At 74.0% G+C, this 55,049-nt stretch carries 54 protein-coding genes (1 of these 54 running past the window's edge); 23 read left to right on the top strand and 31 right to left on the bottom strand.

The features are described from left to right. The 4 genes from efeU to ACZ58X_RS37830 form a co-directional block, all read right to left on the bottom strand. On the bottom strand, nt 1-215 hold the 5' portion of the coding sequence (gene efeU, locus ACZ58X_RS37845; protein ID WP_470338109.1) for an iron uptake transporter permease EfeU. 619 nt of this gene lie to the left of the window's left edge; the window shows 215 of its 834 coding nt (coding positions 1-215); the start codon lies at nt 213-215; the stop codon falls past the left edge of the window. A 34-nt stretch (nt 216-249) separates the two neighbouring features. Further along, a complete protein-coding gene (gene efeB / locus ACZ58X_RS37840) occupies nt 250-1,551 on the bottom strand; it encodes an iron uptake transporter deferrochelatase/peroxidase subunit (protein ID WP_470338108.1) in 1,302 nt (433 codons plus the stop codon). A gap of 135 nt (nt 1,552-1,686) precedes the next feature. Then, nucleotides 1,687-2,835 (bottom strand): iron uptake system protein EfeO, encoded by a 1,149-nt coding sequence (gene efeO, locus ACZ58X_RS37835; RefSeq protein WP_470338107.1) that lies wholly within the window; start codon nt 2,833-2,835, stop codon nt 1,687-1,689. Nucleotides 2,836-2,976: 141 nt separating this feature from the next. Then, nucleotides 2,977-3,792 (bottom strand): ABC transporter ATP-binding protein, encoded by an 816-nt coding sequence (locus ACZ58X_RS37830; protein ID WP_470338106.1) that lies wholly within the window; start codon nt 3,790-3,792, stop codon nt 2,977-2,979. Between the two features lie 205 nt (nt 3,793-3,997). Here ACZ58X_RS37830 and ACZ58X_RS37825 point away from each other — a divergent pair, with 205 nt between their 5' ends. Then, nucleotides 3,998-6,088 (top strand): amino acid adenylation domain-containing protein, encoded by a 2,091-nt coding sequence (locus ACZ58X_RS37825; protein WP_470338105.1) that lies wholly within the window; start codon nt 3,998-4,000, stop codon nt 6,086-6,088. Nucleotides 6,089-6,095: 7 nt separating this feature from the next. Here ACZ58X_RS37825 and ACZ58X_RS37820 read toward each other — a convergent pair whose 3' ends face one another. After that, a complete protein-coding gene (locus ACZ58X_RS37820; protein WP_470338104.1) occupies nt 6,096-7,424 on the bottom strand; it encodes a hypothetical protein in 1,329 nt (442 codons plus the stop codon). Between the two features lie 281 nt (nt 7,425-7,705). Here ACZ58X_RS37820 and ACZ58X_RS37815 point away from each other — a divergent pair, with 281 nt between their 5' ends. Next, a complete protein-coding gene (locus tag ACZ58X_RS37815; protein WP_470338103.1) occupies nt 7,706-9,295 on the top strand; it encodes a M4 family metallopeptidase in 1,590 nt (529 codons plus the stop codon). Between the two features lie 10 nt (nt 9,296-9,305). Here ACZ58X_RS37815 and ACZ58X_RS37810 read toward each other — a convergent pair whose 3' ends face one another. The 4 genes from ACZ58X_RS37810 to ACZ58X_RS37795 form a co-directional block, all read right to left on the bottom strand. Further along, the gene (locus tag ACZ58X_RS37810; protein ID WP_470338102.1) at nt 9,306-10,364 is read right to left on the bottom strand and encodes a hypothetical protein; all 1,059 of its coding nucleotides are present in this window, start codon (nt 10,362-10,364) and stop codon (nt 9,306-9,308) included. 41 nt (nt 10,365-10,405) lie between these two features. Continuing rightward, the gene (locus ACZ58X_RS37805) at nt 10,406-11,374 is read right to left on the bottom strand and encodes a D-2-hydroxyacid dehydrogenase family protein (protein ID WP_470338101.1); all 969 of its coding nucleotides are present in this window, start codon (nt 11,372-11,374) and stop codon (nt 10,406-10,408) included. Then, nucleotides 11,371-11,781, bottom strand: coding sequence for a hypothetical protein (locus ACZ58X_RS37800; protein WP_470338100.1), 411 nt, complete (start codon nt 11,779-11,781; stop codon nt 11,371-11,373). Before ACZ58X_RS37800 ends, ACZ58X_RS37805 begins: the two co-directional genes overlap by 4 nt. A gap of 138 nt (nt 11,782-11,919) precedes the next feature. After that, nucleotides 11,920-12,930 (bottom strand): DUF5937 family protein, encoded by a 1,011-nt coding sequence (locus ACZ58X_RS37795; RefSeq protein ID WP_470338113.1) that lies wholly within the window; start codon nt 12,928-12,930, stop codon nt 11,920-11,922. A gap of 111 nt (nt 12,931-13,041) precedes the next feature. Here ACZ58X_RS37795 and ACZ58X_RS37790 point away from each other — a divergent pair, with 111 nt between their 5' ends. The 4 genes from ACZ58X_RS37790 to ACZ58X_RS37775 all read left to right on the top strand — a co-directional run bounded on the left by ACZ58X_RS37790 (nt 13,042) and on the right by ACZ58X_RS37775 (nt 16,766). Beyond that, nucleotides 13,042-13,995 carry an aldo/keto reductase gene (locus tag ACZ58X_RS37790; RefSeq protein WP_470338099.1) on the top strand — a complete coding sequence of 318 codons (954 nt, stop codon included), beginning with the start codon at nt 13,042-13,044 and terminating at the stop codon, nt 13,993-13,995. A 76-nt stretch (nt 13,996-14,071) separates the two neighbouring features. Continuing rightward, complete coding sequence (locus ACZ58X_RS37785) at nt 14,072-14,779, top strand: histidine phosphatase family protein (protein WP_470338098.1); 708 nt, start codon at nt 14,072-14,074, stop codon at nt 14,777-14,779. A 103-nt stretch (nt 14,780-14,882) separates the two neighbouring features. Beyond that, on the top strand, nt 14,883-15,473 hold the full coding sequence (locus ACZ58X_RS37780; protein WP_470338097.1) for a TetR/AcrR family transcriptional regulator: 591 nt from the start codon (nt 14,883-14,885) through the stop codon (nt 15,471-15,473). A 234-nt stretch (nt 15,474-15,707) separates the two neighbouring features. Continuing rightward, nucleotides 15,708-16,766: an SDR family oxidoreductase gene (locus ACZ58X_RS37775; protein WP_470338096.1), complete on the top strand. Its 1,059-nt coding sequence runs from the start codon at nt 15,708-15,710 to the stop codon at nt 16,764-16,766. 769 nt (nt 16,767-17,535) lie between these two features. Here ACZ58X_RS37775 and ACZ58X_RS37770 read toward each other — a convergent pair. After that, nucleotides 17,536-18,372 carry a helix-turn-helix domain-containing protein gene (locus ACZ58X_RS37770; protein ID WP_470338095.1) on the bottom strand — a complete coding sequence of 279 codons (837 nt, stop codon included), beginning with the start codon at nt 18,370-18,372 and terminating at the stop codon, nt 17,536-17,538. Nucleotides 18,373-18,489: 117 nt separating this feature from the next. Between ACZ58X_RS37770 and ACZ58X_RS37765 the strand changes: the two genes are divergently transcribed. Together ACZ58X_RS37765 and ACZ58X_RS37760 are read left to right on the top strand one after the other, a co-directional pair. Beyond that, complete coding sequence (locus tag ACZ58X_RS37765) at nt 18,490-19,554, top strand: aldo/keto reductase (RefSeq protein ID WP_470338094.1); 1,065 nt, start codon at nt 18,490-18,492, stop codon at nt 19,552-19,554. Nucleotides 19,555-19,716: 162 nt separating this feature from the next. After that, on the top strand, nt 19,717-19,893 hold the full coding sequence (locus ACZ58X_RS37760; RefSeq protein ID WP_470338093.1) for a hypothetical protein: 177 nt from the start codon (nt 19,717-19,719) through the stop codon (nt 19,891-19,893). A gap of 10 nt (nt 19,894-19,903) precedes the next feature. Here ACZ58X_RS37760 and ACZ58X_RS37755 read toward each other — a convergent pair whose 3' ends face one another. Further along, a complete protein-coding gene (locus ACZ58X_RS37755; protein WP_470338092.1) occupies nt 19,904-20,836 on the bottom strand; it encodes a S41 family peptidase in 933 nt (310 codons plus the stop codon). 57 nt (nt 20,837-20,893) lie between these two features. Here ACZ58X_RS37755 and ACZ58X_RS37750 point away from each other — a divergent pair, with 57 nt between their 5' ends. Then, entirely contained in the window at nt 20,894-21,460 is a 567-nt protein-coding gene (locus ACZ58X_RS37750; protein ID WP_470338091.1) for an ArsR/SmtB family transcription factor, read from the top strand. Here the strand turns inward: ACZ58X_RS37750 and ACZ58X_RS37745 are convergent. Then, nucleotides 21,423-21,899 carry a nuclear transport factor 2 family protein gene (locus ACZ58X_RS37745; RefSeq protein ID WP_470338090.1) on the bottom strand — a complete coding sequence of 159 codons (477 nt, stop codon included), beginning with the start codon at nt 21,897-21,899 and terminating at the stop codon, nt 21,423-21,425. The genes ACZ58X_RS37750 and ACZ58X_RS37745 overlap by 38 nt on opposite strands. Next, the gene (locus ACZ58X_RS37740; RefSeq protein WP_470338089.1) at nt 21,896-22,300 is read right to left on the bottom strand and encodes a hypothetical protein; all 405 of its coding nucleotides are present in this window, start codon (nt 22,298-22,300) and stop codon (nt 21,896-21,898) included. Before ACZ58X_RS37740 ends, ACZ58X_RS37745 begins: the two co-directional genes overlap by 4 nt. Before the next feature lie 287 nt (nt 22,301-22,587). Between ACZ58X_RS37740 and ACZ58X_RS37735 the strand changes: the two genes are divergently transcribed. Beyond that, the gene (locus tag ACZ58X_RS37735; RefSeq protein ID WP_470338088.1) at nt 22,588-23,598 is read left to right on the top strand and encodes a quinone oxidoreductase family protein; all 1,011 of its coding nucleotides are present in this window, start codon (nt 22,588-22,590) and stop codon (nt 23,596-23,598) included. 117 nt (nt 23,599-23,715) lie between these two features. Here the strand turns inward: ACZ58X_RS37735 and ACZ58X_RS37730 are convergent, their stop codons facing one another. The 4 genes from ACZ58X_RS37730 to ACZ58X_RS37715 form a co-directional block, all read right to left on the bottom strand. Next, the gene (locus tag ACZ58X_RS37730) at nt 23,716-24,069 is read right to left on the bottom strand and encodes a hypothetical protein (protein WP_470338087.1); all 354 of its coding nucleotides are present in this window, start codon (nt 24,067-24,069) and stop codon (nt 23,716-23,718) included. Nucleotides 24,070-24,754: 685 nt separating this feature from the next. Beyond that, complete coding sequence (locus ACZ58X_RS37725) at nt 24,755-25,387, bottom strand: class I SAM-dependent methyltransferase (RefSeq protein ID WP_470338086.1); 633 nt, start codon at nt 25,385-25,387, stop codon at nt 24,755-24,757. 125 nt (nt 25,388-25,512) lie between these two features. Further along, entirely contained in the window at nt 25,513-26,007 is a 495-nt protein-coding gene (locus ACZ58X_RS37720; protein WP_470338085.1) for a hypothetical protein, read from the bottom strand. Nucleotides 26,008-26,048: 41 nt separating this feature from the next. Next, nucleotides 26,049-26,279, bottom strand: a complete 231-nt coding sequence (locus tag ACZ58X_RS37715; protein WP_470338084.1) for a hypothetical protein — start codon at nt 26,277-26,279, stop codon at nt 26,049-26,051. A gap of 128 nt (nt 26,280-26,407) precedes the next feature. On the opposite strand from ACZ58X_RS37715, the gene ACZ58X_RS37710 reads away from it, so the two are divergent. Continuing rightward, nucleotides 26,408-27,085 carry a hypothetical protein gene (locus tag ACZ58X_RS37710; protein WP_470338083.1) on the top strand — a complete coding sequence of 226 codons (678 nt, stop codon included), beginning with the start codon at nt 26,408-26,410 and terminating at the stop codon, nt 27,083-27,085. Between the two features lie 369 nt (nt 27,086-27,454). Here ACZ58X_RS37710 and ACZ58X_RS37705 read toward each other — a convergent pair whose 3' ends face one another. Beyond that, the gene (locus ACZ58X_RS37705; protein ID WP_470338082.1) at nt 27,455-27,580 is read right to left on the bottom strand and encodes a hypothetical protein; all 126 of its coding nucleotides are present in this window, start codon (nt 27,578-27,580) and stop codon (nt 27,455-27,457) included. Between the two features lie 272 nt (nt 27,581-27,852). On the opposite strand from ACZ58X_RS37705, the gene ACZ58X_RS37700 reads away from it, so the two are divergent. Further along, nucleotides 27,853-28,746: a pentapeptide repeat-containing protein gene (locus ACZ58X_RS37700; protein WP_470338081.1), complete on the top strand. Its 894-nt coding sequence runs from the start codon at nt 27,853-27,855 to the stop codon at nt 28,744-28,746. 89 nt (nt 28,747-28,835) lie between these two features. Here the strand turns inward: ACZ58X_RS37700 and ACZ58X_RS37695 are convergent, their stop codons facing one another. The 3 genes from ACZ58X_RS37695 to ACZ58X_RS37685 all read right to left on the bottom strand — a co-directional run bounded on the left by ACZ58X_RS37695 (nt 28,836) and on the right by ACZ58X_RS37685 (nt 33,788). Continuing rightward, a complete protein-coding gene (locus ACZ58X_RS37695; RefSeq protein WP_470338080.1) occupies nt 28,836-31,046 on the bottom strand; it encodes an acyltransferase family protein in 2,211 nt (736 codons plus the stop codon). A 231-nt stretch (nt 31,047-31,277) separates the two neighbouring features. Further along, complete coding sequence (locus ACZ58X_RS37690; RefSeq protein ID WP_470338079.1) at nt 31,278-33,044, bottom strand: glycosyltransferase family 2 protein; 1,767 nt, start codon at nt 33,042-33,044, stop codon at nt 31,278-31,280. A gap of 195 nt (nt 33,045-33,239) precedes the next feature. Next, nucleotides 33,240-33,788, bottom strand: a complete 549-nt coding sequence (locus ACZ58X_RS37685) for a GNAT family N-acetyltransferase (protein ID WP_470338078.1) — start codon at nt 33,786-33,788, stop codon at nt 33,240-33,242. Nucleotides 33,789-33,985: 197 nt separating this feature from the next. Between ACZ58X_RS37685 and ACZ58X_RS37680 the strand changes: the two genes are divergently transcribed. Beyond that, nucleotides 33,986-34,915, top strand: a complete 930-nt coding sequence (locus ACZ58X_RS37680; protein WP_470338077.1) for a lysozyme — start codon at nt 33,986-33,988, stop codon at nt 34,913-34,915. Between the two features lie 80 nt (nt 34,916-34,995). On the opposite strand, the gene ACZ58X_RS37675 is transcribed toward ACZ58X_RS37680, so the two are convergent. Both ACZ58X_RS37675 and ACZ58X_RS37670 read right to left on the bottom strand, forming a co-directional pair. Then, nucleotides 34,996-35,319, bottom strand: a complete 324-nt coding sequence (locus ACZ58X_RS37675; protein ID WP_470338112.1) for a hypothetical protein — start codon at nt 35,317-35,319, stop codon at nt 34,996-34,998. Between the two features lie 104 nt (nt 35,320-35,423). Further along, the gene (locus ACZ58X_RS37670) at nt 35,424-36,053 is read right to left on the bottom strand and encodes a maleylpyruvate isomerase N-terminal domain-containing protein (protein ID WP_470338076.1); all 630 of its coding nucleotides are present in this window, start codon (nt 36,051-36,053) and stop codon (nt 35,424-35,426) included. Nucleotides 36,054-36,259: 206 nt separating this feature from the next. Between ACZ58X_RS37670 and ACZ58X_RS37665 the strand changes: the two genes are divergently transcribed. Both ACZ58X_RS37665 and ACZ58X_RS37660 read left to right on the top strand, forming a co-directional pair. Further along, the gene (locus ACZ58X_RS37665) at nt 36,260-36,880 is read left to right on the top strand and encodes a LysE family transporter (RefSeq protein WP_470338075.1); all 621 of its coding nucleotides are present in this window, start codon (nt 36,260-36,262) and stop codon (nt 36,878-36,880) included. A gap of 219 nt (nt 36,881-37,099) precedes the next feature. Continuing rightward, entirely contained in the window at nt 37,100-37,816 is a 717-nt protein-coding gene (locus tag ACZ58X_RS37660; RefSeq protein ID WP_470338074.1) for a TetR/AcrR family transcriptional regulator, read from the top strand. Nucleotides 37,817-37,844: 28 nt separating this feature from the next. On the opposite strand, the gene ACZ58X_RS37655 is transcribed toward ACZ58X_RS37660, so the two are convergent. Continuing rightward, entirely contained in the window at nt 37,845-38,471 is a 627-nt protein-coding gene (locus ACZ58X_RS37655) for a TetR/AcrR family transcriptional regulator (RefSeq protein ID WP_470338073.1), read from the bottom strand. 149 nt (nt 38,472-38,620) lie between these two features. Between ACZ58X_RS37655 and ACZ58X_RS37650 the strand changes: the two genes are divergently transcribed. From ACZ58X_RS37650 to ACZ58X_RS37640, 3 genes are all read left to right on the top strand, one after another. Continuing rightward, complete coding sequence (locus ACZ58X_RS37650; protein WP_470338072.1) at nt 38,621-39,379, top strand: SDR family oxidoreductase; 759 nt, start codon at nt 38,621-38,623, stop codon at nt 39,377-39,379. Nucleotides 39,380-39,507: 128 nt separating this feature from the next. Further along, nucleotides 39,508-40,263 (top strand): SDR family oxidoreductase, encoded by a 756-nt coding sequence (locus ACZ58X_RS37645; RefSeq protein WP_470338111.1) that lies wholly within the window; start codon nt 39,508-39,510, stop codon nt 40,261-40,263. Next, nucleotides 40,260-41,243: an NADPH:quinone oxidoreductase family protein gene (locus tag ACZ58X_RS37640; protein WP_470338071.1), complete on the top strand. Its 984-nt coding sequence runs from the start codon at nt 40,260-40,262 to the stop codon at nt 41,241-41,243. Before ACZ58X_RS37645 ends, ACZ58X_RS37640 begins: the two co-directional genes overlap by 4 nt. A gap of 61 nt (nt 41,244-41,304) precedes the next feature. Here the strand turns inward: ACZ58X_RS37640 and ACZ58X_RS37635 are convergent, their stop codons facing one another. Together ACZ58X_RS37635 and ACZ58X_RS37630 are read right to left on the bottom strand one after the other, a co-directional pair. Next, on the bottom strand, nt 41,305-41,547 hold the full coding sequence (locus tag ACZ58X_RS37635; RefSeq protein ID WP_470338070.1) for a hypothetical protein: 243 nt from the start codon (nt 41,545-41,547) through the stop codon (nt 41,305-41,307). Between the two features lie 37 nt (nt 41,548-41,584). After that, on the bottom strand, nt 41,585-42,406 hold the full coding sequence (locus ACZ58X_RS37630) for an NAD(P)H-binding protein (RefSeq protein WP_470338069.1): 822 nt from the start codon (nt 42,404-42,406) through the stop codon (nt 41,585-41,587). Between the two features lie 79 nt (nt 42,407-42,485). Between ACZ58X_RS37630 and ACZ58X_RS37625 the strand changes: the two genes are divergently transcribed. Continuing rightward, complete coding sequence (locus ACZ58X_RS37625; RefSeq protein ID WP_360230548.1) at nt 42,486-42,899, top strand: winged helix-turn-helix transcriptional regulator; 414 nt, start codon at nt 42,486-42,488, stop codon at nt 42,897-42,899. Between the two features lie 34 nt (nt 42,900-42,933). On the opposite strand, the gene ACZ58X_RS37620 is transcribed toward ACZ58X_RS37625, so the two are convergent. Beyond that, on the bottom strand, nt 42,934-43,812 hold the full coding sequence (locus ACZ58X_RS37620) for an SDR family oxidoreductase (protein WP_470338068.1): 879 nt from the start codon (nt 43,810-43,812) through the stop codon (nt 42,934-42,936). A 190-nt stretch (nt 43,813-44,002) separates the two neighbouring features. Between ACZ58X_RS37620 and ACZ58X_RS37615 the strand changes: the two genes are divergently transcribed. After that, nucleotides 44,003-44,938 carry an ATP-grasp domain-containing protein gene (locus ACZ58X_RS37615; protein WP_470338067.1) on the top strand — a complete coding sequence of 312 codons (936 nt, stop codon included), beginning with the start codon at nt 44,003-44,005 and terminating at the stop codon, nt 44,936-44,938. Between the two features lie 21 nt (nt 44,939-44,959). On the opposite strand, the gene ACZ58X_RS37610 is transcribed toward ACZ58X_RS37615, so the two are convergent. The 3 genes from ACZ58X_RS37610 to ACZ58X_RS37600 form a co-directional block, all read right to left on the bottom strand. Further along, the gene (locus tag ACZ58X_RS37610; RefSeq protein WP_470338066.1) at nt 44,960-46,237 is read right to left on the bottom strand and encodes an alpha/beta hydrolase family protein; all 1,278 of its coding nucleotides are present in this window, start codon (nt 46,235-46,237) and stop codon (nt 44,960-44,962) included. 186 nt (nt 46,238-46,423) lie between these two features. Continuing rightward, nucleotides 46,424-47,635, bottom strand: coding sequence for an acyl-CoA dehydrogenase family protein (locus ACZ58X_RS37605; protein ID WP_470338065.1), 1,212 nt, complete (start codon nt 47,633-47,635; stop codon nt 46,424-46,426). 5 nt (nt 47,636-47,640) lie between these two features. Next, a complete protein-coding gene (locus tag ACZ58X_RS37600; RefSeq protein ID WP_470338064.1) occupies nt 47,641-48,669 on the bottom strand; it encodes a phosphotransferase family protein in 1,029 nt (342 codons plus the stop codon). Between the two features lie 198 nt (nt 48,670-48,867). Between ACZ58X_RS37600 and ACZ58X_RS37595 the strand changes: the two genes are divergently transcribed. Further along, a complete protein-coding gene (locus ACZ58X_RS37595; protein WP_470338063.1) occupies nt 48,868-49,815 on the top strand; it encodes a trypsin-like serine peptidase in 948 nt (315 codons plus the stop codon). Nucleotides 49,816-49,944: 129 nt separating this feature from the next. After that, nucleotides 49,945-51,207 (top strand): polysaccharide deacetylase family protein, encoded by a 1,263-nt coding sequence (locus tag ACZ58X_RS37590; protein ID WP_470338062.1) that lies wholly within the window; start codon nt 49,945-49,947, stop codon nt 51,205-51,207. A 233-nt stretch (nt 51,208-51,440) separates the two neighbouring features. On the opposite strand, the gene ACZ58X_RS37585 is transcribed toward ACZ58X_RS37590, so the two are convergent. Continuing rightward, nucleotides 51,441-53,447 carry a transglycosylase domain-containing protein gene (locus ACZ58X_RS37585; RefSeq protein WP_470338061.1) on the bottom strand — a complete coding sequence of 669 codons (2,007 nt, stop codon included), beginning with the start codon at nt 53,445-53,447 and terminating at the stop codon, nt 51,441-51,443. A gap of 188 nt (nt 53,448-53,635) precedes the next feature. Here ACZ58X_RS37585 and ACZ58X_RS37580 point away from each other — a divergent pair, with 188 nt between their 5' ends. Beyond that, nucleotides 53,636-54,745, top strand: a complete 1,110-nt coding sequence (locus tag ACZ58X_RS37580; protein ID WP_470338060.1) for a hypothetical protein — start codon at nt 53,636-53,638, stop codon at nt 54,743-54,745. Nucleotides 54,746-55,049 lie beyond the last annotated feature (304 nt).

The raw sequence follows: 55,049 nt of genomic DNA, 5'->3' as shown, positions 1-55,049 counted from the left end.
CCGAGCGCCTCCTGGGCCTCGAAGGTGAGCTGCGAGGAACCGAACTGGAGGACGGCGCCGAAGACCATGGAGAGCACCACGGCCGCGGTGACGCCGAGCCACACCGGCGGCAGCTTGTCCCGGCGGTCGGTCTTGACCAGGTAGGCGATCAGGATGCAGACGACCAGGCTGGCTTCGAGGCCTTCGCGCAGGCCGATCAGGTAGTTGCCGAACACGGCTGACTCCTCGGGGTGTTGGGGGTGAGCGGGATCAGCCGAAGAGGGCCTGGCCCCACCACTCCCCCGGCTTGCGGACACCCGCCGGGCAGGCGAAGTGGGCGGAGCCGACGTGCTGGATGTACTCGTTGAGCTTGTCCGAGGCCGCGAGCCGCTGCTGGAGCGGGACGAAGGCCTTGCGGGTGTCGCGCTGGTAGGCGAGGAAGAACAGTCCGGCGTCCAGGCGGCCGAGGCCGTCGGTGCCGTCGGTGAAGGAGAAGCCGCGGCGCAGGATCATCAGGCCGTTGTTGGCGTCCGGGTGGGCCAGCGCGACGTGCGAGGTCGCGGGCATCGCCTTGAGGTCGGGGGCGTCGTGCTCCTTGGCCTTGCCGTACGGGGCGCCCTCGCCCTTGGTGCGGCCGAAGGTGTCCTCCTGGTCCTTGAGCGGGGCGCGGTCCCAGGTCTCGATGTGCATCCGGATCCGCCGGGCGACGAGGTAGGAGCCGCCGGTCATCCACTCCGGTCCGTCGCCGGGGGCGGCCCAGACGTGCTCGGCGAGGTTGGCGCCGTCGCTGCCCGCGATGTTGTGGGTGCCGTCCTTGAACCCCATCAGGTTGCGCGGGGTCTGCTGGTCCGGGGTGGTCGAGGAGGTCTTGCCGAAGCCGAGCTGGGACCAGCGGATGTTGACGGTGCCCATGCCGATCCGGGCCAGGTTGCGGATCGCGTGCACCGCGACCTGCGGGTCGTCGGCGCAGGCCTGGACGCACAGGTCGCCGCCGCTGCGCAGCGGGTCGAGCTTGTCGCCCTTGAAGTTGGGCAGCTCGATCAGGGCCTCGGGGCGCTGGGCCTTGAGGCCGAAGCGGTCGACGCCGTCCTTCTCGAACAGGCCGGGGCCGAAGCCGATGGTGAGGGTGAGCCGGGAGGCGGGCAGGCCCAGGGCCTCGCCGGTGTCGTCCGGCGGGGCCTCCGCGGAGGCCGGGACGGCGCCGGTGCCGACCTCGCGGCCGCCGGTCATCGCGGCGGCCGCCTTGGTCCACTCCTTGAGCAGCTTGACCAGGGATTCCCGGGTCGCCTTCTCGGAGACGTCGAAGGCCGCGAAGTGCAGCCGGTCCTGGACGGGGGTGGCGATGCCCGCTTGGTGGTCGCCGTAGAACGGGACCTCCGCCGCGACCGTCGCGGCGGCCGACGGGACGGGGTCGTCGTCCTGGCGGCTCGCCGCCGCGACCGACCCGACGGCCGCCGCGCCGAGCGCGACGCCCGCGCCGGCCCAGCCGATGACGGCGCGGCGGCTGACCGCGCCCGGGGTGGCGGTGGCGGCAGCGGCCGGAGCGCCCTGCTGCTCGTTCTCGGCGTCCATCGGCGGGCGGGCCCTTCTCACTCTTGCTGAACTACTGGAACTACTGGAACTACTGGAACGACTGGAGGTGCTGGAAGTCCGGGGGTGCCGTAAGTCCGGGGGAGCCGGGGGCGCCGGACTTCCGGTGCCGGTCGGCTACTTGACGACCACGGCGGCGGCCAGCTTCGACAGCGGCTCGCCCAGCGAGTTGACCGCGTCGGAGAAGGTCTTGCGCTCGGCCTCGGTGACCTTGTCGTACGGGGTGAAGGTGCCGTCGGCCTGCTTGTACTTGGCGAGCAGGGCGTTGATGGCGGTGAACTCGGAGTCGAGGGTCTTCGCCAGCTCCGGGTCCTTCTCGGCGGCGACCGGCTTCAACAGCTCGTAGGCCTTCCGGGCGCCCTCGACGTTGGCCTGGAAGTCCGCGAGGTCGGTGTGGCTGTAGCGGTCCTCCTCACCGGTGATCTTGTTGGTGGCGACCTCGTCGAGCAGTTCCTTGGCGCCGTTGGCCATGCTGGTCGCGGTGATCTCCGCCTCGGGGATCTTCTTCTGCCAGTCCTTGAGGTCGGTGACCAGCTGGTCGGCGAGGGTCTTCTCCTCGTCGCCGATCTTGGCGTCGGCCCAGAGGGCCTTCTCCAGGCGGTGCCAGCCGGTCCAGGCCTGGCCCTGCTCCAGCTTGTCCTCGCGGGTGTCGGTCTTGGGGTCGACGTCGCCGAAGCTCTCGGCGACCGGCTCGGTGCGCTCCCAGCCGGTGCGCGAGGGGGCGTACAGCGACTTGGCCTTCTCCAGGTCGCCGCCCTTGATCGCGGCGGCGAAGGCCTCGACGGCCGGGATGGTGGCGTCGGCCTGCTCCTGGGCGTACGTGCGGTAGGCGTCGACGGCGGCGGCCAGGCGCGGGTCGGCGGGGGCGGCGCTGCCGCTGTCGCCGGTCACGGTGATCTTCTGGCGGATGCCGTCGCCGACCATGCCGGGCTTGCAGGCGACCTCGTAGCTGCCGGCCTTGATCTCGGCGTTGATGCTGGCCTTGGTGCCGGGGCCGATGTTCTCGCGCTCGGTGACGATCTTGTCGCCGGCGGCGTAGACGTAGACCTCGGTGGTCTTGGAGCCCTTGTTGCTGATGTCGATCACCACGTGACCGGCCGGGAAGCTGGTCTTCGAGACCTCGCAGGCGGTGTCGGTGGCGTTGACCTTGACCGCGCCCGACCCGCCCGCCTTGTCGTCCTTCTTCGACGCGCAGCCGGCCAGGGCGGCGGTGGCCACGGCGAGGCTGAGCAGCGCGGCTGCGGTGGAACGGCGGCGGGCGGACATGGGGGCTCCAACGGAAAAGGGCATGGGGGTGCCAAGGCCGGGTAAAGCGCCGGCCGGGCCGGTGCCTCCTGATTAGCTAAGGCATACCTTACGTAAGAAGTCTTTACCGTCGATACCCGGCCCCCCGCCCTGCCCGAACCGTTACCTCCGGGGCGCGCGGCGGGCGGCGGCGCGGGCCGTCCAGCGGCCCTCCTGGCGGCTGATCCGGATCGGGTGGCCGAAGGTCGCGCTGATCAGCTCCGTGGTCATCACCTCGTCCACCGGGCCGGCCGCCAGGCACTCGCCCTCGCGCAGCAGCAGCGCGTGGGTGGTGCTCTCCGGCAGCTCCTCCAGGTGGTGGGTGACCAGCACGCTGGCCAGTTCGGGGTGCTGGTGGCGCAGCAGGTCCAGGCTGTCCAGCAGCAGCTCGCGCGCGGTCAGGTCGAGACCGGTGGCGGGCTCGTCGAGCAGCAGCAGGCGGGGGCTGGGCATCAGCGCGCGGGCGATCAGGGCCCGGCCGCGCTCGCCCTGGGAGAGCGTGGTCCACGGGGCGTCCGCCATCGCGGCCATGCCGAGGGTCTCGATCAGCTGCTCGGCCCGCTCCAGCGCCCCGGGGGCGGGTTTGCGGTGCCACTCCGGCTCGATGGTGTTGGTGTGGCCGGTGAGCACCACCTCGCGCACGCTCAGCGGCGAGCGCAGCGGGTGGCGCGGGTTGACGTGCCCGAGGTGGGCGCGCAGCTCGCGGATGTCGACCCGGCCGAGCCGGCGGCCGAGCACGTCCACCGTGCCGCGGGTGGGGTGGGAGACCGCGCCGAGCAGGGCGAGCAGGGTGGACTTGCCCGCCCCGTTGGGGCCGAGCAGCGCCCAGTGCTCACCGGGCTGGATCTCGAGGGTGATGCCGCGCAGCAGGTGCCGGCCGTCACGCACGACGTCCACGTCCTGGGTGCGCAGCAGCGGGCCGTCGAAGGACGGGTCCATGGGGCAACTCTCCGATCACGGTGCCGGTCAGGGGGGAGCGGGGCGCCGTACCCGACCGGCCCGGCGCCGACCGTCCGTGTGCACCGTACAACCGTCGGCCGGGGCCGAGCCCGGCCGTCCGAGGAGTGAACCGTCCAGAACCCTGTTGTGCGGGAGGAGTTGGGAGGAACATGGTGCTCTTCCGCGGGGGCGAGGGGGAGGCGTTATGGTGGCGGACGCGCAGCGGGCCGGCAGCCTGCACGGACTGGTCGAGCGGCAGGCCCGTCGGACCCCGCACACGGTGGCGGTGCGCTGCGGCGAGGCGGAGCTGACGTACGGGGAGCTGGACGCCCGGGCGGACCGGTTGGCGGCCGTACTGGCGGGGCACGGGCTGGCCCCCGGCAGCCTGGCGGCGGTCGCGCTGGGCCGGGGCACCGAGGTGTACGTGGCGCTGCTCGCCGTGCTCAAGACGGGCGCCGCCTTCGTGCCGCTGGAGCCGACCGCACCCGACGCGCTGCTGCGGCACGTGCTGACCGACGCCGCGCCCCACCTGGTGGTCACCGAGCGACGCCACCTGGTCCGGCTGGCGGACGCGGGCGGCGCCCAGGTGGTCTGTGTCGACGACCAGGACCAGCCGGACAGCGGGTTCGAGCGGCCCGAGGTCACCCCCGGCGACCTCGCCTGCGTGTTCTACACCTCCGGCTCCACCGGCCTGCCCACCGGCGCGCTGGTCGAGCACCGCAACCTGCTGGCCGCGTACGCCGGTTGGCGCGAGGTGTACGGGCTGGCGCCCGAGGACCGGATCCTGCAGACGGCCAGCCTGGAGTTCGACGTCTTCACCGCCGACTGGGTGCGCGCGCTGGGCACCGGCGCCACCCTGGTGGCCACCCCGTTCAACCTCACCCTGGACCGCACCGCCGACCTCGCCGCGCTGCCCGCGCTGGTGGCGCAGGAGCGGATCACGGTCATGGAGGTGAACGTCCGCACCGCGCGCCGCCTCACCGACCTGCTGGCCGCGACCGGCGCCGGGCTGCCCGGGGTGCGGCTGCTCACCGTCGGCGCCGAGAAGTGGTACCTGGACGAGCAGTTGGCGCTGCAACGGCTTCTCGGCGAGGGCACCAGGGTGCTGAACGTCTACGGCCTGGCCGAGGCCACCGTCGACAGCACCTGGTTCGAGGTGCGCGGCGCGGCCGCCGCCGAGGGCGCCGAGCGGGTCTCGCTGGTCGGCCGGCCCTTCCCCGGCACCCGGGTGTACGTGCTCGGCCCGCAGGCCACCCCGGTGGCGCCCGGGCGGGTCGGCGAGATCGCCGTCGCCGGCTCCGGCCTGACCCGCGGCTACCTGGGCCGACCGGCGGACACGGCCCGCCGCTTCATCCGGGTGCGGTTCGATCCGGACGGTCGGGTGCTGCTGACCGGCGACCTCGGGGTGCTCCGGGAGGACGGCGTACTGGAGTTCGTCGGCCGGGCCACCACCGTGGTCGGACCGCTCGGCGCGGACCGGCCGACCACGGTGACCACCCGGGTCAAGGCGGCGGCCCGTGCCGAGGGCGCGCTGCGCGCCCACCCGTCGGTCCGGGAGGCCGCCGTGGTCGAGGTGCGGCCCACACCGGGGAAGCCGGTGCTGGTCGGCTACGCGGTGCCCACCCAGGGCGTTCCGGGCGGGGTGGACGGCTGGTCGCTCACCCAGTACCTGCTGGCCGAGCTCAAGGGCTTCTCGGCGCCGGCCGCGGTGGTCGTCGTCCCGGAGCTGCCGCGCACCCGGGCCGGGAAGCTGGACCGCGCCGAACTGCCGCTGCCGGCCCCGCCGGAGCACACCGCGCCGCGCTCGGCGAAGGCGGGCGGCAGCCGCAAGGGCGGCGGGAAGGCCGGGGGCGGGGCGGGTTCCAAGGACGTGACCGGCTGCCTCGCCCTCTTCCTCACGGTGACCGCCACCATCGTCTCCCGGGCTCTCACGGACACCCTCTTCCCCGGGTCGACGGACCTCTCGGGAGTGCCCGGCGCGTACCACTTCTGGTTCGGCCTGCTCTACTTCTGCGAGTGCGCCGCCTTCGGCGCCGGGCTGGCCTTCCTGGTCCTCGGCCTCCCGTCGGTGCTGCGGCTGGGCCGCTCGCCCGGGCTGTCGGTGCTCGCCCACCTGTCGGTGTGCTGGCTGCTCGTCAACTGGTGGCCGCAGGACAACCTGTACCGGCTGACCGCGGCCGACGACTGGCCGCGCGAGACGACGCTGGTGTACGTGTTCAACATCCCGCTGATGCTGGCCGCGGTGATCGTGGTGACCTTCCTGCTGCGCAAACCCGCTCCGCGAAAAGTGAATTGACGGACCGTCAGCGCAGCGCCTCGAACATTCCGGTCAGGGCGTGGTTGGCCGCCGTGAGCAGCGCCTGCGCGGCGTCCAGCGCCTCGACGTCGGGCCCGGCCAGGGCGAGGCCGACGGCGGGCTCCGGGTCGTGGGCCGCCGTCGGGATCAGCGGCAGCAGGGTGACGCCGAGCCGGGCGCAGCGCGGGCGCAGCCGGTCGAGGTGCCCGTGCAGCGCCTCGGGGGCGAGCCGGGCGCCGAGCGGCAGCGCGTCCAGGGTGCGGACGAGGTGGCCCGGGCCGCGCACCTGGTCCAGCCGCTCGCGCAGGACGAAGGCGACGGCGGGGCCGGTGAGCCGCAGGTTGATCTCGGTGGGGGCGAGGCGGCGCTGCCGGTCGGTGACGAAGTCGACGTCGTACCAGCCGCGGTAGCCCTCGGCGGCCAGCCGCTCCCCCACCGCCAGGGCGAACCCGCGAGCCGTGTCGGCGGCGGCTCGCGGCACCGTGCCGGGGCCGACGGTGACGCCCTGGTAGCGGGTACCGGCCACCTCCATGTGGCCGGCCCCGACCGGGTGCACGGTGCCGTCCGGGCCGATCACGGCGTCGTAGGTGACGTCCCGCAGCCGGGCGGACGGGCCCGGATCCACGTACTCCTCCAGCAGCAACTCACCGCCCGGCGGCAGGACTTCGGAGCGCACCAGGCGGCGCAGCAGGGCGCCCCCGCCGCCCGCGGCGAACAGCTCGGCGGGCTCGACCACGACGGTGCCGTAACCGCCCACGCCGTACGGGCTCTTGAGGACGGTGCTCAGGCCCCGGACGGCCCGGACGGTGAGTCTGCGCGCCGCGCGACGACGGCTCTCCGTACGCTCCTGGGCGGGGACGACGATCCCGGGGTGTCCGGGGGCGAGGGCGGTGAACAGCCCGTGCGCGGCGGCCTTGGACTCGTAGTGGCGGACGGCGGCCAGCTCGGGGCCCTCGCCCTGCGCGGCCGTGCGGCCCCAACTGACGACCGGGTGGCCGGAGCCGGCGATCCTGGCGGCCAGGGCGGGGCGGGCGGCGAGCGCCTCGGCGAGCGTCCGGTCGGCCGCCACCCCGGCGTGCACCTCGACGGGGCCCCAGGCCAGTTCCCGGCCCAGCCAGTCGGTCCAGGCCCGGTCGACCTCGGCGGGCAGCACCAGCACGGCCGGTTCGGGGCTGTAGCCGACGGCCAGGCAGGCGTAGTGGTGCGCGTGCCGCAGCCGCCGCGCCCGCTGTGCGGCGTCCATGCCCGGGGCGAAGAACTGGGCGTTGAAGTCCGCGACGTTGCCGAGGTGCACCGCCGCCCGCCCACCGGTCCAGGCCCCCACCCATCCGTCCATGGAGCGGAAGCATAGGGCGTCACAGTGCCGACAGCCCCGTCTCGGTGGTCGTCGGTAGTCGGTAGTCGATGGTCATCGATGGTCATCGATGGTCTTCGGTAGTCGATCGTCACGACGGCAGTGTGGACGTCTTGTTAAGTTCCGATCATTTTTGATTGGACCAGGACACAACTTGGCAAAGTTATGACTTTTCCTCTAGCCCGATCTGACTGATCGCCGTCAATCTCGGTCGCAGCTCTTTGCAGCCCCTTTCCCTGCACCCCACCCCCACTGGAGTCAGAGTGAGCCCCAACTCCTCTTCCCGGCGTGCCCGCACGGCCGCAGCGATAGCCGTCGTCGCCGCCCTCGCCGCCGTGGCCGTCCCCACCACCGCCTCCGCCGCCCCCGCCGCCCGCGAGGCCGCGATCGCCCAGGCCCGCGCCAACGTCACCCACAACCCCGGGGTGTTCGGCTACGGCGCGGGCCAGGACCTCGTCCTCAAGGACGTCGTCCTCGACGCCGACGGCACCTCGCACATCCGCTTCGACCGCACCTACCAGGGCCTTCCCGTGGTCGGCGGCGACCTGGTCGTTCACCAGGACGCCCGCGGCAGGCTCAAGGACACCTCCCGGGCCGCCGCCCACGACGCCGCCGTGAAGACCACCGTCCCCAAGGTCCCCGCCCAGGCCGGCGCCGCCGACGCGCTCTCCGCCGCCCCCGGCGTCCGGGACGCCACCAGCAGCCCCGAACTGGTCGTCTGGGCCGCCGACGGCACCCCCCGACTGGCCTGGCGCACCGTCGTCGAGGGCACCGGCGAGCACGGCCAGCCGGCCGGCAAGGTCGTCGTCACCGACGCCACCACCGGCGAGCAGATCGAGTCCTACGACGCCGAGCACCAGGCCGCCGGCACCGGGAACTCCGAGTACACCGGCCAGGTCACCGTCGACACCACCCCGGCCAACGGCGGCTACACCCTCACCGACCCGGTCCGCGGCCACGTCACCAAGGACGCCGGCAACCTGTCCGCGAGCTCGATCAAGGCGAGCTCCGGCACCCCGTTCACCAGCACCACCAACGTCTGGGGCGACGGCAAGAAGTTCTCCACCAACCGTGCCACCGCCGCCGTCGACGCCCACGCCAACACCGCCTGGACGTACGACTACTACAAGAACGTGCACGGCCGGAACGGCATCAAGAACGACGGCAAGGGCGCCACCGTCTTCGTCCACGTCGGCACCGACTGGGACAACGCCCAGTGGTCCGACAGCTGCTTCTGCATGATGACCGGCGACGGCGACGGCACCACCGACCCCGAGCAGGTCGACCTCGACACCATGGGCCACGAGATGACCCACGGCGTCACCAGCGCCACCGCCAACCTGCGCTACAGCGGCGAGTCCGGCGGCCTCAACGAGTCGACCAGCGACATCTTCGGCACCATGGTCGAGTGGTACGCCAACAACAAGATCGACACCGGCGACTACCTGTTCAGCGACCAGTCCACCCCGCCGTGGCTGCGCCGCTTCGACAAGCCCTCGCTGGACGGCAAGTCGGCCGACTGCTGGAGCAGTTCGGTCGGCAAGCTGGACGTCCACAACTCCTCCGGCGTCGGCAACCACTGGTTCTACCTCGCCAGCGAGGGCAGCGGCAGCAAGACCGTCAACGGGGTCGCCTACAACAGCCCCACCTGCAACAAGTCGACGGTCACCGGCATCGGCAACCAGAAGGTCGCCAAGATCTGGTACCGCGCGCTGACCGTCTACATGACCTCCACCACCAACTACAAGGGTGCCCGCGCCGCCTCGCTCAACGCCGCCCGCGACCTCTACGGCGCCGGCAGCACCGAGTACAACGCGGTCGCCGCGGCCTGGAGTGCGGTCAGCGTCAACTAGCCTGCGGAGATCAGGTGTTGAACCCGACGTGGACGTGGTCGTGGTGGGTGTCGTCGGTGAAGAACTGGTTGCCGACGCCCGCGATCGCCACCGGCCCGCCCACGTTGTACGAACCGGCCGCCGCCGCGTCCCGCATGAAGGACTCGATCAGCTGCCGGGGCGTGGCCGGGTCCACCACGGCCCGGCCGTCGATCCGCCAGACGTCGAAGGCCCGGCCCAGCGGATGGTCGCTGGGCCGGGTCGTCCCGAAGACGTCCAGGGGGTGGCCGGTGCGCACCACGCTCACCGACAGCGCGTACGGGCCGGCCAGCCGCAGCATCGCCGTCAGGACGGTGTCGTGGACGGTGCCGCTGAGCAGGTCGGCGGCGGCCTCGGGCGGCAGTTCGATCCTCGGCTCGGCCAGCACCTTCGCCACCGCGGCGGCGGGTGAGGCGGCGGCCGGGCCCGGGTCGCCCGGGTTCACGGCGGTGACCGTCCAGCGCGGCTCGGCCCGGCTCAGCCGGACATCCACCGTGATGCCGCCCGCCGCCACCGATCCGTCCGGCTGCCTGGCCCACTGGCGGCAGACCACCAGCACGCTCGCCGAGTCGGCGAGGATCCCGCCGTACTGGGCGTCGATCACCTCCAGGCTCGCCTCCGGCGCCGCCGGGGCGAGCCGCCCGGCCCCGTCGGCCAGACCCGGCGGCAGGCCCAGCGCCGCCACCCGGGCCTGGGCCGCCCCGGCCCCCTGCCCGCCGGGCGGCCAGGCACCGAGCGCGGCGACCAGCTCGACGGCGCGGCGCTTGACGTCGGGCTGGATCTCGCCGGGGCCGGGCTGCCAGAGGGGTGGGTTGGGCAGCGGGGTCGCTGCCTGGGTCGAGGTCGCCGCCTGGGTCGGGGGCACGGTCGGGGCCGCCGTGGGAGCCGGGGTGGGCCGGTCGGTCGAGTACGGGGTCGGCGTCGAACTCCCCGGGGCCACGGCGGACTTCGCTCCGCTCGTACACCCCACCGTACCCAGCAGCACCGCCGCCGCACCCGCCCGCAGCACCCCGCGTCGGCCCGCACCCCGGCCACCGTCTCCGCTCGTCATGCCGTCAGTATGCGACCGGCGGCCGGGCCGGGGCGCGGGCGTCAGCCCAGACGGCGGATCGGCTCACCCGCCAGGAACGCCGCGATGTCCTCCACCGCCTCGGTGAAGTACCGCCGGTAGTTCTCCTGCGAGACGTACCCCAGGTGCGGGGTGGCCAGCAGCCGGGGCGCGCGGCGCATCGGGTGGTCGGCGGGCAGCGGCTCGACGTCGAAGACGTCCACCGCCGCCCCCGCGATCCGGCCGCCGGTGAGGGCGGCGAGCAGCGCGTCCTGGTCGACGATCGCCGCCCGGGAGGTGTTCACCAGGTAGGCCTCCGGCTTCATCAGGGCGAGCTCGGCGGCGCCGATCAGCCCCCGGGTGCCCGCGTCGAAGGCGAGATGGATCGACACGAAGTCGCTCTCCCCGAGCAACTGCTCCTTCGAGGCGGCCCGGCGCACACCGGCCGCGGCCGCCCCTTCGTCGGTCAGACTCCGACTCCAGGCGAGCACCTCCATGCCGAAGGCCAGCCCGACCCGGGCGACGGCGCCGCCGATCCGACCGAGGCCGAGCACGCCGAGCGTCCGGCCGTGCAGATCGGCCCCGACGGTGCTCTGCCAGGGCCCGCCCTCGCGCAGCGCGGTGTTTTCCTGGACGATGCCGCGGGCCAGACCCAGCAGCAGCGCCCAGGTCAGCTCGACCGGCGGGGTGCCCGAGCTGGCCGTACCGCAGACGGTGACGCCGTGCGCCGCGGCGGCCGGGAGGTCGATCACCGAGTTGCGCATGCCGGAGGCGACCAGCAGCTTGAGGCGGGGCAGCCGGGCGAACAGCGTGGCGGGGAACGGCACCCGCTCGCGCAGGGTGACCACGATGTCGAACCCGGCGAGGGCGGCGGCCAGTTCCGCCTCCGAGGCGTGGTGTTCACGGAAGGCGGTCACCTCGACCCGATCGGCGACCGAGGCCCAGTCGGCGGAGCTGGTGGCGACACCCTGGAAGTCGTCCAGGACGGCACAGCGAAGGAGCGGAAACGTCATGCCCGCAGCTTCCCAGACGGCGGCGGGCCGGGGGGCCGCAGGCCGTAGCGTTCCCGGTCGCATTCCCGGTCCCGGTCCCGGTCGCGGTCGCGTTCCTGTTTCCCCTCCCGTTTCCCTTCCCGGACGATCCACGGCGGCTCGCCGAGCTTGGCCCGCAGCAGGGCCATCGGGTGCCGCAGCTCCCGGGGATCGAACAGGCCCTCCCAGCCGTGCAGTTGGATGTCCCGCAGGTCGTGCGTCCCTTCGCCGAGCTCGATCAGGGTGCGCAGCACCCGGGTGTCCTGACGGGTGAGCGGGACCTCCCGGCCGTCCACGATGGCGATCCGGGTGGCCGGGTCGAGGACGATGCGGCCGTCGAAAGCGGTCAGCGGGCCCGGCGGCTCGTACACGGGCTGTTCCTGCTCCATACCGGCAGCCTAAAGCCTGTCCCGCGATGGTCGAGCGGTTGTGTCACGCGGCTCTGCGGCTGACGGTCCTCGGTAGGTCCGGCAAGGGCGGGAGGATCTTCCAGGACAGCGGCGGGGAGTGCGCACCGGGCGCGCCCCTCAGCCGTCCGGGTCGAGCAGCGCCTCGGCGGTGGCCGTCCGGGCGTACAGCACCCAGCGCCCGACGCGGTGGGCGCTGACCAGGCGGGCGTCCCGCAACGCCGTCAGGTACTGGGAGACGGCCGAGGGCGACAGGCCGGTGCGGTGGGCGAGTTCGGTGGTCGAGGCGGGGGCGGCGAGTTCGGCGAGCAGCAGGGCGCGGGAGCGGCCGAGCACCGCGGCCAGGGCCGCCGCGCCGGGGGCCGGTGCCCCTGCGGTCCAGAGACGGCCGATCCCCCTTGCCGGGTAGGCGAGTTGGGGCGGGGCCGGTGGGGCGAGCAGGGTGAACAGGCCGGGGCCGGTGAACGCGGAGGGGATCAGCAGCAGGCCCGGCCCGGCGGTGCGGCGGGGCATCGGGCGGGTGCGGTGGCTCAGCCGCAGGGCGCCGTCGGTCCAGCGCAGTTCGGCGTGCAGGTCGTTCAGCACCCGCTCGGCGCCGTGCTCGGCGGCCTGCCGGGCCCGGTACAGCACGTCGGCGTCGAGCACGGCGCGGATCCGCGCCCAGTACGGCGCGAGGGCCAGCTCCCAGTAGGCCTCGACCGCCTCGGCGAGCCGGGCCAGCCCGGTCTCCGGGTCGGCGTGCAGGGCCCGCAGCCTCGGCCCGAGCCCGCCCCGGTGTGCCCGGTCCGCGTGGTGCGCCCGGTGCGGGTGGTGCGCCCGATCCGCCCGGTGCGCCTGGTCCGCCGCCAGCCGGTCCAGGTCGCGTCGGACCTGCGCGGCGGGGGTGGCCCGGATCGCGGCGAGTTCCGCGGCCAGGGTCGGCGCGGGGCCGGTCGGGGCCGGATTGAGGAAGTCGGGCACGTAGCCGGTGGGCGGCACGAGTTCGGCGAGCAGCCCGTACGCCGGGCCGAGCGCCGCCAGCCGGGGCCGGACCTGCTCCACCCAGGGGCCGTGGACGGCGTGCGGCGCTCCCGAACGCAGCAGGCGCAGGCTCGGCCCGACCTCCCACATCGGTGCGACCACGAACCGCATCCGGGCCAGGTCGCCCGCCGTGAACAGCAGTTCCGCCAAGGCCCACCCCGTCGATTCACACATGTCCGAATCAGTGGCGATCAGGTTAGTTCAGTGGCGATCATGATCGGCATGACTTCCGACACCACTCTGACCTCTGCTTCCCCGACCTCCGCCTGCCCGACCTCCGCTTCCGTGTCCGCCGCCGCCTCCGGCACCTGGCGGCTCGGCGACCGCGCCGTCCACCGGATCGGCTTCGGCACCATGCGCCTGCCGCAGACCGGACCGGCGCTCGTACCGGACGCCGTGCCCCGCGACCGCGACCAGGCCCTGCGGGTGCTGCGCCGCGCGGTCGAACTGGGTGTCAACCACATCGACACCGCCGCCTTCTACTTCTCCCCGCTGCGCTCCGCCAACGAGCTGATCAACCGCGCCCTCGCCCCGTACTCCGACGACCTGGTGATCGCCACCAAGGTCGGCCCCGCCCGTGGCACCGACGGCCGGTGGATCGACCACGCCCGCACCCCCGAGGCGCTGCGCGCCCAGGTCGAGGAGAACCTGCGCCAGCTCGGCCGCGACCACCTCGACCTGGTCAACCTGCGCATCCTGGGCACCGACTCGATCGCCGAACGCTTCGGCGCACTCGCCGAGTTGCGGCAGGCCGGACTGATCCGGCAGCTCGGCCTCTCCAACGTCCACCCGCACCAGCTCACCGAGGCCCAGGCCATCGCCCCGGTCACCTGCGTGCAGAACCCGTACGGGATCGGCGCCTCGGCCGCTCAGGACGAGGTCCTGCGGCTCTGCGGCGAGCAGGGCATCGCCTTCGTCCCGTTCTACGCCATCGCCGGCGCCGGGCGGGAAGGCGGCGCCGGCGGGACGGAACCCGGCGAGGTCCGGACGGTGGCCGAGGCGCGCGGCGTCAGCACCGCCCAGGTCCGGCTCGCCTGGACGCTCCACCGGGGCCCGCACGTCCTCGCCATCCCGGGCACCGGCGACGTGGCGCACCTGGAGGACAACATCGCGGCCGGCGCCCTCCGGCTGACGGCCGAGGAACTCGCCCTGCTGAACCGGGCCCACATCGGCTGACCGGGAACCACCACCCGTCGCACGGGCGTCACTCCGGGACCAGACCGTCCCACCGAACGCACCCCGGAGCCCGCCCGTGCCCGACAGCGCCACCCGCTACCTCTACCTCGCCCGCCACGGCGAGGCCACCGACCACGGCCCCACCGACAGCGGGTCGGACGGCCAGTCGGGAGGCGAGCCGGGAGGCCAGTCGGACGGCGAGTCGGACAGCGGGTCGGGCGGCGGCGGACTCACCGCCACCGGCCGCCGGCAGGCCGTCCTGCTCGGCCGCCGCCTGGCGGAGCGCCCCCTCACGGCCGTCCACCACGGGCCGCTCCCCCGGGCCGCGCAGACCGCCCGGCTGATCGGGGACCAGCTCGGCGGGGTACCGGTGTCGGCCTGCGAGGAGGCCGGCGACTACGTCCCGTACGCCCCGTCGGCCGACGAACTGCCCGCCGACAGCGCCGAGTTCCTGTTGCGATTCCTGGCCGGAGCCTCCGCCGAGGAGCTCTCCCGCGGACCGGAACTGGCCCGCCGGGCCGTCGACCGCTTCACCGGACCCGTCGACGGCCCCGAGGACCGGCACGAGCTGGTCGTCACCCACGCCTTCCTGATCGGCTGGCTGGTCCGCCACACCCTGGACGCCCCCGCCTGGCGCTGGCTCGGCCTCAACGCGGCCAACGCGGCGCTCACCGTGCTCCGCTTCGCCCCCGGCCGCCCCTCGGCCGTCCTCCTCCTGAACGACCAGTCCCACCTGCCCGAGGAACTGCGCTGGACGGGCTTCCCGCCGGAGCTGCGGGCCTGAACGGCCGCCGCTGGGCCGCCACCGGGGGTGACGCATCGCCAGGCATGGGGTCGACAGAAATGAGGTCGACAGGAATATACAGACCGGTCTACAGTCTCCGTCCATGGGAGCAAAGGGCGAGGAGACCCGGGCCCGGCTGATCGCCGGCACCCGGGAACTGATCGAGCAGCACGGGTACTCCGGCACGGGCCTCAACCAGGTCCTGGCCGCCACCGGCGCGCCGCGCGGCTCCCTCTACTTCCACTTCCCCGGCGGCAAGGACCAACTGGTCGCGGCCGCACTGCTGCAGTCCGGCCAGGAGGTCGCCGACCTGCTGACCGGGCTCGCCGCCGACGGAGCCGACGCCGCCGCGCTCAGCCGGCACCTCACCGGGGTGTTCGCGGAGCGCCTGGCCAGCTCCGACTACACCAAGGGCTGCCCCATCGCCACCGTCGCCCTGGAGGTCGCCGGCACCAACGAGGCACTGCGCGCCGTGTGCGCCGAGGTGTACGAGGGCTGGCAGCACATCCTGGCCGAGCAGCTGACCGCCGGCGGCTTCCGCCCGGCCGAGGCCGCGGTGGCTGCCGGCCAGGCCCTGGCCCTACTGGAGGGCGCGGTGCTGTTGGCCTCGGTCCGACGCAGCCGGGAGCCCCTGGACGACGCCCGGCACGCCGTCCTCCACCTCCTCGGCGCGAAAGCGTCCGGCCGCTCGTAGGCGCCGCACGGGCAGCCCGTGACCGCGGCTTCCTCGGTGCAGCACCGACCGTCCGCCCAACAATATGCAGACCGGTCTACAGGTCTCCTGGGCCTGCCACCCCCCTCAACCCCTCTCACTCCCCCTCCCCGCCATTCCCCAGTCCCGCCACTCCCCCACCCCGCCATGACCAGAAATTATGCAGATCGGTCTACAGAATTATGCCGACCGGTCCACAGAAAGCAGAGAACGCTCATGCCCTCCACTCCCCCACCCCCGCAGACCCTCGTCCTGGGCGCCGGTGGCTTTCTCGGCCGCTGGCTGCTCCTCGAACTCCTCGGCCGCGGCAAGCCCGTGGCCGCCGCCGTCCGCACCACCGGGAGCGGCACCGCCCTCCGCGCCTGGCTGCGCGAGCACGACGCCGACCCGACCTCGCTGACCACCGTCACCGCCGACCTCACCCGCCCCGGCCTCGGCCTCTCCCCCGAGGACGACGCCCGCCTCGGCGAGGTCCGCGACGTCCACAACCTCGCCGCCCGCTACCAGTTCGGCCTCAGCCGCTCCCAGGCCGAACCCGCCAACCTCCACGGCGCCCTCCACGCGCTGCACTGGTCCGCGACCCGGCCCCGGCTGCGCCGCCTGGTCCACCTCTCCGGCTACCGGGTCGGCCGCGACCCCCACCCCCGCCACCCGCTCGACCAGGGCACCGCCGCCGCCCTCTACGCCCGCCTCGGCGCCTACGAGGCCTCCAAGCAGCTCGCCGACGCCGCCGTCCGCGTGACCGCTCCCCGCCTCGGCGTCCCGCTCACCACCGTCAACCCGAGCAGCGTCATCGGCCACTCCGTCACCGGCGAGGCCGGCCAGTACCTCGGCCTCGCCCAGCTGGTCCACCAACTGCACCGCGGCCGCCTCCCCCTGCTACCGGGCACCCGCCGCACCTTCGTACCCGTCGTCACCGTCGACCACCTGGCCCGCTTCCTGGCCGCCGTCCCGGCACACGACCGCGCGCCCGGCGCCGCCCACACCGTCCTCGACCCGACCACCCCCGCCCTCCCGGACCTGGTCGCCCTCCTCGCCACCCACCTCGGCGTGCGCCCACCCCGCGGCCTGATCCCCGTTCCCCTGGTCCGCCGCCTCCCCCGCGCCCTCACCGGCGCCGACCCGGAGACCCTCACCTTCCTCTCCGAGGACCGCTACGACACCACCTCCGCCGACCACCTCGCCACCGCCGCCGGCCTCACCCACCCGCCCCTCACCCCCGCCCTCCACCACTGGGCCGACCGCCTCGTCCACGACGCCTTCGGCACCCGATAGCCATCCCCGCCGCACCCCACACCGCCGCACACCGCCGCACACCGCCGCACACCGCCGCACACCGGAAGTCGACCCATCCGACGTCCGGTGCACCCCACATCCGCCCGCCACAAATGGACCGTCTGGATCATCGGGAGAGGTGTGCCGTCGCGTGATGCCCGGTGGGCCGGGTCGAGCCGCTGGTGCCGGATCGGGCTCCGAAGCGGGGTGGGCGCTGGCGCGACCACCGGCTGGCGGTCGACGCGGTCGCGTTCAAGTACCGCACCGACACACCGTCGAGCGGTGCGCCACCAGGTCAGGCAGCGGCCCGGTCCGGCCACCCGAAAGGACACGACCGCCACCAGCTCACCCGCTGGCAGCTTCCTCCGGTCAGCCGGGTGAATCCAGCCAGGATGCCTGGACCCGTCCCTCGTCGGCGTGAAGCGAAGGGGGCACGTCGTCGAACCGACCGGGGCAGATCTCCTCGGCCCGCCCAACCGCAGCGTCGACACGCGCCACCTGCGCGAGGAGATGCCCGGGGACAGGCCCACAGCTGAACGGCGCGAAGAAGCCCTGAGCGTCCACGGCCCACCCATCCCACCTGGATCCAGGTCGGGGGTGCCGCTGGATCGTCGTCATGCCGTCACCGTGTCCAGGCGCGGCAAGGACCGGTGAAGATGATCCGAAGGGAACGGCATTGCCGACCTCGGTGTGGCTCCGAGCGATGGTTTGCGCGCCGTCACCGCGAAGCCGCTGATCACGGCGCGCTCCGAGGTGAGGTCTGGCGCAGTCACGGCGCGCACAGCCGGTCCAGGGCCGCGCGGCTCTCCTCGTCCGCGGCGCGGTAGACCAGCAGGCGCAGTTCCGGGTCCTGGAGCGGCAGCAGGACTTCGAAGTCGACGGTGATCGTACCGGCGACCGGATGCCGCAGCAGCTTTCGGCCGCGTCCGTTGACGCGGACCTCCCGCTCGGACCACAGGCGGGCGAAGTCCTCGTCCTGCGTGACGAATTCCGCGATGAGGCCGGACAGTTCCCGGTCCTGCGGATGCGCGGCCCATGCCGCACGCAGGTGGGCGATCCCGTCCCGCAGCACCTGCTCCCGGTCGGCGTAGAAGCCGCGCATCGCCGGGTGCAGCAGGCACAGCCACATCGCGTTGCGCCGTGACGGCGGCACGGCCTCGAAGTCCGGTAGCAGCCGGGCCATTTCGGGGTTCCAGGCGAGGATGTCGTAACGGTGGTCCAGCAGCATGGCCGGCAGCGGCGAGAGGTCACCGACCAGGTGGGCCAGCGACGGCGCCGCACCGGCGGCCGGCCCACCGGTGGTGTCGGGACGGCGGCGCCCGGCCAGGTCGAACAGGTAGTCGCGTTCGCCCGGTTCCAGGCACAGGGCCCGGGCCAGCGCCGCCAGCACGTCCGCCGAGGGCCGCAGCCCGCGGCCCTGCTCCAGCCGGACCACGTAGTCGGTGCTGACCCCGGCCAGTTCGGCGACCTCCTCCCGGCGCAGCCCCGGCGTCCGCCGGGGCCGGCGGTGCGACGGCAGGCCCAGCCGGTCGGGGTCGAGGCTTTCGCGCCTGTTCCGCAGGAAGGCGGCCAGCTCCTGGGCGGTGTCCATGGTCCGGGTCGTCATGACCGGTCCAACCGCCAGGGTGGGACCGGTCTTCCCAGGAAATCCCGTCCCTTTCCCCCGGTCCGCCGCCGCCACAGACTCGGTCCCGGCAACGGACCACGAGCACAGGAGAACCTGATGGCACTGACCCTCGACGCCTACCGGCTGCTGGGCCGCTCGGGACTGCGGGTCTCACCGCTGGCCCTGGGTACGGCGACCTTCGGCACCGAATGGGGCTGGGGCGCCGACCGGGCCGAGGCCCGCAAGCTGTTCGACCACTACGTCGGGCTCGGCGGCAACCTCCTCGACACCGCCGACACCTACACCGACGGCAGCTCCGAGCGCCTGCTGGGCGAGTTCGCCCGCGAGGAGCGCGAACGCCTGGTGCTGGCGACCAAGTACTCGACGCTGCGCCGCCCCGGCGACCCCAACTCCGGGGGCGGTCACCGCAAGGCCCTGTTCGGCTCGGTGGAGGGGAGCCTGCGGCGGCTGGACACCGACTACCTCGACCTGCTGTACCTGCACGTCTGGGACTTCCGGACGCCGGTCGAGGAGGTCCTGCGCGGCCTGGACGACCTGGTCCGGCAGGGCAAGGTGCTGTACGTGGCGATCTCCAACACCCCGGCCTGGCAGGTGTCCCGGATGCAGGCGATCGCCGACCTGCGCGGCTGGTCGCCGCTGGTCGCCCTGCAGCTCGAGTACAGCCTGATCGAACGCACCGCGGAGCGCGACCTGATCCCGATGGCCCGGGAAATGGGCCTGGGTGTGGTCCCGTACTCTCCGCTGGGCGGCGGGGTGCTCAGCGGCAAGTACGGTCGGGACGACGTGACCGCGACGGGTGCCGTCACCGGCGACGGCACCCGCAGGGGCCACAACCTCGCCCTGGGTACGCTCACCGAACGCAACCTGGCCGTGGCCGGGGCCGTCCGGGAGGTAGCCGCCGACCTGGGCCGCACCCCGGCCCAGGTCGCGCTGGCCTGGACCTTGCGGAACCCGGGCGTGACGACCACGCTGATCGGGGCGCGCACCCCCGCCCAGCTGGAGGAGAACCTGGGCGCCCTGGAGGTCGAGTTCACGGCCGCCCAGCTGGCCCGCCTGGACGCGGCGAGCGCGGTCGAGCTCGGCCAGCCCCACGACCTGCTGGCGAGCGACCACATCCGCCGGCTGACCACGGGCGGCCTGCGGATCGATACCCGCCGCTGAGGGCCAGCCGTCGGCGGCGAGCCGCTGACGGCCGCCCGGGCGAGCCACGTCCGGATCGCTTCCGCCGTCGGACTCCGTCGAACCGAGTGCCGATTGACCTTCACCGTTCGCACGGCCCCGGTCGGAGGCGAGCACGCCGGTGGCCCGCGCCACGTACGGGGCTTGTACAGCCGTACCCTGTGGCTCGACGACATGACGGGTGGCGTCCATGACCTCCTGGACCTGGTCGCGCCCCATGTCGAGGAGCCCGGCTACGACGGTCACGTGCGCGAGGAGTTCGACGGCGCGCCGTCCGTCCTCAGCTTCCGGGACGGCGCCTTCGAGCCGTTGTCGCTCTGATCCGGTCCCGTTACGCGAGGCGTGCCACGGCCAGGGCCAGGGCGCGGTCGAGCGCCGCCCCGGGGTCGCACGGCACGTCGGGCCGGACGCCGGTGCCCTCCCAGTTGGTGCCCGAGACCGGGTTGAGCGCGCGGGCGACGGGCACGCTGAGCTCCAGGTGCGGGTGCACCGTCCAGCCCTCGCGCGGGTGGGCGCCGCCCCGGGTGGCCTCCCCGACGACCTCGGCACGTCCGAGCTGCTGGAGGTCGTAGGCGAGTTCCTCGCCCGCCGAGAAGGTGTTCCCGCTGGTCAGCACGTACAGCGGCTTGCTGCCGCCGAAGCGGGCGCCGGGCACGAACGGGGGCGTCCAGGACTGCTCGGCCAGCTCACCCTGCCGCGAGAGCAGGGTGTTCAGGTGCGTACGGCGGTCGAGCAGGTAGCCGCAGACGAAGGCGACGGTGTCCGGGTCGCCGCCGGTGTTGCGGCGCAGGTCCAGGACGAGGGCGCGGGCGGGGGCCACCAGCGAGAGCGCCGCGGCCAGCGGCTGGGCCGCCCAGTCCAGCGGGAACATCTTGGGCCCGATCTCCAGGACGGCGACGCCGCCGTCGAGGAGCTCCACCCGCGGCACGCCGCCCAGGGAGGCGTCGAAGTCCCGCCGCATCGCGGCGAGTACGGCCGCGCCGCGCTCCGGCGGCACCGGCACGGCGTGGTGCTTGAGCGCCAGGTGCAGGTCGCCGTTGACGGACCGCAGGTCGGCGGTGACCGCGTCGGCCAACTCCTCGACGTTCAGCGACCGGTAGCCGCCGTCGGCGTTCCGGCGGCGCAGCAGGCCCGCCAACTGCCGGGCGGTGTCGGGGAAGACGTAGTTCTCGCCGACCAGGTCGGCGATCGACTCGACGACGGTGACGGCGTCCAGCGGCGCGGGCAGCACCGTGGCCGAAGTGGTGGGTGTGGTGGAGGTCATGGGAGGGAGTAGACCAGCGGCTTGCCAAAGCGTCAACCGTACTTAACGCTTGATCGGGTGAGCCATCAACAGGACGAAGCCGACAGCGAGGACGTGCAGCGGATCACCACACCGCTCCAGCACACCGCACTCGCCCACCCCGTACGCCAGCGCCTGCTGTTCGCCCTGAGCAGCCGGCCGTCGACGATCAGCCGGCTCGCCGCGCAGCTGGGGGTGAACAAGGGCAGCGTCTCCCACCACCTCAAGGTGCTCTGCGAGGCCGGGCTGGTCCAGGACGCGGGAACGCGGCAGGTGCGCGGCGGCACCGAGAAGTACTACCGGCGGACCGCCGAGCGACTCCTCGTCGCCGAACCCCGGGCGGAGGGCACGGCCGCGCTGTTCGGCGCCGTCGCCCAGGAGCTGGACCGCTCACCCGTCGACCACCTCATGACGCTGCGCCACCTCCGGCTCAGCCCCGCCAAAGCGGCACGACTGGCCGAGGCGCTGGCCGCACTGGTCGACGAGGCCGAGGAGGACCCGGAGGGCGAGCCCGTGCACGGCCTCCTGGTGACGCTCTACCAACAGGCCGGGGCACAACGGGCGGCGGCTACCCCTGGTCGGCCGCCGGTCGCAGATGGCGGCTGACGTCGCCGACCAGGGTGATCCGGACCTCGCGTGCCGCGAACCGCCAAGCGCCGTCGCGGTGTTCGAAGCGGTCGTGGTAGCGACCGGCGGCGATGGGCCGGAGCGGGAAGCCGGGGAGGGCCTGGAGGACGGTGACGTACGAGCGAGCCGCCGCCGTGCCGGCCGCCGCGTCCAGGTCGATGGCGAGGTTGGTGGTGACGTGCTGGGTCCGCGGGGTGCCGTCCTCGTAGCGGATCACCGTTTCGCGGAACATCCGCTCGATCTCCTCGCGCCCGCGCAGCGCTTCGCCGCTGCCCGTGAACACGGCGTCGGCGAGCAGCTCCCCGAGCCCCGCGAAGTCCCCGTCGTCGACCAGTTCGGCGTAGCGGGCGATCAGGTTCTCGACGGCGCGGTGGGCGGCGGCGGCCGGGTCCACGGCCGGGTGGTTCGTCATGGTCATCGCTCTCGCCGCTCGGCTGCTTCGTGCGGTTCGTACGGCTTGTGTGGCTTGCGCTGTTCATGCGGTTCATGCAGTTCATGCGGTTCGTGGCGGACGGCGGAGTGGCGCAGCTGGAACGGCGAACCGGCGGCGGTGGGCGTCCAGCCCAGCGACCGGGCAGCCCGGATGCCGGCGGCGACCTCGCCCGGCAGGACGACCTCGGCGGGCACCAGCCGGGGTTCGGGCGTCTCCGGCCGTCCGGTCTCCACGACGAGGGTCGTGCCGGGTCGGGCGGCGTCCTCCACCACGTAGCCGAGGGTGCCGGCGTCGTAGTCGCAGCACCAGTGCTTCCTGCTCATCCGCCAGCGGTACTCGACCCCGTCGACGACGATGCGGCGGGACCCCTTCTTCACCAGTGCCACGTGCTGCCCTTCCCCTCGCCGGTCCGCGTGCGTCGCCAGTCTCCCCGTACGGCACGCGCGTGTCACCGGATTTCGCCCCCGGCCCGGCCTGAGCCGCACGACACGCCTGGGCCGCGTCTCCTTCGGATCCTGCATGATGATCGACATGAGGACGGAACCCTGCGATCCGGCCAATCGGCTGTCCTGCGTGAGATCTTCGCGTCTCAGCCCGAGGCGGCGAGGCGGCGGAGCGGCGGACTCGTCTGCCTGCCGGGAATCGGATCGCCATCAACGGGGTTGGTGGGGTCATGCGAGCGATTCAGGTGTACGAAGTGGGCGGTCCCGAGGTGCTGCGGGAGGCCGAGGTGGACCAGCCGCGGCCCGGTCCGGGCGAGGCGATCGTGGAGGTTGCCGCATCCGGGGTCAACTTCCTCGACGTCTACCACCGCGAAGGCCGGTACAGCCTCCCGCTGCCCTTCACCCCGGGCGCCGAGGGCGCCGGCACGGTCGTCGAAGTTGGACCCGGCGTCGCTGACGTCGCGGTCGGGGACCGGGTCGGTTGGGTGGAGGTTCCCGGCGCGTATGCCGAGCGGGCCGTCGTGGACTCCTCCCGGCTGGTGCCGCTGCCCGACGACATCGACTTCGAGACAGCCGCCGCCGTGCTCCTCCAAGGCATGACCGCGCACTATCTCGTCAAGGACGCCTACCCGGTTCAGGGGGGCGACACGGTGCTCGTGCATGCGGCTGCCGGTGGCATGGGGCTGCTTCTGACCCAGCTCATCACCCATCTCGGCGGCAGGGTGATCGGCACGACGTCGACCACGGCGAAGGCCGAGCTGGCGAAGCGTGCCGGAGCCGCCGAGGTGATCCTCTCCTCCGCAGTCGACGATCTCGCAGCCGAGGTGAGGCGGCTCAACGGCGGTCAGGGACTGCCGGTTGTCTTCGACGGCGTCGGCGCGCACACCTTCGATGCGAGCCTCGCCAGCCTGCGACCCCGCGGTCATCTGGTGCTCTTCGGCGCGGCAAGTGGTGCCGTGCCTCCGTTTGATCCGATGCGGCTCGCCCACGGCGGTTCGCTGACCCTGATCCGGCCCAGCCTCGGGGACTTCATCGCCGATCGGTCCGAACTGCTCCGACGGGCCGCCGATGTGTTCGAGTGGGTGCGCTCCAAGGCGCTTGAGGTCACCGTGACGGGTCGCTACGCATTGTCCGAGGCCGCCCAGGCCCACAGCGATCTGGAGGCTCGGCGTACCACCGGCAAGCTGCTCGTCGTACCCGATGCGGCCGCTGTCGGACGCCGCGAGGAGACGCAGAGCTGATCGCGGTGACGCTGTCGGGGATCTTGGAGACCGAGACGTCGAGGGCATGGCCGACCGTCATCGCCAAGATCCCCGACAGCGTCAGGCACTCAGCAGGCCGAGACACCCGGCTGGACGTCAGACGATCGAGACCCGGGAGACGTAGGCGTTGTTGAAGCTCAGGCTGCCGCCCGCGTAGAGGTTGTAGTCGTGACCGTTCGCCGTGATGACGCCGTTGTTCCACTGCGAGGTCACCGAGTACACACCGGCGACCCCGGGGTACGTGGTGCCGACGCTCCCCGCGTAGCAGAGCTGCCAGTAGCCGCTGTTGTCGTGTATCCAGAGCTCGATGCCGTACGCCTCCGCGCCGCCGCCCGGGCACTGCACGCTTCCGATCGCGCTGGCCGGCGAGGCCGCCAGGACACTTCCGCCGATGAGGGTCGCGGCCGCCAGCGCCACGGCACCGATTCGTGTGATCTTGCGACGAGCCATCTGCTGTTCTCCTCGTGTCGGACCGTTGTGGCAACCGGCTGACGGGCCGGCTCGACACCATCCTTCTGTCAGCGGCAGCCCGTCACCACGACGTTGGCCGGACGTTGGGCCGACACTTGCGTCGTGGGGCCCTCACACCCTGGGAGCCGCGATCCTGGACCCAGGGGGGTGTCGATGGACTTCGAGTACGACTGCTGGTACTTCGGGGAGACGAACGCCGTTCTACGGAGAGCCGAAAGGGTTCCTCAGCATCCGCTGCGAGCTGCCCTTGCAGTGGAACTGCCACTGGTGCGACTCGGTCACCATCCCCCCTGCCGACTGAGCGCCGGAGCCGTCCCCCTGCTCCGGCGCCCGGTCCTGGTTCCGGCTCGCGGGCGCCCTGAGCAGCACCGGCCCCGGGCCGACGGCGGGTGCCTCGTGTCCGACCGATGCGGGCTGGTGGCGCCGTTCGCCGGACACGGCACCACCAGATCCGAGATCCTTTCGCGCGGACCGGGCGAAGAGGACGGCCCCGGTCAGCCCGACCCGCGAGGAGCGAAGTTGAGCGAGAGCGAGCCGGCGGGGGATCAGCCGGGCAGCGTCACCTTCGAGGTGCCGCACGACCTGGCCGCCGAGCAGGTCGCTCATGTCCGGATCGTCGCGTTCCCGGGGGGGGCCGGTGTCAGAGCGGCGGCCGGGACCGCTGTCAGAGCGGCGGCGGCGGCGGCCGGTGGCCGCGCTGGAAGACCAGTTCGGTCCAGCTCACGTCCGCGCGGGCGTGCAGGTCGGGCCGCTCGCCCTGGTGGAGGAGGTGGAGGCCGTGGGCTTCCGCGAGGGCGGTGGTGTGGTCGGGCGGGAGGTCGAACATGCGGCGGCCGGGCGGGACGGGGCCGTGGCGCAGGGTGAGGGCGAGGCGGGCGCCGGGGGCGAGCAGGCGGGCCACGGCCCGCATGGCGGGCGGGCGTTCGGCGGGGGCGAGGTGCATCCACACGGCGGTGACCAGGACGAGGTCGTACTGCTCGCCCCGGGCCGTCAGCTCGGGCAGGTCGGGCAGGGCGTCGGCGACCCAGCGGATGCCCGCGCGGGGGTGCAGGCGGGCGCCGACGGCGCGCAGTTCGGGGGTCGGTTCGACGGCGGTGACCCGGTGGCCGAGGGCGGCGAGGGCGGCCGCGTCGCGTCCGGTGCCGGCGCCGATGTCGAGGACGGTGGCGGGCGCGTTCGGGTAGAGGTGCAGCAGGGAGCGGTGGACCTCGGCGAAGTCCACGCTCTCGTACTGGACGGCGAGTTGTTCCGCCGCCTCGCCGTAGCCGACCGTCCCCGGCGGGCGCGCCGGGTCCACCGGGCGCTCCGGGTCGACAAGAAGCCCGGGATCCGCCGGGCGGGTCGGATCCACCGGTCGCGTCGCCTCTGCGGGGCGTATCGGCTCGGCGGGGCGTATCGGTTCAGCGGCTCGCATCGGTTCCCTCATTCGGATTCACGGACGACGACGGCGTCCCCCGCGGCGGCCGCGCCGGCGAAGAAGTCCCGTAGTTCGCGCAGGTCGTGGACGACGCGGGCGGCCCAGGACTCGGACCAGGGCGGTTCGGAGTCGAGCTGGGCGACCCGCCGGGCGAGCACCGTGTCCTGCTGGCGGACGAGTTCGCCGAGCGCCGAGTCCCGCAGGAAGGTGAAGGCGGCGGCGACCTGGTCGGGCCGCAGCACCGGCATCCCGATCCCGGTGTCACGGCGGTTGCCGCCGTAGACGGGGAGCCGGGCGGCCGGGTCGGGGTGGAGGCCGTTCTCGGTGAGGGCGAGTTCCATCAGGACGGCGGTCTGCCGTACGCCGAGGGCGAGTCCGGCGGCGACCAGCCGGTCGTAGCGGACGTCGCGGCTCCGGGGCACGAGTTCGCCGAGTTCCTCGGGCGAACAGGCGTCCACGGCCTGGCCTGGCAGGCGGCGCCAGAAGTGATCCACGCTCACCCGGAAAGCGTAGCGAACCCGATGGCCGGGCGATCAGTGCCTCAGGCTTCGCCGGGGTGCCAACTCGGCCATTCCCAGGGGCGGTCGGCCCAGTGCACCTTGACGGGGTCGTGCGGGTCGAGGTCGGGGAAGAGCTGGTGGAGGCGTGGTTCGAACTCCTCGGGGGCGAGGGGTTCCCAGCCGTGGCCTTCGAGGTGGACGAGGCGGTAGCGGCTGTCGGTCCGGAACTCGGCCACCTCGACCAGGTGTGCGGACGTGCTGTTGGTCTCCATGACCCCCAGCATGTGGGTCGGCGGCAATCAGCGCCCGTCCAGACCCCTCTTCCGGGTCATGTCCCGTGGTCGGCGCGCTCGTTGTGCACGGAAAGGTACGGCGGGGGCGGCGCTGGAAGGACGAGCACATGACTGGGCAGCCCACCGGAGGACAGTGGCAGTGGCCGTCGAACGCCTGGCAGCCACCTCCCGTCCCCCTCCCGATCCCGTCGCAGGCGGAGCCGTTCCGCTCGGCACCCCCGCCGACCGGGCCCCCGCCGGCCGGGCCGCCGCAGGCGGATCCGCCGCCCGGCGGCACACCCGCGCCGCCGCGTCGGTCGCGGCGGGCCAGGGTGGTGGCAGCGGGCGGGACGCTGGTGGCGCTGGCCGCGTTGCTGGTGATGTGCGGTCCGGGGTCGGGCGACGACGTCCGGGTGGTGGCCCTGCCGGAGGCTTCGCCGTCGGCCACGCCGTCCGGCCTGCTGCCGCTCGCTCCGCCGGCCGGCACGCCCTCGCCGTCCCCCGGCCCCTCCCCCGCGCCGGGGGGCGCCCCGGCCCTGCCGGGCGGCGACCCGGCCGCGACGGCGGCCGCCCCGGGCAGCGGGGCGGACCGGACGGGCGCCCAGCACGTCTCGGCCTCGCCGCACACCAAGGCGGGCCGCAGCCCCCGCCCGAGCCCGTCCGGCCACGCGGCACCGAACGCGGGGCCGGGCGCGCAGGGGCTGCCGTCGCTCGGCCCGGGAACGATCTGTGACCAGGCGGAGCGGGTGGGCCGCTGGCCGGCCGGTTCCGAGCAGGCGCGGCTCTGCCGCGGCGTCTACGGCTGACCGGAACCCGACACCCGAACCTCCGCGCCCCCGCACCCGCACCCGCACCCGAACCCGAGCACGCACCCGCACCCGCACCCGAGCCCCGATCGCTATACCACGGGAGGCCCCCGCCCGCCCCCGGAACGCCGGTGGTTCCCGAGGATCGGTGCCCTGCGGGGTGGCGGGCCCGGCAGTGCACGGCCCGGTGCACCAGCATGGTCGGCGAGAGGGCCGTCGGGAATCAACGGTGCGGTGGGTGCGAGGAGTTGCTCGGATGCAGATGCTGGCTGCATGCCTGTGGGGGCTCGGTGGCGCGGCCGCCATCGAGGCGTGGACCCTCCACGAGCGGATCAACTCCGTGGGCGGCTTCCCGTGGACGTACCGGGGTCAGATGAAGCTGGCCCCGTACGTGGTGGCGGTGGCGATCCGGTTGAGCGTCGGGGTGATCGTGACGGCGGCGTCCACCGCCTCGAACCAGGTGGCGGGCCCGGTGGGGGCATTGGCGATCGGCATCGCGGCGCCGCAGATCCTGCAGCAGATGTTCGCGCGCGGCCCGTCGCGTCCGGAGCTCCCCTCGCCACCCCGGACCGGTGCCGAGCCACGGTCCGGGCCAGCGGCCGAATCTCAGACCGGGCCGGGCCCCGAGCCGGGCTCCAGGCCCCGGCCCGGTCCGCTCCGGGCCCCGATCGTGCCCCGGGTGGACGCCAGGGTGGTCGACAAGGTGAACGACAGCGTGGACGGCAGGTACGGCCCCGCCGACGGGGCCGACCAGCGGAGGAGGCGTCGTGGCCGGTGATTCCGTACGGGACGGACGGGGGTCGGCGGCGGGCCGGGCCCCGGAGCCGCCGAGGGAGGGCTTCCGGACCTGGCTGCGGGCCGCGCTGGCCTTCGAGCCGCTCCGGGTGCCCGGCCCGGGCGCGGTGCTCCACAACGCCGAGCTGGCCGGTGCCGACCTGTCCGGGGCGGACCTGCGGGCGGCGGACCTGACGGGCGCGAGCCTGGCCGGTGCCCGGCTCCACGACGTGGACCTGAGCTCGGCGATCATGACCGACATCAACCTCTGTCAGGCCGAGCTGTGGCGCGCCGACCTGTCGGACGCGACGCTGGACGACGCGAACCTGTACGCCGCCGACCTGTCCGGCGCCATCCTGGTGCGGGCCCAGCTCTTCAACGCCCACCTGGCGGGCGCCCGGCTCCGCGGCACCCGGCTGCCGGAGTCCGACCTGCGCTACGCCCTGCTCACCGGCGCCGCCATGGACGGGGCGGACCTGCGCCGGGCCCAGCTGTGCGGGGCGGTGCTGGCCGGGGCGACACTGCGCGGCGGCGCCCTGGCCAGGGCCGACCTGAGCCAGGCGTACGTCACCTCGGCGGACCTCACCGGCGCCGACCTGTCCCGCGCGACCCTGGACCACGCCTGCCTCGCGGCCGCGGTCCTGGTCGACGGGGACTTCACGGGCGCCGGCCTGGCCCACGCCGATCTGACCGACGCGGACCTGACCGGCGCCCGGTTGGACGGCGCCGATCTGATCGGCGTCAGCTGGTCGCTGCGGACGGAGTGGCCCGCCCACCTCTACATGGACATCCGCAGCCGCTCCGAGGAGGTGGGGCCGGGGGTGTTCCGGATCGTCGGGGCCGACTCCCGCCTGGAGGAGCTGCCCCGCGAGCCGGTGCTGATCTGAGCCTGCGGGGCCGTGCGGGGCTGCGAGCGGCGGGCGGCGGGCGGCCCACCCCACGCCCACCCCACGCCCACCCCACATTCACCCCACGCTCACGGCGCCCCCAGCACCCCCTTGTCGATCCGCGGCGCCAGCACCCGGGCCAGGGTGTCCGTGATGTGCCCGGTGTCCCGGTAGAGCACCACGCCCTCCAGCACGGCCGGGCAGCTCGCTCCACTGCCCGGGCAGAGCAGCGGCCCGAGGTCGAGGGTGCGGACGCCGTAGCGGGCCGCGAGGCCGCCGTCGAGCATCGGGTCGGGCTCGAAGGCGGTGTCGCGGGGGAAGAAGCAGGCGTCGGAGCGGCCGTCGGAGGCGGCCAGGCAGGTGGGGATGTCCTTGCCCGGCATCGGGGTGTCGCCGAGGTAGGCGAGCGGCGCGCCGAGGGCGGTGAGGCGGTCGAGGGTGCGGGTCCAGCCCTCGGCGCGTTCCTCCTGGCTGCCGTAGCGGTTGAGGCCGGCCATCAGGACCAGCCGGGGCTTGGGCCCGGAGGTGAGCCGGGTGAGGGTGTTCTCGCGCCAGCGGTCGCACTCGTCGAAGGTGCGGCCGAGGACGTTGTTGCGCACGGTCAGGGTGGCCAGCGGGCAGCCGGGCTTGACCAGCACCTCCAGGGCCCAGTGCCGCTGCTCGGCAAGGGCGAGCCCGGCGGAGATCCACTGCCCGGCGTGCGAGTCGCCGAGCAGCACGATCCGGTCGGGGCTGTCCTGGTTGCCGAAGAGGCAGCGGGGGCTGCTGTCGGCGTTGAGCGGGATCTCGCAGCCCTTGCCGGGCGGGAAGTCCTCCCGGGCGCGGGCGAGCGAGGGGGTGAGGCCGAGCACCCGGGTGCCGGGGGCGAGCAGGGCGGGCCCGTCCACGGCCCCGGCGGGGGCGACGGTCCGGGCGTCCGCGGTGCCGCCGAGCGCGCGGACGGTGCCGCCGCCGAGGGTGAGCGCGGCGATCAGCGGGATGACGAGCGCGCTGGCGCCGACGGCGAGGCCGCGCCGGGGTGCCGGACTGCTGCCGTACCGCAGGGGCTGTTCGACGAGCCGCAGGGTGAGCCAGGCGGGCAGCGCGCTGGCGGCGGTCAGGGCGAGCAGCACCGGCCAGGTCAGCTGGCCGTACCGGGCCTGGGCGATGGTCAGCACCGGCCAGTGCCACAGGTACCAGGCGTACGAGAGGCGCCCGGCGGCGCGCAGCGGGCGGCTGGCGAGGACTCCGCCGACGATCCGGTCGGCGGGGGCGGCGAGCAGCAGGGCCGCGGTGCCGAGGACGGGCAGCAGGGCGGCCGCGCCGGGGAAGGGGGTGGTGCGGTCGTACAGGAGGACCGAGCCGAGGACGGCCGCCAGGCCCGCCCAGCCGAGCAGCCGCAGTACCCGGGTCGTGGCCCGGCCGGAGCCGGGCCCGGCGACGGGGGCGGGGGCGAGGTCGCGGCCGGCGGTACGGGCGGCGGTACGGGCGGCGAGGGCGCTGCCCAGCAGGGCGGCGCAGGCCCCGGCGGCGAACTCCCAGAGCCGGCTGCCGGTGGAGAAGTAGGCGAGCGGCGCCGAGGTCGCCGTCCAGCGCAGGCAGAGCGCCAGCGAGGCCCCGCCGACGGCCAGGGTGGCGAGGGTGATCGCCAGGGTCCGGCGGCGCCCGTGCAGGTAGCGGGCGAGGCCGAGCAGCAGGACGCCCCAGAGCAGGTAGAACTGGTTCTCCACGCCGAGGGACCAGAAGTGCTGGAGCGGGCTGGGGTCGTGTTCGGCGGCGAGGTAGTCGGTCTGCTGGCCGACGAAGCGCCAGTTGGCGAACTGGCCGGCGGAGGCGATCAGGTCGTGGGCGAGGTCGGTGCCGCGCAGCGGGTCGAGCAGGGCGCCGCCGGCGGCGGCGGTGGCGACCAGGACGGTGGCGGCGGCGGGCAGGATGCGGCGGGCGCGGCGGGCGGCGAAGTCCCACAGGCCGATCGGGCGGCCGGTGAGCAGACCGGTGATCAGGAAGCCGGAGATGACGAAGAAGACGTCGACGCCGACGAAGCCGCCGGTCGGGCCGGGGACGGCCGCGTGGTAGGCGAGGACGGAGAGCACGGCGATGCCGCGCAGTCCCTCGATGTCGGGACGGAAGGCGGCACGGCGGCGGGGCTCGCCCGTCGACGCGACAGTGCCGGAGGCGGAGGCGGTGCCGGAGGCAGAGGTGCCCGAGGCGGAGGTCGAGGTGGTTCCGGCGGCAGCGGCCTGCCGGTCCACCCGGACGACTCCGGGCAGCAGTTCTTCGGCGGACGTGGACGACGTCGGTGGTGGTACGGCCGTTGACACGGCGGTGCTCCTTGCTGGGCTGGCAGCGGTGGTCGGGCCCGCCGGGCCGATGGGGCGGCCGGGCGGCGGGGGTCCGCGCCGGTGGGGCGACGCGCAAGGAAACGCAGCGGGGAAGAGTGGGCGGTTCGGCAGGTCAACTGGTCAGGAGGTCAACTGGCCGGCGAACCAGCGGGGTTGAACGGACCAGCAGGTCAAGTGGTCAACTGGTCAACAGGTCGGCCGACCGGCCGCTCAGAAGATCAGCGGGTCGGCCCAGCCGGAGGCGAGCACCCCGCAGAGCAGCAGCACGGCGGTGACGGCGACGGCTTCCGCCCGGCCGAAGCCGAGGTCGGGTCCGAGCCCGGTGCGGCGCCGCGCCGGTGCGGCGACCTCTCCGACGGCGGCGCCCTTGCCGCCGTCCGCGGCCCGCGCGGCCCGGCCGGTGCCGAGCAGCGGCCACAGCGACCTGATCAGCGGGATCATGGTGTAGGCGGTGAGCCCGAGCAGCGCGGCGAGCGCCCAGAACGGCCGCCAGCCGTACTCCAGTCCGGCGCGCACCAGGCCGGCCGCGCCCGCGAAGACGACGAGGCCGAGCCAGCCGACGCCGAGCCGGGCGACGCTGCGGGCCAGGGCGGTCCCGCCGGAGACGGCACCGGTGGGCACCCAGTCGGCGGAGCGGCGGCGCAGCGCGTGCGCGATGGCGATCACGTGGCAGAGTCCGCCGAGGAGTTGGACCCGGGTGACCTCGAAGCGCCAGCGGGTGCGGGACATCGCGGGCAGCAGCACCAGGGCGACCCAGATCGGCGGCAGGAACGGCAGGACCTGCCAGGGCTGGATCTCCTCGGGGGAGAAGAACAGCATGATCAGCGCGGGCAGCGGCACGGCGAACACGTTCACGGCGCTGGTGACGTAGCCGAGGATGCCGTTCCAGAAGCAGAGCCGGGCGGACCTGGGGAGCGGGCCGCTGCGGAAGTCCGGGTCGCGGACAAGGGCGAGCGAGCCGAGGCACCAGCGGTACTGCTGGCTGATGAAGGCGGGCAGGCCGGTGGGCGACATGCCCTTGGCGACCAGCGCGGGGACGTACCGGGTGCTCCAGCCGGCCCGGGCGAGGGCGAGGCCGGTGTAGAGGTCCTCGCTGTGGTCGATCTCGGCGAAGCCGCCGATCCGTTGCAGGGCGGCGCGTCGGTAGAGCGCGTTGGTGCCGCAGCAGACGGTGCCGTCCTGGGCGTCCCGGGAGGGCTGGATCCAGCGGTAGAAGATCTCCTGGGTCGCTCCGGCGGCGCGTTCGAGCCAGGACATGTCGGCGTCCGTGTCGAAGCACTGCGGGCTCTGCACGATGCCGACCTCGGGGTTGTCGAGGTAGGGCACCAGGTGGTGCAGGAAGTCGGGGCGGGGGCAGAAATCGGCGTCGAGGACCGCGATGACCTCGCCGGTGCCCTCGGCCAGGCCGTGGTTGAGGTTGCCGGCCTTCTTGAAGCGGCCACGGTCGGGGCGGGCGCGGTACTGGAAGCCGTAGGAGCGGGCGAGTTCGCGCACCTCGGGGCGGTCGGCGTCGTCGAGGACCAGGACGGTCAGCTCGCCGGGCCACTGGACGGCGGCGGTGTGCCGGTAGGCGTTGTCGAGGACGGCGAGCGGTTCGCCGGCGGTGGGCAGCAGCAGGTCCACGCTCGGGTGACGGGCGGGGCTCCAGGCGCGCAGCAGCAGGTCGTGCGAGTCGCGGGTGAAGCGGCGGGCCCGCTGGCCGTCGGTGAGCGAGAGCAGCCAGGTGGCGGCGTTGAGCACGGTGAGCACCAGGAACGGCCAGAGCAGCGGCTTGCTGAGGGCGAACAGGCCGAGGGTGGCGGTGGCTCCCGCGTAGGAGAGGGTGGCGCAGAGCAGCACCCAGCGGCGCTGCGGGCCGAAGTACCAGTAGAGCTCCTGGTCGTCGGGCGGGCTGGGGAGTCGGAGGTCGGGGTCCGCGGGCGTCCGGCGCGGACCGGTGTCGGGTGCGGACATGGCGGTGCCATGGAGTACGGGCATGCGGAAATGGCCCCCCTGGGCATCGGACGGAACTTCGCCGTACGTCCTCAGCCTCTCACATTGGTCTGGACCAATCATGAACGAGGTATGACATCTCCGCATCGCCGCTGTTCAGCGACTTGACGTCGCATCAGTAGGACGACAGACCGTCAAACGATCAACAAACCGCCCCTCCCCCGAGCCCTCCCCGCACCCCTACAGCTCCTTGATCAGCTGCTCGAACCGGAGGTCCGGACGGCGCGGGACGCCGAACCGCTCGTCGCCGTACGGGAACGGGCTGTACACACCGGTCCGACGGAAGCCGCGGCGCTCGTACCAGGCGATCAGCTCCGCGCGCTGCTCGATGACCGTCATCTCCATCGCGCCGACCCCCCACTCCTCGCTGGCCAGCCGCTCCGCCTCGGCGAGCACCAGCCGCCCGATCCCGCCGCCCTGGAGGCCGGGGCGCACCGAGAACATGCCGAAGTACGCCAGCTCGCCACGCCGTTCCAGCTGGCAGCAGGCCAGCAGTTCGCCGTCCCGCTCGGCCAGCAGCACCAGCCCGTCGGCGTGGCCGACGGCCTCCGCCACCCCCTCGGCGTCGGTGCGCTGCCCGCCCAGCAGGTCCGCCTCGGTGGTCCAGCCGGCCTTGCTGGCCTCACCCCGGTAGGCGGACTCGACCAGTTCGACCAGCGCCGGGACGTCGGCGAGGGTCGCGGGGCGGAAGGTCGGTTCGCCGGCGGTCCTGGCGGCGGTCTCGGGCATGGCGCTACCTCGTTCTCGTGACGGTCGGCATTCCGATGAATGTCGACTTTTATGCATCGTGCCACATCGCCCCCTCGGCCCGGGCGCGGGCACCTGGCGCAGCTGGCGGGTACATGGCTAACCTGCTCCCCGGTCGGGCCAACCACCGGCCGTACCGGGCCCGTTGGGCCATTCGCACCGGAACCAGAGGAGTGTCCATGTCCCGCTCTTCCCGCTCCGCCCGCCCCACCGGTACCACCAGAAGACCGACGACCCGCCGTCGGCTCCCCGTACTGGCCGCACTGGCCGCCGCGACCGCCCTGGTCACCGGCGTCACCGCGCCCGCCTACGCTGCCGACCCCGCCCCTCTCGCCCCCGCTGCCCCCTCCTCCTCCCCGTCCCCCGCCGGCCCCTCCCCCGAGGCCCGACCGGCCTTCCACCCCGACCGCGACTTCGCCGGCTCCACCGTCGCCGCCCACGAGGGCCGCACCGGCGAGTCGCCCCTGCCCACCCTCGCCGCCACCCAGACCCCCGGGCTGGACGTCGCCAGCTACCAGGGCAACGTCAACTGGTCCACGGCGGCGGCCAACGGCGCCCAGTTCGCCTACGTCAAGGCCACCGAGGGCACCAGCTACACCAACCCGTACTTCGCCCAGCAGTACAACGGCTCCTACAACGCCGGACTGATCCGCGGCGCCTACCACTTCGCGCTGCCGAACAATTCCTCCGGCTCCGCCCAGGCCAACTGGTTCGTCGACCACGGTGGCGGCTGGTCCGCCGACGGCGCGACCCTGCCGCCCGCCCTCGACATCGAGTACAACCCGTACGGCGCCAGCTGCTACGGCCTCGGCCAGAGCGCCATGGTCAGCTGGATCCGGGACTTCTCCAACACCGTCCGCAACCGCACCGGGCGCTACCCCACCATCTACACCACGACCAACTGGTGGGCGAGTTGCACCGGCAACTACGGCGGCTTCGGCGCCACCAACCCGCTCTGGATCGCCCGTTACTCCTCCGGCGTCGGCACCCTGCCGAACGGCTGGGGCTACCAGACCTTCTGGCAGTACGCCGACTCCGGCACCTTCCCCGGTGACCAGGACCTCTTCAACGGCGCCGCCGACCGGCTGAGCGCTCTCGCCCTGGGCTGACCGGGCACAGCGTTGCTCCCCGCACCGGACCGACGGCGCGGGGAGCAACGGGACCTACGGCACCGGGCCGCCGGCGGGGCTCAGCGGTCGGTGAGCTCCGGCGCGTACACCGTGCCCAGCGGCTCCGGGCCCACGTACTGCTGGCAGTTGCAGGGCCGCGGCTCGTAACTCACCGGGCGCCGGTCGGCGTCCCAGGCGGTGGGCGCCTCGACCACCTCGTGGCAGCGGCCCTGCTTGTCGTGCTTGGCCAGGTGGTGGGTGCAGCCGCAGACCGGCTCGGGCGGGCGGCCGGCCGCCTCCAGGGCGACCCGCTGCCGCTCGGTCGCCTCCAGCACCTCCAACTTGCGCTTGTGCCGGGTCTTCAACGCCTTGCGGGCCAGGTCCGAGCCGCCGTAGATCACCATGGGCAGCAGCCACCACAGGTTCCACAGGTTGTCCATCAATGCCCCCCGGTTGATCCGTCCTCGGCCCAGATCATACGACTGACCAGCGCGAACGCCCTGGCGGGTCAGCGGATGACCGGCAGCACCGGCTCCGAACCGCGGCCCGAGGCCGCCTCGATGAAGGCCACCGGGTCGGCGACCTCGGCCAGCAGCGCGCTGGTGAACCGCAGCGCCCCCTCGGCCGGCGCGGGGCCGCCGACGGCCGCGACCAGGTCCAGCAGGTGGACGGTCGCCTCCATCAGCGCCACCTCGCCGAGCGCCCCGACCGTGACGCTGCCGAGCAGCGGGTGCGCCACCACGGTGCTCGGCGGCAGGTCCGCGAGCCCGGCCAGGGCCTCCGGGCCCTCGGTGTCGAACCGGGCGATCAGCACCGCCGGTTCGCTCGCCCTGGCCGCTTCCCTGGCCAGTTCGGCGACCTGGCCGGCGGCGGTGTGGGCGAGCCCGCCCGGCCGGTTGAAGGTCCGCAGGATGTCCGCCCCGCAGGTCAGTTCGGCCGGCCCGTCCAGGACGGCCGTGCGCAGCCCGGTGAACATCTCCGGCACCGGCGCCACGTGCGCGTACAGGTCCCGTACGGACCACTCGGTCAGCCGGGTCGGCCGGTCCCAGTCCGTCGCCCCGAGGGCCGCCCCGCGTTCCGCCCAGGACCGCCAGGCCTCGGCCAACAGCTCGCGCACGTGGTCGTTCTGACTGCTCATCGGGGGCCTCCTCGAAACAGTGTTCACGGAGTTCCCCACGCTACCCGCCCTCACGGGGGAAACCGCTTGCACCCCCCGGTGCCCACCCGCCACCATCGGCCCATGACCTCGGCACCCGCCCGCCCGCTGCCCGTGACCGCCGCCGCCCGCCCGGCCGCCGGTCAGCAGCAGCCCGGCCGCCCCCGGAGGCCCGACCGCGCCCGCGCATGAGGGCCGCGCTGGTCGCGGGGCTGCTCGCCGGGTGGGGCGTCGCCGTACCGGTGGGGGCCGTCGGGGCCTACCTGGTGGCGCTCGCCGCGCGGACCTCGCTGCGCACCGGGGCCTGCGCCGCCCTCGGCGTGGCCACCGCGGACGGGCTGTACGCCGCGCTGGCCGCCCTCGGCGGCGGCGGCCTCGCGCCCCTGCTGGCACCAGTGGCCGCGCCGCTGCGGATCGCCTCCGCCCTCGTGCTGCTCGCCCTGGCCGTCCGCACCGCCGTCACCGCCCTGCGCGCCCCCGGCAGCACGTCCGCCCTCGCGGCGCAGACCCCGCCCGGCCCTGCCCGGGCCTTCCTGACCCTGCTCGGGATCACCCTGCTCAACCCGCTCACAGTGCTCTACTTCGCCGCCCTGGTCCTGGGCGACGGCCCCGGCAGCCCGACGGGCCCGCTCGCCCGTACGGTCTTCACCCTCGCCGTGTTCGCCGCCTCGGCGGGCTGGCAACTGCTGCTCGCCCTCGGCGGCACCCTGCTCGGCCGGGCGCTGACCGGTGCCCACGGCCGCCGGTGGACCGCGCTGGGCTCGGCCGCTCTGGTGGGCTGGCTCGCCGTCCGACTGCTGCTGCCCTGACCCGGCCCGCCCAGGCCAGACGTGGCCGCACCCGGCCACCGGTTGCGCTCCGTCACCGGCCGGGGCCTGACTGAGGCCTGTTTTCCGGCTATTCGTCCCTTGTATCCTGGTTCTGTATCCGCTGCGTAACCTGCGACCTGCCCGGCCCCGGCCCCCGTCCGGCCCCGCCGCCCGGGCACGGCCGACGGCCCACCGGCACCGACTCGGAGGAGTGCGGACATGGCTGAGCGGGACGGCCCCGAGAAGCGCGGGCGCCTGAGTCGCCCCCTGGTGCTGGACGCCGCCGTCGCCCTGGTGGACCGCGAGGGGCTCGGCGCGCTGACCATGCGCAGGCTGGCGGCGGAGCTCGGCGTCGAGTCGATGGCCCTGTACCGCTACACCCCCGGCAAGGAAGCCCTGCTGGACGGCCTGACCGAGGCCTACTTCGCCGAGATCAACACCCAGCTGCGCACCGGCGTCGGCGGCCACGAGAACGGTTGGCGGACGGAGCTGCGCCGGATCGCCCAGGCCTTCGCCGTCGTGGCGCACGCCCACCCCGAGATCCTGCCGCTGGTCGCCACCCGCCCGCTGGCCGTCCCGGTGTCCCACCGCCCGGCGCCGGCTCTCGCCCTCACCGAGCACATCCTGTCGGTGCTCGCCCGGGCCGGTTTCGACGACACCACCGCGCTGACGATCTACCGCACCTTCGTGGCCTGGAACCTGGGCTTCCTGCTGGTGGACAAGCGCCAGGTGGTCGACAACCCGGACGAGCCGGACCCGGTGCTGCGCCTCGGCCTGCACCTGCTGCCCGCGGCCGACTACCCCCGGCTGCGCGCGCTGGTCCCCCGCTTCGCCGACTTCGACGACCGGGCCGAGATGCTGGCCGGCCTGGACCGCCTGCTGGACGGGATGCCGGAGCCGCCCCTCGACGGCTTCTACGGCGCCGGCGGGTCCTGAGGGAACGAGGTCCGCGGGGGTACTCCGGTCAGAGCCGGGCGCCGAGCATCCGCAGCACCAACTCGCCGTAACGGCGGCCGAGTTCCTCCGGCGTGCCGGAGGAACGCTCGGTGTACCAGCGGGAGACGTCGATGCCCAGCGAGGTGACCGCGCGGGCCGCCGTGCGCACCTCCGAGACCTCGAACTCCCCGGCCGCCACACCGGCCTCGATCAGCGCGCTGACCTCGCGCTCGATGTCCAGGCGCAGCGCCGCGACCTGGGCGTAGGCGTCCTCGGGCAGGGCGTGCAGCTCGTAGTTGACCACCCGGCCGACCGTCCGGGCCCGGGCGTGCCAGGCGGTGAACTGCTCGACCACGCGCCGCATCCGCTCGGCCGGTCCGCCCTCCCCGGCCGCCGCCTCGCGGACCAGGGTGAGGGTGGCGGCGTGCCCGGCCCGGCTGATCTCGGCGAGCAGGGCGGCCTTGGACTGGTAGTGGATGTACAGCGCGGCGGGGCTCATGCCCGCCGCGGTGGCGATGTCCCGGGTGGTGGTGGCGTGGAAGCCGCGCTCCGCGAACGACTCGACGGCCGCCTGGAGCAGCCGGTACGCCGCCTCGGGGCGGGTGTCGGCGCCGGGCAGGGTCGGCCAGAGGTCGGCGATGGGCGTGCTGGTCATGGCGCCATCCTCCCAGAGAAGTCGTACAGGCATTCCCGCCGGCCGCTCCGCAGCGGCCCGGCGGACTGTTGACAGGCTCTCGCACCGACAGCATGCTGAGCAAGCGCTTAGTCAGCACTCTAGAGCAGACCCGAAAGGCAGGACCCTCCGTGGTGCACTCCTTCAAGGGCCGGGTGGCCGTCGTGACCGGATCGAGCCGGGGCATCGGCCTCGGCATCGCCCGCGAACTGGTCGACCGCGGCGCCAAGGTCTGCCTCACCGCCCGCAACCCCGAGCCGCTCGCCGAGGCGGTCCGCGACCTGGGCGGCCCGGACAACGCGATCGCGGTCGCCGGCAAGGCCGACGACCCGGCCCACCAGGAGGAGGCGGTCGCCCGCACCCTGGAGGCCTTCGGACGGCTCGACCACCTGGTCAACAACACCGGCATCAACCCGATCTACGGGCCGGTCCTGGAGACCGACCCCGACGCGGCCGCCAAGATCTTCGCCGTCAACGTGCTCGGCCCGCTGGCCTGGACCCGCCGGGCGCACGCCGCCTGGATGGGCGAGCACGGCGGCTCGGTGGTCAACGTCGCCTCCGTCGCGGGCATCCGCTCCTCGCTCGGGATCGGCATGTACGGCATCAGCAAGGCCGCACTGATCCGGCTCACCACCGAACTCGGCGCCGAGCTGGGCCCGCAGGGCATCCGGGTCAACGCCGTCGCCCCCGCCGTGGTGAAGACCAAGTTCGCCGAGGCGCTGTACGAGGGCCGGGAGGAGAAGGTCGTCAAGGCCTACCCGCTGGGCCGGCTCGGCGTCCCCGAGGACGTCGCGGGCGCGGTCGCCTTCCTGCTCTCCCCGGAGGCCGGCTGGATCACCGGCCAGACCCTGGTGGTGGACGGCGGAGTCACCCTCGGCGGTGGGCTGTGACCGGCGGGCCGGACGCGCCGACCGGGCTCGGCGGACCGGACGGGCTCAACGCGCGGGACGAGCTCAACGCGCCGGACGGGCTCGGCGACGCTACCGGGCCGGGCGGTGACCTGACCGGCCAGGGCGTCGTGGTGACCGGTGCCGGCCGGGGCATCGGCGCCGCCCTGGCCCGGGCCTTCGCCGCGGCCGGCGCCCGGGTGGTGGTCAACGACCTGGACGCCGACGCCGCCCGCGCGGTCGCGAAGGAGTGCGGCGGCACCGCCGTACCCGGGGACGCCGCCTCCGCCGAGGGCCTCGCCGCCCTGGTCGACCGGGCCCGCGCGGAGCTCGGCGAGATCGACGTGTGGTGCGCCAACGCGGGCGTCGCCCCGATCGGCGGCGCCGACGCCCCCGCGGAGGCCTGGGCCAGCGCCTGGGAGGTCAACGTGCTGGCCCACGTACGGGCCGCCGACCTGCTGCTCCCCCGCTGGCTGGAGCGCGGCCACGGCCGCTTCCTGGCCACCGTCTCGGCCGCCGGGCTGCTCACCATGCTCGGCTCGGCCCCGTACGCGGTCAGCAAGCACGGCGCGCTCGCCTTCGCCGAGTGGCTGTCCGCCACCTACCGCCACCGCGGTGTCCGGGTGCACGCGCTCTGCCCCCAGGGGGTGCGCACCGACATGCTGGCCTCCACCGGCGCGGTCGGCGAGGCGCTGCTGGTGCCGACCGCCCTGCACCCGGCGGAGGTCGCCGGGGCGGTCCTGGCGGCGCTGCGGGAGGAGCGGTTCCTGATCCTGCCGCACCCCGAGGTCGCCGAGTACTACCGCGTCCGGGCCACCGAGCCGGACCGCTGGCTCGCCGGGGTGAACCGGCTCCAGCAGGGGCTGGAGAAGGGCGGGGCGCTGTGAGGGCCTGGCAGGTCACCGAGCTCGGCGAGCCGGCCGCGGTGCTGCGGCTCGCCGAGGACGCCGCCCGGCCGGTGCCGGGCCCGGGGCAGTTGCTGGTCCGGGTCCGGGCGGCGGCGGTGAACTTCCCCGACGCGCTGATGGTGCGCGGGCACTACCAGGTCCGCCCGCCGCTGCCGTTCACCCCGGGCGTGGAGCTGTGCGGCGAGGTCGCGGACGGCGCCCGGCGCGGCGAGCGGCTGATCGGCAACCCGGTGCTGCCGCACGGCGCCTTCGCCGAGTACGCGCTGCTGGACGCCGCCGCCGCGTTCCCGGCGCCCGAGGCGCTGGACGACGCCGAGGCGGCGGCGCTGCACATCGGCCACCAGACCGCCTGGTTCGCCCTGCACCGCCGGGCCCGGCTGCGGGCCGGCGAGACCCTGCTGGTGCACGCGGCGGCCGGCGGGGTCGGCAGTGCGGCCGTCCAGCTCGGCCGGGCCGCCGGGGCCCGGGTGGTCGCCGTGGTCGGCGGCCCGGCCAAGGCCGAGGCGGCCCGGGCGCTCGGCGCCGACCTGGTGGTGGACCGGACGGCCGACGGCCCGGCCGGGGATTTCGTCACCGCCGTCAAGGAGTTCACCGGCGGGCGCGGCGCGGACGTGGTCTTCGACCCGGTCGGCGGCGAGGCCTACACCGGCTCCACCAGGTGCGTGGCCTTCGAGGGCCGGATCGTGGTGGTGGGCTTCGCCGCCGGGCAGATCCCGGCCCCGGCGCTCAACCACGCCCTGGTGAAGAACTACACGATCCTCGGCCTGCACTGGGGCCTGTACAACACCCACGACCCGCGGGCGGTTCGCGCCGCCCACGACGCGCTGACCGAGCTCGCCGAGCAGGGCGTGGTCCGGCCGCTGGTCAGCGCCCGGGTCCCGCTGGCCGAGGCCGCGGCGGCCGTGCAGCTGGTCGCCGACGGGCGCAGCACCGGGCGGATCGCCGTCCTGGGCGAGTAGCCCGACGGCGAGTAGCCCGACGGCGAGTAGCCCGACGGCGGGCGGCCCGACCGCAAGTGGCTCAACCGCCGTGCCGGGCGGACTCGTTCTCCTGCGCCAGCCGCCGCAGCGCGAGCAGCGCCGGCTCCAGGAGGACGGTCCGCAGCAGGGCCCGCTCGGCCTGTTCCAGCGGGTCGGCGGCCGGGTCGAGCTGGTCGAGGTCGAGGACGGCGGTCCGCTCGGCCAGTTCGGCGTAGCCGCGCAGGGTGGCCGGGTCGAGTGCGGCGCCGAGCGAACGCAGGGTCTCCAGGGTCTCGCCGAGCACGCCACGGCCGGGACGGGCCCCAGGGCCGGGACGGACCCTAACGCCCCGCGACGACCTCCAGCGCCGGGCGCGGCGGGCGGCCCAGCAGCGCCGCCAGGTCCCCCGGCCCGCCCGGCCCGGCCAGGAAGCCGTGCGCGATCGCCGAGTAGGTCCCCACCGTCATCGGCACCTGGAAGTCGCGCAGCGCGTCCGAGGCCGCCAGCGCAGTCCGGGCCTCCGCGAGCCTGCCCGGGCGGTACTCCGCGCCCAGCACCTCCGCCACCTCCGCGCCGCCCACCGCCCGCTCCCCGACCAGCTCGTACGTCCGCCCCGCGTGCGCGGCGGGCGCCAGCGCCACCTTCACCGCCGCCTCGGCCAGGTCCGCCCGGGCCACGGCCGCCAGCCGCCCCGCCCCCAGCGGCGCCGTGATCACCCCGTCCGGGCCGGGCGCGGCGATCGCGGCCAGCAGCTCCGCGTAGAGGCCGTTGCGCAGCACCGTCCAGCGCAGCGTGCCGGACTCGCGCAGCCGCCGCTCCGTCCAGCGGTGCGCCAGCGCGTACGGCAGGTGGTCGCCGTCGCCGGAGAGGCTGGTGTAGACGACGTGCTCGACGCCCGCCTTCTCGGCCGCCTCGATCGCCGCGCCGTGCCGGGCGATCACCACGTCGTCCTCGGCGGCCCCCGCCGAGATCAGCAACAGCGTCCGTACCCCGTCGAAGGCCGCGGCCAGGGCCTCCGGCCGGTCGAAGTCCACCAGCCGGACGGGCACCTCGGCCTCCACCGCGCCGGGCGTCCGGCTCCCGGCGACGACATCCGCACGGCCCGCGAGGCGCTCCAGGACGAGGGAGCCGAGACCTCCGTTGACACCGGTGACGAGCAGCATGTTTCTCCTCCAGATGGCTGGTCGTTGAAGACGTGACCATCCTCGGTAGCCTGGGCGTCCGGCGTAAGGAGGCACTTCCATGTCAGTAGGGCACACCGCGGTAACCACCCCCCGTCCGGTGGTCTGGTGCGACGACGGCGTCGACTGCGGGATCCGCGACCTGCTGACCCGGCTCGGCGACAAGTGGTCCGTCCTCGCCGTGGTCGAACTCGCCCAGGGCGTACGGCGGTTCCGCGAGCTGCAGCGCGCCCTGCCGGGGATCTCGCAGCGGATGCTGACCCTGACGGTGCGCCGGCTGGAGCGCGACGGCCTGGTCTCCCGGACCGTCCACCCGACCGTCCCCCCGCAGGTCGAGTACGAGCTGACCCCGCTCGGCCACAGCCTCACTCACCTGGTGCGGGCGATGGTCGACTGGTCGTACGACCACCACGACGCGATCCTCACCTCCCGACAGGAGTGGGACGACGCCAACCCCGGCTCGGAGATCCGCTAGCGAAGCACGACGCGGCCGGCCACGGTCGAGGTGGTCACGAACCCGGCGCGAACGCGGTGGCGTGGTCGGCGGCCCACTGACGGAACGTTCGCGGGGCCGTCCCGAGGATGTCGGCCACCGCGGTGGTGACGTGTGCGGGCGGTCCGACCGCGGCGGCCCAGGCGGCGAGCAGCATCTCGACGACCGGGCGGGGCGCCGTGCCCTCCGACAGGCTCCGAAACTCCTCCGGCGTCATCTCCTCGAACGCGATCCGGCGCCCCAGGGCGGCACCGATGGCGTCCACCTGTGCGACCTGGCTCAGCGACTCGGGGCCCGTGAGGACGTAGTCACCTCCGGCGTACCCGTCCTGGTGGAGTGTCCGGGCCGCGACGGCTGCCACGTCGCGGTCGTCGACCGGTGCCGTCCGCGCGGCACCGTAAGGCCATCGGACGACCTCGCCGCGCCGGATCGCGGGCGCCCACCAGGCCAGCGAGTTCGACGCGAGCATCCCCGGCCGGATGATCGACGACTCGAGTCCGGTGGCCGCGATGAGCCGCTCGATGTCGGCGTGCAGCGCCGCCATGGGATTGGGCTGCTGGAAGAAGGGGTGCGGGGTCTGATGCGGAGAGGAGAGGAAGACGACCCGCCGCACGTTGGCCGCCAGCCGCTCGATGACTGCCGCGGCGCTCTGCGGCGGGGCGGTCCAGACCAGGAAGACCGCACCGGCGCCCCTCAGCGCCGGGTCGAGCGACTCGGGCACGGTCAGGTCACCGGCGAAGACCTCGACCTTCGCCGGCAGCGTCGCCGCCGCCTCGGAGCGATGGGTCAGCGCGCGGACCGGCACGCCCGCTTCGAGGAGTCGGTCGATGACGATGCGGCCGATCCGACCCGTCGCGCCGGTGACGAGCACGGGAGGAATGATTGTGCGATTCATGCCACCCATGAAATCCTTACCTGGTTAAAAACGCAACTTGGTAAGCAATTGCCTCGGTTCCATGACGGTCGGCAAGCTGGTGCTCACCGTTGACTGACGGCGGCACGGGGCGGTTTCGGCCAGATCGCCACGCCCGGTGGCTCGCAAGGCGTCCTTGTCCGGGGCGGCCGCGCACCGATTCGATGGCCCCATGGGCCGACGAGACCTCGTTCTTCTGACCGATCACAGCTCGACCGAGGGCACCCGGGACGCGATGGCCACCGCCGCCCGGCGGCTGACCGGTCGCGAGCCCGTCCTGCTGGACGCGCGGCACTTCATGACGGATGGCTCCCGAGACGCCACCGGCCGGATCGAAGCCGTGGGCCACGGTACCGTCCGGCTGGAGGCCGAAGGGCGTGTCGTGACCACGGACGCGGTGGTCGTCTACGAGATCCCGCCGCACCGGCGCCCCGCCTTCGCCCACTGCCAGCGGCAGTTGCGCGCGGCCGGCGTCCGCTCGCTCGGCACCGACGTCGAGGCCTGGCGCGCGGCGACCGAGAAGGACCTCACGGTCGAGCGCTTCACCCGCGACGGCGTGCCGCACATGCCGACGATCACGCTCTCCCGGCCGAGCCCGGAGGCCGCCGTCGAGGCCTTCGAGCGGCTCGGCGGCGACGTCTGGGCCCGGCCGTGCGTCGGCATGGGCGGCGACGACGTCTTCCACGTCACCACCCACGCCCAACTCGCCGCCGCCGCACGACACTACGCGGATCTCGACGAAGCCTGGCTGATCGCCCGGGACGCCCGGAACTTCACCGCCGACGGGCAGCGCCACCAGTACCGGGTGGTCGTCCTCGGCGGCCGGGTGGTCCGCGCGACGGAGCACGTCCAGGCGGACCCGGAGGCGCCGTGCAACGAGTGCCGGGGCGCCGTCTCCACCCTGCTGGAGGTCGACGAACTCCCCCCGGATCTCGCCGAGTTGGCGATCCAGGCGACCAAGTCCCTGGGCCTGCCGCTGGCCGGCGTCGACCTCGCCGCCGAGAGCGGCGGCGTGGTCTTCGAGGTCAACGTCCACCCGGCCTTCGGCCGCACACGCGGGGTGGACCAGATCGCCGTTCCGTACGTCGCGGCGCACCTGCATTCCTGAAGCGAGGTGTCGTGGCACGGGCTACCGCTCGTACGTCATCTCCGGGAAGCGGGCCGAGGGACCGTCCAGCAGGTGGTCGTCGTGGCCGCGCAGCCAGCGGTCGAGGAAGGACGCCACGGAGGAGCGGGTGGCGAGCTCGGCCCGGTCGGGGCGGACGTCGCCGACGTCCCCGGCCAGCGCCTCCGGGGTGACGGCGCCCTGGCGGGCGAGCAGCGGCAGCAGGGACTGGGCGTCGGTGTAGGAGCCGTGGCGGGAGCCCTCCAGGGTGAGGTCCGCGTGCCAGCCGGTGCTGTGCTGCCACAGGGCGTTCCAGCCGGGCTGTCCGTGGTAGCTGCCGGAGTCCTCGCTGCGGGTGCCCATCAGCAGGAACGGGCGGTCCAGGCCGTCCTCGACGAAGTCGGGCAGGAAGACGCCGGTGCGGCCGTCGGGGCCGGGGAAGTGCAGCTGGCCGTCCAGGTTGACCGCGGCCGCGATCCGCGGGTCGTCGTGCATGGCCTGGAGGGCGGTGAAGCCGCCCGCCGAGTGGCCGACCATGCCGATCCGGTCCAGGTCCAGCGAGGCGCCGACGCCGGCCGGCAGGCCCGGGGCCCGGCGCAGCCCGGAGAGTTCGTCCAGGACGAAGCGGGTGTCCGCCACCCGGGCGGCCAGCGACTTGCGCAGCACGGCGCCGACGTCCAGTCCGGGCTGCTGGAGCATGGCGGGGAACACCGAGGTGGCCAGGTCCCCGTCAGGGAAGGCGACTTCGGAGGCCTCGTAGGTGTGGTCGACGGTGACGACCACGTAGCCGCGCGAGGCGAGGTCCTCCACCAGGGCCGTCCCCCAGGTGCGCGGGTCGCCCAGCCCGGGCGAGTACAGCACCACCGGGCGGGGGCCGCCGGGCCGGGCCGGGGCGTCCCGGCGGGCGTGGGTGAGGATCCCCGACCAGTCCGTACTGCCGGGCCGTACCTGGTAGTTGAGCTGCCCGACCCCGGTGTCGCCGCCGAAGTGCGCCCCGGCCGCGGGCTCCATGTAGCGGGCCCGCTCCCCGCCGGTGGCCGGGCGGGCGGTCGGGTACCAGAGACTGACCATCAGCTCGCGCCCGCGGCCCGGTTTCCAGGGGTCCTCCCGCCCGGCGTCGCTCAGCCGCAGCGAGGTCGTCCCGATCGGGTACGGACCGGTCGGCCGCGGCAGCCAGGCCGTGGCCTGCCGCCCGCCCCCGCCGTCCACCGCCGGCGCCGCCGCCCCCGGCGCAGCCGTCATCCCGAGCGTCGCCGACGCCGCCAACAGCACCGCCGCCACGGCCCGTCCCCGCCTGCCCATGCCTGCCTCCTCGTCCCGATCGGTCACCGGACAGACGCTACGGGCGGGGCGCGCCGGTGCCGTCGTACCGGGGAGCCAAGTCCCCCTGACTACCCCGGTATGACACCCTTACGGGCCAGGCGGGGGCGACCCGGGGCCCTCCCGCCCGAGGTGGCCCCGGCCGGTCCGGGTCCGTCGTGCAGGTGCTCAGCGGTACTGCTTGAGCTCCCGCCGGGCCAGGGAGCGCTTGTGCACCTCGTCCGGCCCGTCGGCGAGGCGCAGGGTGCGGTTGCCGGCCCACAGTTGGGCGAGCGGGGTGTCCTGGCTGACGCCGGCGGCGCCGTAGGTCTGGACGGCCTTGTCGAGGATCCACTCGACCGTGCGCGGGGTGGCGATCTTGATGGCCTGGATCTCGGTGTGCGCGCCGCGGTTGCCGACGGTGTCCATCAGCCAGGCCGTCTTGAGCACCAGCAGCCGCAACTGCTCGATGCGGACGCGCGATTCGGCGATCCAGTCCTGCACCACGCCCTGCTCGGCGAGCGGCCGGCCGAAGGCCACCCGCTCGCTCGCCCGGCGGCACATCAGCTCCAGCGCGCGCTCGGCGATGCCGATGGCCCGCATGCAGTGGTGGATCCGGCCCGGGCCGAGCCGGGCCTGGGCGATCGCGAAGCCGCTGCCCTCCTCGTCGATCAGGTTCTCGACGGGCACCCGGACGTCCTCGAACAGCACCTCGGCGTGGCCGCCGTGGTCGGCGTCGTCGTAGCCGAAGACCGTCATGCCGCGCTTGACGGTGAGGCCGGGGGTGTCGCGCGGCACCAGCACCATGCTCTGCCGGCGGTGCACGGCGGCGTCCGGGTCGGTCTTGCCCATCACGATGAAGACCTTGCAGTCCGGGTTCATCGCGCCGGTGATGTACCACTTGCGGCCGTTGATCACGTACTCGTCGCCGTCGCGTTCGATCCGGGTGGCGATGTTGGTGGCGTCCGAGGAGGCCACCTCGGGCTCGGTCATCGCGAACGCGGAGCGGATCGCGCCGTCCAGCAGCGGCCGCAGCCAGCGCTCCTGCTGCTCGGCGCTGCCGAACTGGGCGAGCAGTTCCATGTTGCCGGTGTCGGGGGCGGCGCAGTTGAGCGCGGGCGGGGCCAGCTGGATGCTGCGGCCGGTGATCTCGGCGAGCGGGGCGTACTGGAGGTTGGTGAGCCCGGCCCCATGCTCCCCCGGAATGAACAGGTTCCACAGGCCCTGCTTGCGGGCCTCCGTCTGGAGGTCGGCGACGACGGGCGGGACGCTCCAGGGTTCGCGGGCGGGGTCGGCCAACTGCCGCGCGAGGACGGGCTCGGCGGGGTGGACGTGCTCGGCCATGAACGCGAGCAGCTGCTCGCGGAGCACGTTCGTGCGGGCGTCGTAGGCGAAGTCCATGGTTCTCAGCCCTCCTTGAGGGTGGTCAGTCCGTGCCGGGCGAGGATCGGGGCCATCTCGCCCGCGCGCTCGAAGCCCGCGCCCAGGGTGCGGCCCTGCTGGAAGCGGTAGTGGATGCCCTCGGCGACGGCGGCCAGCTTGAACGAGGCGAAGGCCACGTACCAGTCCAGGTCGGCGGCCTGGCGGCCGGTCAACTCGGCGTAGTACGCGACGATCCCGTCGGCCGCGGGGAAGCCGGGGGCGGTCATGGCGTCGGGGATGATGCCGCCGCCGACGCCGGCCAGCTCGGTGTACATCACCAGCAGGCCGATGTCGGTGAGCGGATCGCCGAGGGTGGACATCTCCCAGTCGAGGACGGCGGTGATCGCGTCGGAGTCGTCGACCAGGACGTTGTCGAGCCGGTAGTCGCCGTGCACCAGGGCCGGCGCGGGCGAGGCGGGGAGGCGCTCGGCGAGCAGGGCGTGCAGCCGGTCGAGCTGGGGGAGGTCCCGGCTGCGGGACTTCTCCAGCTGGGTGGACCAGCGGCGCAGCTGGCGCTCCAGGTAGCCCTCGGGCCGGCCGAAGTCGCCGAGGCCGACGGCGGCCGGGTCGATCCGGTGCAGGGCGGCGAGGGTCTCGACCAGGCGGCGGCCGAGCGCCGCGACCCGCTGCTCGCCGAGGCCGGCCAGGGCCTTGCGGTCCCGGTGGGCGACGCCGGTGACGTGCTCCATCAGGTACCAGGGCGCGCCGAGCACGTCGGTGCCGTGGTCGATCAGCAGCATGCCCGGTACGGGCACCTCGCTGTCCCGCAGCGCCGACATCACCCGGTGCTCGCGCCCCATGTCGTGCGCGGTCGCCAGCACGTGCCCCAGCGGCGGTCGGCGCAGTACCCAGCGTCCGGTGCCGTCCGTGAGCACGTACGTCAGGTTGGAGCGGCCCCCTTCGATGAGCTCGGCCCGCAGCGGGCCCCGGACGGTGCCGGGCAGCTCCCGGTCCAGGTGGGCGCGGAGGCGGGCGAGGTCCAGGCCGGGCGGGTCGGCGGGGGTCGGCGGCATCGGGCGGCTCCTCGGGGACGACGGAGGGTTGACTAAGCGCTTGCTTAGCATTCAGGGGAGGCGCTCCCGTGTCAATGGCACCCGGCCCGGGCCTGGGCCGAATGCCGCCGTTCCGGCCCCACTTGCTGACGGGTTCGCGACAATGCAATCCAGGTGCCGACGGGTACCGCGTCGCACGGACGAGAGAGGGACGACCCCATGGCGTACGGGACGAGAACCGTCAGGCGGGCGGCGACACTCGCGACCGCCCTGCTGGCACTGGGCGCCGGCCTCCTCCCGGCCGCCTCCGCCGCAACGCCGGACCCCGAGGGACCGAGCGCCTACTGGACACCGGCCCGCCTGGCGGCCGCACTCCCCCAGGACACCGGACCCGCCGCCCCGGGCACGGCGGACGGGCCCCGCCCCGGCGAGTTCATCCCGCCGAGCCGCAGCTTCGACGGCATCCCCCAGGCGGGCGCGTTCTTCTGGACGGACGCCGACGGCACCGGCCGCACCTGCAGCGGCTCCGTGGTGCACAGCCCGGGCCGCGACCTCGCGCTGAGCGCGGGGCACTGCCTCAAGGGGTACGCCGGCCGGGCCCCGAAGCGGCACCTGGCGTTCGTGCCGCAGTACCACGACGGGCGCACGCCCTTCGGCGTCTTCCCGGTCCGGGCCGACGGCGTGTATCTCGCCCAGGAGTACTACGACCGGGGCGAACACGCGGGCGCCGCCTACGACTTCGGCTTCACGGTGACGGAGCCCAACCAGGCCGGGCAGCGCCTGGAGGACGCGACGGGCGCGGTGCGCCTGCTGACCGGCACGGGGTACGTCCACCTGCCGGTCCGGATGATCGGCTACCCGGGCGGGTCGCAGAAGCCGCTGGAGTGCCTCGGCCGGACCACCCGCTGGGCCAGCGACGACCCCGCCGACCCGGGCACCTTCCAGCGCATCGCCTGCGACGCCTTCACCGGCGGCACCTCGGGCGGGCCGATGCTGGTGCCGCGGCCGGGCGGCTGGGCGGTGGTCGGCGTGATCGGCGGCTACCACACCGGCGGCAACACCCCCCAGGTCTCCTACAGCGCCGCCTTCGGCCCGGCCGTCCGGGCCCTGTACGAGGCCGCCGTCAGCGGCGCCCCACCGGCCGGCCCGCGGCCCGTCGCGGGGTAGGCCCGCCGACCGTCCGGGCACCCGCCCGAAAATTCGTACGACGTCCCGTGCAACGTTTCCGACGGCTCAGGTCATCGATCAAGGAAGAACCCTGTGTGATCGAAACTGTCGCCGAAGGAAAGGGAATCCGTGCGGACTGCTCGCGGTGCGGTCGTCCTGCTGGCCGTGGGGGTCGTCGCGTCCCTCACGCTCACCACGGGGGACTCCTTCTCCGAGAGCAGACCGAACGCCGCCGCCCCCGATCCCGACCCGACCGCCGCGGAGGCGAGCCCCACCGACACCCCGGCGCCGACGCCCACCCCGACCCCGACGCCCACCTGGGACGGCCAGGTCCACGTGCTCGGGGACGGCTCCACCTCCTACACCGGCCCGCAGCCCAAGCAGCCGAAGCCGGAGAAGCTGAAACCGGGTGAGAAGCCGCCGCAGTTCGTCGTCTTCTCCTGGGACGGCGCCCTGGAGGGCGACGACCACCTGTTCTCCCGCTTCCGCAAGCTGGGCGCGGACAACAACGCCCAGATGACGTACTTCCTGAGCGGCCTCTACACCCTGCCCAAGTCCAAGCGCTCGCTCTACCACCCGCCCCGGCACAACGCGGGCGACGCGTCCATCGACTACGCGACCGACCCGCACATCAAGGACACCCTGGAGCAGCTGCGCCTGGCCTGGCTGGACGGCAACGAGATCGGCACCCACTTCAACGGGCACTTCTGCGGCGCGAAGGGCGGGGGCGAGTGGAGCACCGAGGAGTGGCGGAGCGAGCTCGACCAGGCCGTCTCCTTCGTCACCAACTGGAAGACCAACACCGGCTTCAAGAACCTCCCGCCGCTGCCCTTCGACTACACCAAGGAGCTGGTCGGCGGCCGCGCGCCGTGCCTGGAGGGGCAGAAGAACCTGCTCCCGGCCGAGAAGGCCGCGGGCTTCCGCTACGACGCCAGCTCCCCCGGCGAGTTCCAGGTCTGGCCGACCAGGAAGGGCGGCATCTGGAACTTCCCGCTCCAGATGCTGCCCTTCCCGGCCAGGTCGTCCCAGGGCCTGTCGATGGACTTCAACTTCCTGGCCGGCCAGTCCGGCAACACCACCAAGGGCGACCCGAAGAAGTTCACCGACTGGGAGAAGGAGGCCCGGGACAGCTACCTGGCCGGCTTCAACCGGGTCTACAACGGCAGCCGCGCCCCGCTGTTCATCGGCAACCACTTCGAGGACTGGAACGGCGGCATCTACATGGACGCCGTCGAGGACGTGGTGAAGAACGTCTGCCACCAGGACGGCGTCCGCTGCGTCTCCTTCCGCCAGGTCGCCGACTGGCTGGACGCCCAGGACCCGAAGGTCCTCGACAAGCTCCGCCAGCTCGACCCCGGCCAGCCGGGCGACTGGTCCCGCCTGACCAAGTAGCCCACCGCCACGGCCGGTTGCGGGGTGGCGCCGCGACCGGCCGGCCCCCGGCACCGGCGGGCCACGACGCCGTCGGACGCGACGGGCCCCGGGCCCGGAACTGCTGGAGTGCTCGGTCAACGGCGCGCCGACGGTGGCCGCGTTCGACGTCCCGGACGGCCGGGTGTGCCGGATCCGGGCGGTCCGGCACCCGGAGAGGCTCCGCCCGGGGGCGCGGTGGACGACGGCGGCCGCTACTGCCCGGCGGTCTTCATGAACGCCGTCCAGATCCGCCCCGGCAGGTCCGAGTCCGGGGTGTCCGGCGCGGCCCCGCCGATCCCCTCCAGGGACTGCAGCTTCATGTCCTTGAGGTCGGCCCGGAAGACCGTGACCGCCGTCGACAGCTGCCCGTTGTAGCCGATGGTCCACCCCGCGGTGCGGTCCGGGGTGGTACCGGGCTTCGCCGCCAGGCCGGCGCCCGCGCCCGCCACCGCCTGGGCGCTGCCGCCGCGGACCGCGCCCTTGAGGGCGGTGTCCACGTCGGCCGCCACGGCCGCGGGCAGGGCCTGGGCGGCGGTGGGCAGGCGCAGGTCGACGGGCGCGCCGTTGCGGGTGACGCCCAGCACGGAGTACGGGTCGGTGTGGCTGCCGCCGGATCCGAAGGCGGCGTAGGCGTCGGCGGCGCGGATCGCGCTCGGGGTGGAGTTGCCGACGCCGAAGGCGGGGACGAGTTCGCCCAGGCTCTCGGGGAGCAGGCCGAGGGCCGCCGCGGTCTGCTGCACCTTGTCGAGGCCGACGTCCATTCCGAGCTGCATCATCGGCCCGTTGACGGACTGTTCGACCGCGCTGCGCAGGCTGACCTGGCCCCAGTTCCGCTTGCCGTCGTTGGCGGTCTTCACGATCTTCCCGTCCCGCCCCCAGTACGGCCCCTCCGGGGTCATCACGTTGACGCCGTTGTCGCCGTCGTACGTCGTGCCGGGCGTCACCGGGGACCGGCCGCCGTCGCGCCGGCGCTGCACGCCCTGGTCGAGCCCGGCCGCGTACACCAGCGGGGTGAAGGCCGAACCCATCGGCACGGTCGAGGTGTTGGCGTTGTTGAAGCCCTGTTTGCGGTAGTCGGGGCCGCCGTAGAGGGCGACGATCCGCCCGTCGAGGGCGACCGAGGCGGCGCCGACCTTGAGCAGTCTGTCGGCCTCGCGGTTGTCCGGGTCGAGGCCCTTGGTGGCCTCCTGCACGGCCGCGGCCAGGGCGTTGACCTTCGCCTTGTCGAAGGTGGTGCGGATCTGGTAGCCGCCGAGGTCGAACTGGGCCGGGGTGATGTCGCTGTGGCTCTCCACGAAGCCCCTGGACAGGTCGACCAGGTAGCCGATCTGGCCGGCGAGCCCGGCCGCCTTGGGCGGTGTCCGCGGCTCGGGGAACACCGTGTACCGGGCCCGCTCGGCGGCGGAGAGCTTGCCCGCGTCGACCATCCGGTCCAGGATCCAGGACCACCGCTCCACGGCCCGCGCGTGGTTCGCCTCGCTCAGCGCCGGGTCGTACTGCCCGGCGCCCTTCAACAGGGCGGCAAGGAAGGCCCCTTCGCTGGGGTCGAGCTGCGACACGTCCTTGCCGTAGTACGCGGCCGCGGCCCGCTCGATGCCGTAACTGCCGCGCCCGAACCAGCTGGTGTTCAGGTAGCCGGCCAGGATGTCCTGCTTGCTCATCCGCTGGCCCAGCTTGACCGCGATGACCATCTCGCTGAGCTTGCGGGAGACGTCCTGGCGCTGGTTCAGGTAGGTGTTCTTGACGTACTGCTGGGTGATGGTCGAGCCGCCCTGGGTGTCGCCGCCGGTGGCCATCTCGTAGACGGCGCGGCCGATGCCGCTGAGCGAGACCCCCGGGTCCGAGTAGAAGGTCTCGTTCTCGGCGGAGAGCACCGCCCACTGGACGGACTCGGGCACCTGGCTCAGCGGCACCTCCTGCCGGTTGGTCTCGCCGATCCGGGCCATCTCGGTGCCGTCCGCCCAGTAGTAGACGTTGTTCTGCTGGGTGGCGAAGGCGTTGAGGTCGTCCGGGACGTGCGTGGTGGCGTAGAACCAGCCCGCCAGCCCGGTCAGCACCGCCGTCCCGAGACCGGTCGTCAGGAGCAGCTGCCGCCAGGAGGGGAGCCAGCGCCGGACCCCGCGCCGCCCGCGGCGCGGGTAGTCGATCCGCCGCAGCGGTCGCCACCTCCGGCGTCCGGTCCGCTCCTCCTCGGCTTCCCCACCCTGCTGTGCGCGCATCCGGTCTCCGATCTCCTGGGGCTGCCCCCTCCACCCCGTTAGATGCCGTACCGGCCGTCCTTTGGACGGGCGAGATCGGTGTGATCATGTTCATACCGGGCGGGGGAACCGAACCGCACCCGGGAGATCCGCGCCCTGACCGGGGGCTTCGCACCGCACTGCCGACCGCCTACCGCCACAATGTCGCCATGAGGTTGATCCACACCCTGATCGGCGTGCTGCTGCTCCTGCTCGTCGTGGGCAGCATCCTGCGCACCCTGGTCGTCCCCCGCGGGCTCTACTCGGCCCTGGTGTTCCGGCTCTGGGCGCTGCTGCGCACCGCGCTGCGGCTGTGGGCCACCCCCTTCGGCACCTACCGGGCGCAGGACCGCGCCCTGACCTGGCTCGCCCCGCTGGTGCTGCTCGGCATGCTCACGGTCTGGCTCAGCGGGATGCTGCTCGCCTACACCCTGCTGCTGCACGGCACCTCGGAGCTCAGCTGGTCGATCTCCATCCGGGAGGCCGGCTCCAGCCTCTTCACCCTCGGCTACGCGAGCGGCGAGCGCCTCCAGCTGTCCGCGATCGACTTCATGGCCGCCGCCAGCGGCCCGCTGGTGATCGCCCTGCAGATCGCCTACCTGCCCACCCTGTACGCGGCCTACCAGCGGCGCGAGACCGAGGTGACGCTGCTGCAGTCCCGGGCCGGTGAACCCGCCTGGGGCCCGGAGCTGCTCGCCCGCCAGTCCCTGGTCGACACCGAGACCGCGCTCCCCCAGCTCTACCGCGACTGGGAGCGGCTGGCCGCCGACATCGGCGAGAGCCACTCCAACTACCCGGTGCTGCTGGCCTTCCGCTCCCCCCAGCCCAACCGCAGCTGGGTGGTCGGGCTGATCGCGGTGATGGACGCCGCCGCCCTCCACCTCGCCCTCTGCCCGCGCTCCGCCCCGCCCGAGGCCCGGCTGGTGATCCGGGCCGGTTTCACCGCGATGCGCGACATCGGCCGCGCGCTGCGAATCGACTTCGACGCCGACCCGGACCCGGACACCCAGATCCGCCTCAGCTACGCCGAGTACCTGGGCGCCGTCGCGATGATCACCGCCGCGGGCTTCCCGCGCGAGCGCCCGGTCGAGGACGCCTGGCCTCACTTCCGCGGCTGGCGGGTCAACTACGAGGCGCTGGCCTACGAACTGGCCCGCCGCGGCGACGCCGTCCCCGCCCTGTGGACCGGCCCGCGCGACTTCCGCGCCCCGATCATCCCGCCGGCCCGCCCCACCGACCGCCGCCCGGAGTCCGCCGCGCCCGGCCTGCCGCCGGCCTGAGGGATCGCGGCGGCCCGGGAAGCCGCAGCAGCCCGGGTACCAGCGGACCGGCGCCGGCTCGGCCGCCGTCCGGGCCGCCCTCGACGCGGCCCGGGAGCGGGGCGAGCGGTACGTCGTCGTCCTCGGGCACCCGGCCTACCACCCGCGGTTCGGCTTCTGACGGACGGGTGGGGGGGGGGGGGGGGGGGGGGGGCCCCCCCCCCCCCTCCCCCCCCCCCCACCCCCCCCCCCCCCCCCCCCCCCCCCCCCCCCCCCCCCCCGCCCCCCACCACCCCCCCCCCCCCCCCCCCCCCCCCCCCCCCCC

Source organism: Kitasatospora sp. NPDC040550, assembly GCF_055594965.1.
Note: the sequence above shows the minus strand (reverse complement) of the source record. Positions and strands in the feature narration are given on the sequence as shown.

Coding starts and splice junctions, on each gene's coding strand:
- efeB (WP_470338108.1), bottom strand. CDS start 1,551: ATGGACGCCGAGAACGAGCAGCAGGGCGCTCCGGCCGCTGCCGCCACC.
- efeO (WP_470338107.1), bottom strand. CDS start 2,835: ATGTCCGCCCGCCGCCGTTCCACCGCAGCCGCGCTGCTCAGCCTCGCC.
- ACZ58X_RS37830 (WP_470338106.1), bottom strand. CDS start 3,792: ATGGACCCGTCCTTCGACGGCCCGCTGCTGCGCACCCAGGACGTGGAC.
- ACZ58X_RS37825 (WP_470338105.1), top strand. CDS start 3,998: ATGGTGGCGGACGCGCAGCGGGCCGGCAGCCTGCACGGACTGGTCGAG.
- ACZ58X_RS37820 (WP_470338104.1), bottom strand. CDS start 7,424: ATGGACGGATGGGTGGGGGCCTGGACCGGTGGGCGGGCGGCGGTGCAC.
- ACZ58X_RS37810 (WP_470338102.1), bottom strand. CDS start 10,364: ATGACGAGCGGAGACGGTGGCCGGGGTGCGGGCCGACGCGGGGTGCTG.
- ACZ58X_RS37805 (WP_470338101.1), bottom strand. CDS start 11,374: ATGACGTTTCCGCTCCTTCGCTGTGCCGTCCTGGACGACTTCCAGGGT.
- ACZ58X_RS37800 (WP_470338100.1), bottom strand. CDS start 11,781: ATGGAGCAGGAACAGCCCGTGTACGAGCCGCCGGGCCCGCTGACCGCT.
- ACZ58X_RS37795 (WP_470338113.1), bottom strand. CDS start 12,930: ATGCGGTTCGTGGTCGCACCGATGTGGGAGGTCGGGCCGAGCCTGCGC.
- ACZ58X_RS37790 (WP_470338099.1), top strand. CDS start 13,042: ATGACTTCCGACACCACTCTGACCTCTGCTTCCCCGACCTCCGCCTGC.
- ACZ58X_RS37780 (WP_470338097.1), top strand. CDS start 14,883: ATGGGAGCAAAGGGCGAGGAGACCCGGGCCCGGCTGATCGCCGGCACC.
- ACZ58X_RS37775 (WP_470338096.1), top strand. CDS start 15,708: ATGCCCTCCACTCCCCCACCCCCGCAGACCCTCGTCCTGGGCGCCGGT.
- ACZ58X_RS37770 (WP_470338095.1), bottom strand. CDS start 18,372: ATGACGACCCGGACCATGGACACCGCCCAGGAGCTGGCCGCCTTCCTG.
- ACZ58X_RS37765 (WP_470338094.1), top strand. CDS start 18,490: ATGGCACTGACCCTCGACGCCTACCGGCTGCTGGGCCGCTCGGGACTG.
- ACZ58X_RS37755 (WP_470338092.1), bottom strand. CDS start 20,836: ATGACCTCCACCACACCCACCACTTCGGCCACGGTGCTGCCCGCGCCG.
- ACZ58X_RS37745 (WP_470338090.1), bottom strand. CDS start 21,899: ATGACCATGACGAACCACCCGGCCGTGGACCCGGCCGCCGCCGCCCAC.
- ACZ58X_RS37735 (WP_470338088.1), top strand. CDS start 22,588: ATGCGAGCGATTCAGGTGTACGAAGTGGGCGGTCCCGAGGTGCTGCGG.
- ACZ58X_RS37730 (WP_470338087.1), bottom strand. CDS start 24,069: ATGGCTCGTCGCAAGATCACACGAATCGGTGCCGTGGCGCTGGCGGCC.
- ACZ58X_RS37715 (WP_470338084.1), bottom strand. CDS start 26,279: ATGGAGACCAACAGCACGTCCGCACACCTGGTCGAGGTGGCCGAGTTC.
- ACZ58X_RS37710 (WP_470338083.1), top strand. CDS start 26,408: ATGACTGGGCAGCCCACCGGAGGACAGTGGCAGTGGCCGTCGAACGCC.
- ACZ58X_RS37705 (WP_470338082.1), bottom strand. CDS start 27,580: ATGCCGATCGCCAATGCCCCCACCGGGCCCGCCACCTGGTTCGAGGCG.
- ACZ58X_RS37690 (WP_470338079.1), bottom strand. CDS start 33,044: ATGCCCGTACTCCATGGCACCGCCATGTCCGCACCCGACACCGGTCCG.
- ACZ58X_RS37685 (WP_470338078.1), bottom strand. CDS start 33,788: ATGCCCGAGACCGCCGCCAGGACCGCCGGCGAACCGACCTTCCGCCCC.
- ACZ58X_RS37680 (WP_470338077.1), top strand. CDS start 33,986: ATGTCCCGCTCTTCCCGCTCCGCCCGCCCCACCGGTACCACCAGAAGA.
- ACZ58X_RS37675 (WP_470338112.1), bottom strand. CDS start 35,319: ATGGTGATCTACGGCGGCTCGGACCTGGCCCGCAAGGCGTTGAAGACC.
- ACZ58X_RS37670 (WP_470338076.1), bottom strand. CDS start 36,053: ATGAGCAGTCAGAACGACCACGTGCGCGAGCTGTTGGCCGAGGCCTGG.
- ACZ58X_RS37665 (WP_470338075.1), top strand. CDS start 36,260: ATGAGGGCCGCGCTGGTCGCGGGGCTGCTCGCCGGGTGGGGCGTCGCC.
- ACZ58X_RS37660 (WP_470338074.1), top strand. CDS start 37,100: ATGGCTGAGCGGGACGGCCCCGAGAAGCGCGGGCGCCTGAGTCGCCCC.
- ACZ58X_RS37655 (WP_470338073.1), bottom strand. CDS start 38,471: ATGACCAGCACGCCCATCGCCGACCTCTGGCCGACCCTGCCCGGCGCC.
- ACZ58X_RS37630 (WP_470338069.1), bottom strand. CDS start 42,406: ATGCTGCTCGTCACCGGTGTCAACGGAGGTCTCGGCTCCCTCGTCCTG.
- ACZ58X_RS37625 (WP_360230548.1), top strand. CDS start 42,486: ATGTCAGTAGGGCACACCGCGGTAACCACCCCCCGTCCGGTGGTCTGG.
- ACZ58X_RS37620 (WP_470338068.1), bottom strand. CDS start 43,812: ATGAATCGCACAATCATTCCTCCCGTGCTCGTCACCGGCGCGACGGGT.
- ACZ58X_RS37615 (WP_470338067.1), top strand. CDS start 44,003: ATGGGCCGACGAGACCTCGTTCTTCTGACCGATCACAGCTCGACCGAG.
- ACZ58X_RS37610 (WP_470338066.1), bottom strand. CDS start 46,237: ATGGGCAGGCGGGGACGGGCCGTGGCGGCGGTGCTGTTGGCGGCGTCG.
- ACZ58X_RS37605 (WP_470338065.1), bottom strand. CDS start 47,635: ATGGACTTCGCCTACGACGCCCGCACGAACGTGCTCCGCGAGCAGCTG.
- ACZ58X_RS37600 (WP_470338064.1), bottom strand. CDS start 48,669: ATGCCGCCGACCCCCGCCGACCCGCCCGGCCTGGACCTCGCCCGCCTC.
- ACZ58X_RS37595 (WP_470338063.1), top strand. CDS start 48,868: ATGGCGTACGGGACGAGAACCGTCAGGCGGGCGGCGACACTCGCGACC.
- ACZ58X_RS37585 (WP_470338061.1), bottom strand. CDS start 53,447: ATGCGCGCACAGCAGGGTGGGGAAGCCGAGGAGGAGCGGACCGGACGC.
- ACZ58X_RS37580 (WP_470338060.1), top strand. CDS start 53,636: ATGAGGTTGATCCACACCCTGATCGGCGTGCTGCTGCTCCTGCTCGTC.